Annotated in this window: 55 protein-coding genes, 1 tRNA gene and 8 pseudogenes (2 of these 64 cut by a window edge); 33 read left to right on the top strand and 31 right to left on the bottom strand. The window is 67.8% G+C overall.

Features of this window, described 5'->3' with window-relative positions; translation table 11 throughout:
• The 3 genes in view from BN971_RS00575 to BN971_RS00565 are tightly spaced (at most 4 nt apart) and all read right to left on the bottom strand, a layout consistent with a single transcriptional unit that may run on beyond the window.
• Positions 1 to 953: the 5' portion of an MCE family protein gene (locus tag BN971_RS00575; protein WP_085183463.1), read on the bottom strand. Its footprint begins 325 nt before the window's first position; the window shows 953 of its 1278 coding nt (coding positions 1-953); the start codon lies at positions 951 to 953; the stop codon falls past the left edge of the window.
• A 4-nt stretch (positions 954 to 957) separates the two neighbouring features.
• Complete coding sequence (locus BN971_RS00570) at positions 958 to 1809, bottom strand: MlaE family ABC transporter permease (RefSeq protein WP_085183464.1); 852 nt, start codon at positions 1807 to 1809, stop codon at positions 958 to 960.
• The gene (locus tag BN971_RS00565) at positions 1806 to 2573 is read right to left on the bottom strand and encodes an MlaE family ABC transporter permease (RefSeq protein ID WP_085183465.1); all 768 of its coding nucleotides are present in this window, start codon (positions 2571 to 2573) and stop codon (positions 1806 to 1808) included. The genes BN971_RS00570 and BN971_RS00565 overlap by 4 nt, the downstream gene beginning before the upstream one ends.
• Positions 2574 to 3160: 587 nt before the next feature.
• On the opposite strand from BN971_RS00565, the gene stf0 reads away from it, so the two are divergent.
• The 3 genes from stf0 (at position 3161) to BN971_RS00555 (ending at position 5400) form a co-directional block, all read left to right on the top strand.
• Positions 3161 to 3964, top strand: coding sequence for a trehalose 2-sulfotransferase (gene stf0, locus BN971_RS00560; RefSeq protein ID WP_085183466.1), 804 nt, complete (start codon positions 3161 to 3163; stop codon positions 3962 to 3964).
• A 135-nt stretch (positions 3965 to 4099) separates the two neighbouring features.
• Positions 4100 to 4276, top strand: a complete 177-nt coding sequence (locus BN971_RS24860) for a hypothetical protein (protein ID WP_169718687.1) — start codon at positions 4100 to 4102, stop codon at positions 4274 to 4276.
• On the top strand, positions 4270 to 5400 hold the full coding sequence (locus BN971_RS00555; protein ID WP_085183467.1) for a YeiH family protein: 1131 nt from the start codon (positions 4270 to 4272) through the stop codon (positions 5398 to 5400). Before BN971_RS24860 ends, BN971_RS00555 begins: the two co-directional genes overlap by 7 nt.
• Positions 5401 to 5404: 4 nt before the next feature.
• Here the strand turns inward: BN971_RS00555 and BN971_RS00550 are convergent, their stop codons facing one another.
• Positions 5405 to 7246 carry a family 2A encapsulin nanocompartment cargo protein cysteine desulfurase gene (locus tag BN971_RS00550; protein ID WP_090349713.1) on the bottom strand — a complete coding sequence of 614 codons (1842 nt, stop codon included), beginning with the start codon at positions 7244 to 7246 and terminating at the stop codon, positions 5405 to 5407.
• Complete coding sequence (locus BN971_RS00545; protein WP_085183468.1) at positions 7233 to 8156, bottom strand: family 2A encapsulin nanocompartment shell protein; 924 nt, start codon at positions 8154 to 8156, stop codon at positions 7233 to 7235. The genes BN971_RS00550 and BN971_RS00545 overlap by 14 nt, the downstream gene beginning before the upstream one ends.
• A 367-nt stretch (positions 8157 to 8523) precedes the next feature.
• On the opposite strand from BN971_RS00545, the gene BN971_RS00540 reads away from it, so the two are divergent.
• The 10 genes from BN971_RS00540 (at position 8524) to BN971_RS00495 (ending at position 19047) form a co-directional block, all read left to right on the top strand.
• On the top strand, positions 8524 to 9801 hold the full coding sequence (locus BN971_RS00540) for a thioester domain-containing protein (protein WP_085183469.1): 1278 nt from the start codon (positions 8524 to 8526) through the stop codon (positions 9799 to 9801).
• 9 nt (positions 9802 to 9810) lie between these two features.
• Positions 9811 to 10743, top strand: a complete 933-nt coding sequence (cysK, locus tag BN971_RS00535; protein WP_085183470.1) for a cysteine synthase A — start codon at positions 9811 to 9813, stop codon at positions 10741 to 10743.
• A 2-nt stretch (positions 10744 to 10745) separates the two neighbouring features.
• Complete coding sequence (gene cysE / locus BN971_RS00530) at positions 10746 to 11438, top strand: serine O-acetyltransferase (protein WP_085183471.1); 693 nt, start codon at positions 10746 to 10748, stop codon at positions 11436 to 11438.
• Between the two features lie 99 nt (positions 11439 to 11537).
• Complete coding sequence (locus BN971_RS00525) at positions 11538 to 11957, top strand: thioredoxin family protein (RefSeq protein ID WP_085183472.1); 420 nt, start codon at positions 11538 to 11540, stop codon at positions 11955 to 11957.
• Between the two features lie 409 nt (positions 11958 to 12366).
• A complete protein-coding gene (locus tag BN971_RS00520; protein WP_085183473.1) occupies positions 12367 to 12666 on the top strand; it encodes an ANTAR domain-containing protein in 300 nt (99 codons plus the stop codon).
• Positions 12667 to 12941: 275 nt separating this feature from the next.
• A complete protein-coding gene (locus tag BN971_RS00515; protein ID WP_085183474.1) occupies positions 12942 to 14063 on the top strand; it encodes an LLM class flavin-dependent oxidoreductase in 1122 nt (373 codons plus the stop codon).
• On the top strand, positions 14060 to 15169 hold the full coding sequence (locus BN971_RS00510) for an LLM class flavin-dependent oxidoreductase (protein WP_090349711.1): 1110 nt from the start codon (positions 14060 to 14062) through the stop codon (positions 15167 to 15169). Before BN971_RS00515 ends, BN971_RS00510 begins: the two co-directional genes overlap by 4 nt.
• Positions 15166 to 16542 carry an NtaA/DmoA family FMN-dependent monooxygenase gene (locus tag BN971_RS00505; protein WP_085183476.1) on the top strand — a complete coding sequence of 459 codons (1377 nt, stop codon included), beginning with the start codon at positions 15166 to 15168 and terminating at the stop codon, positions 16540 to 16542. The genes BN971_RS00510 and BN971_RS00505 overlap by 4 nt, the downstream gene beginning before the upstream one ends.
• 80 nt (positions 16543 to 16622) lie before the next feature.
• A complete protein-coding gene (locus BN971_RS00500; protein ID WP_085183477.1) occupies positions 16623 to 18269 on the top strand; it encodes an NAD-dependent malic enzyme in 1647 nt (548 codons plus the stop codon).
• Positions 18270 to 18372: 103 nt separating this feature from the next.
• A complete protein-coding gene (locus BN971_RS00495; protein ID WP_085183478.1) occupies positions 18373 to 19047 on the top strand; it encodes an ANTAR domain-containing protein in 675 nt (224 codons plus the stop codon).
• Between the two features lie 62 nt (positions 19048 to 19109).
• Here BN971_RS00495 and BN971_RS00490 read toward each other — a convergent pair.
• The 4 genes and pseudogenes from BN971_RS00490 to BN971_RS00475 form a co-directional block, all read right to left on the bottom strand.
• A tRNA-Asn gene (locus BN971_RS00490) sits at positions 19110 to 19182 on the bottom strand.
• A 70-nt stretch (positions 19183 to 19252) separates the two neighbouring features.
• Positions 19253 to 20662 (bottom strand): annotated as a pseudogene (gene dnaG, locus BN971_RS00485) (DNA primase); the annotation flags it as partial.
• 30 nt (positions 20663 to 20692) lie between these two features.
• Positions 20693 to 21301 carry a superoxide dismutase[Cu-Zn] gene (gene sodC / locus BN971_RS00480; RefSeq protein WP_085183481.1) on the bottom strand — a complete coding sequence of 203 codons (609 nt, stop codon included), beginning with the start codon at positions 21299 to 21301 and terminating at the stop codon, positions 20693 to 20695.
• A gap of 49 nt (positions 21302 to 21350) precedes the next feature.
• Positions 21351 to 22625 carry a deoxyguanosinetriphosphate triphosphohydrolase gene (locus tag BN971_RS00475; protein ID WP_085183482.1) on the bottom strand — a complete coding sequence of 425 codons (1275 nt, stop codon included), beginning with the start codon at positions 22623 to 22625 and terminating at the stop codon, positions 21351 to 21353.
• Positions 22626 to 22712: 87 nt separating this feature from the next.
• Between BN971_RS00475 and BN971_RS24355 the strand changes: the two are divergent.
• Positions 22713 to 23288, top strand: a pseudogene (locus BN971_RS24355) (TPM domain-containing protein); the annotation flags it as partial.
• A gap of 363 nt (positions 23289 to 23651) precedes the next feature.
• Here the strand turns inward: BN971_RS24355 and BN971_RS00465 are convergent.
• From BN971_RS00465 to BN971_RS00435, 7 genes are all read right to left on the bottom strand, one after another.
• Entirely contained in the window at positions 23652 to 23936 is a 285-nt protein-coding gene (locus BN971_RS00465; RefSeq protein ID WP_085181383.1) for a WXG100 family type VII secretion target, read from the bottom strand.
• A gap of 11 nt (positions 23937 to 23947) precedes the next feature.
• On the bottom strand, positions 23948 to 24244 hold the full coding sequence (locus BN971_RS00460; protein ID WP_090349708.1) for a WXG100 family type VII secretion target: 297 nt from the start codon (positions 24242 to 24244) through the stop codon (positions 23948 to 23950).
• A gap of 133 nt (positions 24245 to 24377) precedes the next feature.
• Positions 24378 to 24701: a hypothetical protein gene (locus tag BN971_RS00455; protein WP_245837048.1), complete on the bottom strand. Its 324-nt coding sequence runs from the start codon at positions 24699 to 24701 to the stop codon at positions 24378 to 24380.
• 561 nt (positions 24702 to 25262) lie between these two features.
• A complete protein-coding gene (locus BN971_RS00450) occupies positions 25263 to 25547 on the bottom strand; it encodes a WXG100 family type VII secretion target (RefSeq protein WP_085182914.1) in 285 nt (94 codons plus the stop codon).
• A gap of 11 nt (positions 25548 to 25558) precedes the next feature.
• Positions 25559 to 25855 carry a WXG100 family type VII secretion target gene (locus BN971_RS00445; RefSeq protein ID WP_085182915.1) on the bottom strand — a complete coding sequence of 99 codons (297 nt, stop codon included), beginning with the start codon at positions 25853 to 25855 and terminating at the stop codon, positions 25559 to 25561.
• Positions 25856 to 25972: 117 nt separating this feature from the next.
• Positions 25973 to 27169, bottom strand: coding sequence for a PPE family protein (locus tag BN971_RS00440; RefSeq protein ID WP_264028547.1), 1197 nt, complete (start codon positions 27167 to 27169; stop codon positions 25973 to 25975).
• A gap of 497 nt (positions 27170 to 27666) precedes the next feature.
• The gene (locus BN971_RS00435) at positions 27667 to 29121 is read right to left on the bottom strand and encodes a glycine--tRNA ligase (protein WP_170322094.1); all 1455 of its coding nucleotides are present in this window, start codon (positions 29119 to 29121) and stop codon (positions 27667 to 27669) included.
• A gap of 135 nt (positions 29122 to 29256) precedes the next feature.
• Here BN971_RS00435 and BN971_RS00430 point away from each other — a divergent pair, with 135 nt between their 5' ends.
• Positions 29257 to 29679: an ArsR/SmtB family transcription factor gene (locus BN971_RS00430; protein ID WP_169718672.1), complete on the top strand. Its 423-nt coding sequence runs from the start codon at positions 29257 to 29259 to the stop codon at positions 29677 to 29679.
• The gene (locus BN971_RS00425) at positions 29676 to 30068 is read left to right on the top strand and encodes a Fur family transcriptional regulator (protein WP_085182917.1); all 393 of its coding nucleotides are present in this window, start codon (positions 29676 to 29678) and stop codon (positions 30066 to 30068) included. Before BN971_RS00430 ends, BN971_RS00425 begins: the two co-directional genes overlap by 4 nt.
• 7 nt (positions 30069 to 30075) lie before the next feature.
• Here the strand turns inward: BN971_RS00425 and BN971_RS00420 are convergent, their stop codons facing one another.
• The 3 genes from BN971_RS00420 to recO all read right to left on the bottom strand — a co-directional run bounded on the left by BN971_RS00420 (position 30076) and on the right by recO (position 32352).
• Positions 30076 to 30516: a hypothetical protein gene (locus BN971_RS00420; RefSeq protein ID WP_085182918.1), complete on the bottom strand. Its 441-nt coding sequence runs from the start codon at positions 30514 to 30516 to the stop codon at positions 30076 to 30078.
• 155 nt (positions 30517 to 30671) lie between these two features.
• Positions 30672 to 31562, bottom strand: a complete 891-nt coding sequence (locus BN971_RS00415; protein ID WP_085182919.1) for a decaprenyl diphosphate synthase — start codon at positions 31560 to 31562, stop codon at positions 30672 to 30674.
• Complete coding sequence (recO, locus tag BN971_RS00410) at positions 31555 to 32352, bottom strand: DNA repair protein RecO (RefSeq protein WP_085183251.1); 798 nt, start codon at positions 32350 to 32352, stop codon at positions 31555 to 31557. The genes BN971_RS00415 and recO overlap by 8 nt, the downstream gene beginning before the upstream one ends.
• 61 nt (positions 32353 to 32413) lie before the next feature.
• Between recO and BN971_RS00405 the strand changes: the two are divergent.
• Positions 32414 to 32641 (top strand): annotated as a pseudogene (locus tag BN971_RS00405) (amidase); the annotation flags it as partial.
• 235 nt (positions 32642 to 32876) lie between these two features.
• Here the strand turns inward: BN971_RS00405 and BN971_RS00400 are convergent.
• Positions 32877 to 33785, bottom strand: a complete 909-nt coding sequence (locus BN971_RS00400; protein ID WP_085181787.1) for a class I SAM-dependent methyltransferase — start codon at positions 33783 to 33785, stop codon at positions 32877 to 32879.
• A gap of 281 nt (positions 33786 to 34066) precedes the next feature.
• Here BN971_RS00400 and BN971_RS00395 point away from each other — a divergent pair, with 281 nt between their 5' ends.
• The 4 genes from BN971_RS00395 to BN971_RS00380 all read left to right on the top strand — a co-directional run bounded on the left by BN971_RS00395 (position 34067) and on the right by BN971_RS00380 (position 37074).
• Positions 34067 to 34858: a metal ABC transporter solute-binding protein, Zn/Mn family gene (locus BN971_RS00395; RefSeq protein ID WP_085181801.1), complete on the top strand. Its 792-nt coding sequence runs from the start codon at positions 34067 to 34069 to the stop codon at positions 34856 to 34858.
• A complete protein-coding gene (locus BN971_RS00390) occupies positions 34845 to 35633 on the top strand; it encodes a metal ABC transporter ATP-binding protein (protein WP_085181788.1) in 789 nt (262 codons plus the stop codon). The genes BN971_RS00395 and BN971_RS00390 overlap by 14 nt, the downstream gene beginning before the upstream one ends.
• A gap of 62 nt (positions 35634 to 35695) precedes the next feature.
• Complete coding sequence (locus BN971_RS00385; protein WP_085181789.1) at positions 35696 to 36559, top strand: metal ABC transporter permease; 864 nt, start codon at positions 35696 to 35698, stop codon at positions 36557 to 36559.
• Positions 36560 to 36645: 86 nt separating this feature from the next.
• Complete coding sequence (locus tag BN971_RS00380) at positions 36646 to 37074, top strand: Fur family transcriptional regulator (protein ID WP_249262693.1); 429 nt, start codon at positions 36646 to 36648, stop codon at positions 37072 to 37074.
• Here BN971_RS00380 and BN971_RS00375 read toward each other — a convergent pair.
• Complete coding sequence (locus tag BN971_RS00375) at positions 37047 to 37313, bottom strand: type B 50S ribosomal protein L31 (RefSeq protein ID WP_085181797.1); 267 nt, start codon at positions 37311 to 37313, stop codon at positions 37047 to 37049. The two genes, BN971_RS00380 and BN971_RS00375, sit on opposite strands and share 28 nt — an antisense overlap.
• Positions 37310 to 38509: a ribosome hibernation factor-recruiting GTPase MRF gene (mrf, locus tag BN971_RS00370; protein ID WP_085181790.1), complete on the bottom strand. Its 1200-nt coding sequence runs from the start codon at positions 38507 to 38509 to the stop codon at positions 37310 to 37312. The genes BN971_RS00375 and mrf overlap by 4 nt, the downstream gene beginning before the upstream one ends.
• Positions 38510 to 38620: 111 nt before the next feature.
• Here mrf and rpmB point away from each other — a divergent pair, with 111 nt between their 5' ends.
• From rpmB to BN971_RS00345, 5 genes and pseudogenes are all read left to right on the top strand, one after another.
• Positions 38621 to 38857, top strand: coding sequence for a 50S ribosomal protein L28 (rpmB, locus tag BN971_RS00365; protein ID WP_085181791.1), 237 nt, complete (start codon positions 38621 to 38623; stop codon positions 38855 to 38857).
• A complete protein-coding gene (rpmG, locus tag BN971_RS00360; protein WP_068275540.1) occupies positions 38857 to 39021 on the top strand; it encodes a 50S ribosomal protein L33 in 165 nt (54 codons plus the stop codon). Before rpmB ends, rpmG begins: the two co-directional genes overlap by 1 nt.
• Positions 39022 to 39023: 2 nt before the next feature.
• Positions 39024 to 39315: pseudogene (gene rpsN, locus BN971_RS00355) on the top strand (30S ribosomal protein S14).
• A complete protein-coding gene (gene rpsR / locus BN971_RS00350) occupies positions 39312 to 39578 on the top strand; it encodes a 30S ribosomal protein S18 (RefSeq protein ID WP_085181793.1) in 267 nt (88 codons plus the stop codon). The pseudogene rpsN and the gene rpsR overlap by 4 nt, the downstream one beginning before the upstream one ends.
• 48 nt (positions 39579 to 39626) lie before the next feature.
• On the top strand, positions 39627 to 40016 hold the full coding sequence (locus tag BN971_RS00345; protein WP_085181794.1) for a hypothetical protein: 390 nt from the start codon (positions 39627 to 39629) through the stop codon (positions 40014 to 40016).
• Between the two features lie 17 nt (positions 40017 to 40033).
• On the opposite strand, the gene BN971_RS00340 is transcribed toward BN971_RS00345, so the two are convergent.
• The 5 genes and pseudogenes from BN971_RS00340 to BN971_RS00320 form a co-directional block, all read right to left on the bottom strand.
• A complete protein-coding gene (locus BN971_RS00340; RefSeq protein ID WP_085181795.1) occupies positions 40034 to 40753 on the bottom strand; it encodes a TIGR03943 family putative permease subunit in 720 nt (239 codons plus the stop codon).
• A pseudogene (locus BN971_RS26530) lies at positions 40750 to 41490 on the bottom strand (permease); the annotation flags it as partial. The pseudogene BN971_RS26530 and the gene BN971_RS00340, both read right to left, overlap by 4 nt.
• 585 nt (positions 41491 to 42075) lie before the next feature.
• A pseudogene (locus tag BN971_RS26525) lies at positions 42076 to 42627 on the bottom strand (PPE family protein); the annotation flags it as partial.
• A 35-nt stretch (positions 42628 to 42662) separates the two neighbouring features.
• A pseudogene (locus tag BN971_RS24350) lies at positions 42663 to 42764 on the bottom strand (PE family protein); the annotation flags it as partial.
• Between the two features lie 200 nt (positions 42765 to 42964).
• Entirely contained in the window at positions 42965 to 43870 is a 906-nt protein-coding gene (locus tag BN971_RS00320) for an oxygenase MpaB family protein (protein ID WP_245836957.1), read from the bottom strand.
• Between the two features lie 82 nt (positions 43871 to 43952).
• Between BN971_RS00320 and BN971_RS00315 the strand changes: the two genes are divergently transcribed.
• Positions 43953 to 44678 carry a TetR/AcrR family transcriptional regulator gene (locus BN971_RS00315; protein WP_085182176.1) on the top strand — a complete coding sequence of 242 codons (726 nt, stop codon included), beginning with the start codon at positions 43953 to 43955 and terminating at the stop codon, positions 44676 to 44678.
• On the opposite strand, the gene BN971_RS00310 is transcribed toward BN971_RS00315, so the two are convergent.
• A complete protein-coding gene (locus tag BN971_RS00310; RefSeq protein ID WP_085182177.1) occupies positions 44602 to 45156 on the bottom strand; it encodes a hypothetical protein in 555 nt (184 codons plus the stop codon). The genes BN971_RS00315 and BN971_RS00310 overlap by 77 nt on opposite strands.
• Positions 45153 to 45731 carry a VOC family protein gene (locus BN971_RS00305; protein WP_085182178.1) on the bottom strand — a complete coding sequence of 193 codons (579 nt, stop codon included), beginning with the start codon at positions 45729 to 45731 and terminating at the stop codon, positions 45153 to 45155. Before BN971_RS00305 ends, BN971_RS00310 begins: the two co-directional genes overlap by 4 nt.
• Before the next feature lie 103 nt (positions 45732 to 45834).
• Between BN971_RS00305 and BN971_RS00300 the strand changes: the two genes are divergently transcribed.
• Genes BN971_RS00300 through BN971_RS00290 form a run of 3 tightly spaced genes read left to right on the top strand, consistent with a single transcriptional unit; the run spans position 45835 to position 50186 of the window.
• A complete protein-coding gene (locus BN971_RS00300; protein WP_170322093.1) occupies positions 45835 to 46986 on the top strand; it encodes an alpha/beta hydrolase in 1152 nt (383 codons plus the stop codon).
• Complete coding sequence (locus BN971_RS00295) at positions 46977 to 47933, top strand: 2-hydroxyacid dehydrogenase (RefSeq protein WP_170322092.1); 957 nt, start codon at positions 46977 to 46979, stop codon at positions 47931 to 47933. The genes BN971_RS00300 and BN971_RS00295 overlap by 10 nt, the downstream gene beginning before the upstream one ends.
• A gap of 51 nt (positions 47934 to 47984) precedes the next feature.
• Entirely contained in the window at positions 47985 to 50186 is a 2202-nt protein-coding gene (locus tag BN971_RS00290; protein ID WP_085182179.1) for an acyl-CoA dehydrogenase family protein, read from the top strand.
• A gap of 206 nt (positions 50187 to 50392) precedes the next feature.
• On the opposite strand, the pseudogene fadD2 reads toward BN971_RS00290, so the two are convergent.
• Positions 50393 to 52060 (bottom strand): annotated as a pseudogene (fadD2, locus tag BN971_RS00285) (long-chain-fatty-acid--CoA ligase FadD2); the annotation flags it as partial.
• Positions 52061 to 52119: 59 nt separating this feature from the next.
• Between fadD2 and BN971_RS00280 the strand changes: the two are divergent.
• Positions 52120 to 53361, top strand: coding sequence for a DNA polymerase domain-containing protein (locus BN971_RS00280; RefSeq protein ID WP_085182181.1), 1242 nt, complete (start codon positions 52120 to 52122; stop codon positions 53359 to 53361).
• Here the strand turns inward: BN971_RS00280 and BN971_RS00275 are convergent.
• A complete protein-coding gene (locus BN971_RS00275) occupies positions 53358 to 54767 on the bottom strand; it encodes an MFS transporter (protein ID WP_085182182.1) in 1410 nt (469 codons plus the stop codon). The two genes, BN971_RS00280 and BN971_RS00275, sit on opposite strands and share 4 nt — an antisense overlap.
• 207 nt (positions 54768 to 54974) lie before the next feature.
• On the opposite strand from BN971_RS00275, the gene BN971_RS00270 reads away from it, so the two are divergent.
• Together BN971_RS00270 and BN971_RS00265 are read left to right on the top strand one after the other, a co-directional pair.
• Positions 54975 to 55964, top strand: coding sequence for an ABC transporter substrate-binding protein (locus tag BN971_RS00270; RefSeq protein WP_085182183.1), 990 nt, complete (start codon positions 54975 to 54977; stop codon positions 55962 to 55964).
• A gap of 114 nt (positions 55965 to 56078) precedes the next feature.
• On the top strand, positions 56079 to 56465 hold the 5' portion of the coding sequence (locus BN971_RS00265) for a 5-oxoprolinase subunit B family protein (protein WP_085182184.1). Its footprint extends 276 nt past the window's final position; only the first 387 of its 663 coding nucleotides appear in the window; it begins with the start codon at positions 56079 to 56081; its stop codon lies off the right edge, out of view.

Below are 56465 nucleotides of genomic sequence, written 5' to 3'. Positions count from 1 at the left end.
TCCCGGCCGCCGTGATCGACGTACCACTGCGCGCCTTGAAACAGGCAGGTGAAGGTCGGGGAGTATTTCGCGAACAGCGCCGTGGTCGGATCGAGCAGGCCGATCGACCGCACGATGTTCGATTCGTTTCTGCCGATGACGTTGATGCCGGTTTGGCTGAAGCCCGCCACGGTCAGCAGCAGTGAGTCGAGTGACTGCTGGTCTTGTGTGACGGTGGCGCTGGTGGTCGTAGCCGAGTCGAGGATCGCCAAAATGTCTTGCGCCGCATCCGAATAGATGGCCGCCGTCTTGCCGAACAGCTGCCAATCCCGGCGAATCGTCTCCATCCGGGGGTTGACGGTCAACAGCACATCGTTGGCATTGGTGATCGCTTCGCCGATCCGTTCACCCTTGCCGCGCACCGCCTGTGAGAAGGAAGACAGGATCGCGTTCAGCTTCGCCGGGTCGAGGACCTGCAGCACCGACTCAAGATTCTGGAAAACTGTGTTCACCTCGACGGTGACGTTGCGGGAATGCACCACCGCACCCGGTTTCAGCGGGACGCGGCTGGGATGCTCGGGCACGATCAGGTCGACGTACTTGGACCCGAACGCGGTGGTCGACTTGATCTCCGCCGCCAAGTCGCTCGGCAGGTACTTGAACGGACCCGGATCCATCTTCAGTTGCAGCTGCGCCGCTTTCACATCGGTGGCGATCGTGGCGACCTGGCCGATCTGCACCCCACGCAACTTGACCTTGGCGCCGGGCTCCATCACCAGCCCAGCGCGGTCGGACACCAGCGTGAGCGGAATATACGTGGTGAACTTGCCGGTGAAGGACCCAGCGGTCAGCGCGATCAGAATCGCGGGCAGGATGAACAACGCCGGCGCCCACCAGATCGGATCGATCCTGCTGGTGCGCGCTCTGTTGATTCTGCCTGCCGTGTCGCCGGCAGTGTCGAGTCGGTTGCTCATGCGGTCATCCGGACAGGTTGAAATTGCCGGACTGCCCGTACACGGACAGCATGATCATCAGGGCCACGAAGGCCGTGACGATCATCGACGAGCGCACCGAACGACCAACCGCTTCACCGACACCCGCAGGACCACCGGTGGCCGTGAAACCGTAGTAGGTGTGCACGACCATGACGCCTGTCGCCATCGCCAGGACCGCCAGAAACGACCACATCAGATCGGTGGGCCGCAAGAACGTGGAGAAGTAGTGCTCGTACACGCCGCGTGACTGACCGTACAAGTTGATCGTCAGGAATTTGGCCGAGAAGAAGGACATCAGAACTGCAACCGCGTAGAGCGGGATGACCACGATGACGCCGGCGATGATCCGTGTCGAGGACAGGTAAGGGATTGACCGGATGCCCATGACCTCGAGGGCGTCGATCTCCTCGTTGATGCGCATCGCGCCCAGTTGAGCCGTCGTCCCCGCGCCGATCGTGGCGGCCAATGCCACCCCGGCGGTGCACGGCGCGATCATGCGGACATTGAAGAAGGCGGACAGAAATCCGGTAAGCGCCTCGACGCCGATGTTGGACAAGGCGTCATAGCCCTGCACCGCGACAAGGGCACCGGTGGTCAGGGTGAGGAAGCCGATGATGCCGACGGTGCCCCCGATGACCGCGAGCGCCCCGGTCCCCATACCCATGTCCGCGATCAGCCGCAGAACTTCTCCCGGGTAGCGGCGTACCGCGTCCGCGGTCGAAGCCAAGGATTGCCCGTAGAACGCCGTCTGTTCGCCCAGCCTTCGGGTTGCCGCCACCAGTCTCGGCCCCACAGTGATGAACCACGGGGGCTCGCCTGCCGCCGCCTCGGTCACTTGGCGGTCACCTTCACTCCGAGCGCGGTGACCACGATGTTGATGAAGAACAACGCCATGAACGAGAACACCACGGTCTCGTTCACTGCGTTGCCGACGCCGGTGGGGCCACCGCCCACCGAGAGACCCTTGTAGCAGGCGATCAGGCCGGCGGACAGCCCGAACAGGGTCGCCTTGATGAGCGAGATCACCACCTGCGGGAGCCCCGTGATCAAGGTCATCCCGGCGATGAACGCTCCCGGGGTGACGTGCTGGACAAAGACCACGAAGATGTAACTGCCCGTCAGGCCGGTGACCGCGACCACCGAGTAGAGCAGCATCGCGACGAAGGTGGCGGCGATGATGCGCGGAACCACCAGCGCCTGAATCGGATTGACACCCATCACCTTCATCGCGTCGATCTCTTCACGGATGGTGCGGGCGCCGAGGTCCGCGCACATCGCGGTCGACCCGGCGCCGGCAACCGCCATCGCGGTCACGACCGGCCCGACCTGGGTCACCGAAGCGAGCCCGGCGCCGGCCCCCGACAGGTCCCCCGCACCTATCTCGACGAGCAGGATGTTGAGCACGAAGACGATCAGCACCGTATACGGGATCGACAGCATGATCGTCGGGAAGATCGAGACGCGGGCGACGAACCAGATCTGCTCGAGGAGCTCGCGCCACGCCCACGGCCCGCGCACCGTGGCGACCAACGATTCGATGCTGAGGATGAAGAACTGGCCCAAAGCGTTCATGGGCTTTGCAACGATTGCGCCGGTCATAGGGTCCGTTCAATCCAGCGGACGTCTATATGGCTCAATGCACAGCCCCATTCTCTCCGGTCATTTCGCCCAGCAATTAACTTCCTTGTAATGGCTGACACGAAAGCGTCATGCTTTTGCCGACCACGATGCCTATTTGCGCGCATAGAACAAGCAAGACACTAACGGGCAGTGCATGACGGCGTGAGCCTTGCGATCAAGCAGAAGAAATCTGGCAAGCGGGGTCGAGACTCGGCCAACAGTTCATGGCTTCCCGGTGACGCGGTATGCTTCCACCTGCGCGAAGCCTCGGATTCCAGTCCGATGTGCGCCGCTCGAAGGCGGCGCTCGAAGACGCTGGGACCCGCGCGCAGCCGACGCCATACGACGCCTCGGGCGCTTTGCAAGCGCCAATGACCGACGGAATCTTGTCGTGGTTCGACTTTTCATCTGCAGGCAAAGCAATCGAGAATTCATGGCCACCGTACTGTCGGGCTGCGCCCCGAACATCACGCTTTGGAGAAATGGCACTCGAAACAAGGGTTTGATTCAGCGTGAGCGGAAATGCACGGCCTGCGGTGGCGCGCCGGTCTGGATACGCTCATCGGGTGCCAACTACCCCGTCGTCGTACATCGTGCTGGCTTCCCAGCGCAGTGGGAGCACTCTGCTGGTGGAATCGCTGCGGGCCACCGGTGTAGCCGGTGAACCCCAGGAATTCTTCCAATACCTACCCACCACCAGCCAGGCGCCCCAGCCCCGGGAATGGTTCGCCGACGTCAAGGACGAATCGATCCTGCGACTGCTCGACCCGACCGACCCCGGGACGCCGGACCTTGCGCCGGCGGAGATCTGGCGCGACTACATCCGCACCGTCGGCAGAACTCCGAACGGAGTGTGGGGCGGCAAACTGATGTGGAACCAGACGCCGCTGCTGCTGACCCGCGCCAAGAACCTGCAGCAGCGAAGCGGCGACGGCCTGCTGGCAGCGATCCGCGACGTGGTGGGCGAGGAACCGCTCTTCATCCATGTCTACCGCCCCGACGTCGTGTCACAGGCGGTCTCCTTCTGGCGCGCGGTGCAGACGCGGGTGTGGCGTGGCCGGCCCGACCCGGTCCGCGACGCGCGCGCCACCTACCACGCCCAGGCGATCGCCCATATCGTCGCGATGCTCCGTGCGCAGGAAGAGGGCTGGACCAATTGGTTCGCCGAAGAAGGCGTCCAACCATTGGTGGTCCCATATGAGGTGTTGTGGCGCAACCTGACCCGCGTGGTCGCCGACATCCTCGAGGCGTTGGGGCTCGACCCGCGGCTTGCGCCCGAGCCGGTGCTGGAGCGTCAGGCCGACAGACGATCCGACGAGTGGGTGCATCACTACCGTGCCGACGCCGAGAAATACGGCCTCCCAACGTGACCACACGACCGCGAACGGAACCAAGCTCACCGACTGACCTAAATTCAGGCCGATCCAATCACTTGGTTCCCTGCGGCCGGACGCGCCACCATTCCGTCAGCAGAACGGGCCGGACTCGTTGGAGGAGCAGTCACCGTGGGCGAAGGCGAGTCAGATAACGGGCGGGACCAAGACCCGCTGCGCGGGCCGGATCGCAAGCCCGACTGGGCAAGTCGTGTCAGTTCGGTGTCGGTGGACTGGTGGGCGACGGCGGTGGCGGGTGTGATCGTCGCGCTGGCGGTCGCTGACGTCCTTCCGAAGATCCCCTGGTGACCGGCGTGAGCACAGTTCGCGTCGAGCCCGACGAAACATCTGCCGAAGCGGCATTCACCAGCACCCGGCCACTCGACTACGTGCCGGGCGTACTCCTCCTGGTAGGTGTGGGCTTGCTCGGCAAATACGCCCAGATCTGGTGGAACGGGCTGGCCAAACACCACCACTGGACCGTGCCCGACATCGAATATGTGTTGTGGGCCATCGTGATCGGGCTGCTGATCACCAACACCGTCGGCCTGCACCCGATATTCCGTCCCGGCGTGTTGACCTACGAATTCTGGCTCAAGGTCGGGATCGTCACGCTCGGTTCGCGCTTCGTGCTGGGCGACATCGCCAAACTCGGCGGTGCCAGCCTGGTGCAGATCTTGGTGGACATGGCGATCGCGGGGACGGTCATCATCGTCGTGGCGCGCGCCTTCGGGCTCTCGGGCAAGCTCGCATCGCTGTTGGCGATCGGCACCTCCATCTGCGGCGTGTCGGCGATCGTGGCGGCCCGGGGGGCGATCCGGGCCCGCAACTCCGACGTCAGTTACGCGATCGCGGCGATCCTGGCGTTGGGCGCCGTGTCCCTATTCGCGTTGCCGCCGCTGGGCCACGCGATCGGGCTCTCCGATCACGAATTCGGGCTGTGGGCCGGCCTTTCGGTGGACAACACGGCGGAAACCACCGCCACCGGCTACCTGTACTCCGATCATGCCGGCAAGATCGCGGTGCTGGTCAAGTCGACCCGTAACGCGCTGATCGGCTTCGTCGTGCTGGGCTTCGCGCTGTTCTGGGCGGCCCGCGGTCAGGCCGATGCGGTCGCGCCCGGCGCCAAGGCCAAGGCCGCGTTCGTGTGGGAGAAGTTCCCGAAGTTCGTGCTCGGCTTTCTGGCGGTTTCGGCGATCGCGACCGCACACTGGTTGACCAAGGGTCAGTCCGCCAATCTTGCGAACGTGTCGAAATGGGCGTTCCTGCTGACTTTTGCGGGTGTGGGCCTCAACACCGACATCCGCCAGATCGCGCGCACCGGCTGGCGGCCGCTCGTGGTCGCGATCATCGGGCTCACCGTGGTCGCCTCGGTCTCCCTGGGCATCGTGCTGCTCACCTCACGCGTATTCGGTTGGTACGCGGGCACGTAGGGCTTCACCCGAGGTTGGTGCCGCCCTCGGCGATCCGCCGTACCGCGTTCAGGAACACGTCGACCTCCTCGAACGTGTTGTAGAACGCGAACGACGGACGAACGGTCGCCTCCAGGCCGAGGCGACGCAGGATGGGCTGGGCGCAGTGGTGACCGGCGCGCACCGCAATCCCTTCGGCATTGAGTGCCTTGCCCACCTCCAGCGGGTCGTGGCCGGCCAGAACGAACGACAACACGCTGGCCTTCTCGGTTGCGGTGCCCACGAGCCGCACGCCCGGGACGGCGGCCAGGCGCGGTGTCGCGTACTCCAGCACCGCGTGCTCGTACGCCGCGATGCGGTCGACACCGAGCCGCTCGACGTAGCGCAGCGCTTCCCCGAGCCCGACGGCGTCGGCGATGTTTCCGGTACCGGCTTCGAATTTGCTCGGCAGCCCCTGATACAGCGACCGCTCCAGGGTCACGTCGGCGATCATGTTGCCGCCGCCCTGCCACGGAGGTGTCTCGGTGAGCGCCTCCTCGGTTCCGTAGAGCACACCAATCCCGGTGGGCCCGTAGATCTTATGGCCCGAGAACACGAAGAAGTCGGCGCCGAGCGTGGAGACGTCCACCGGAATGTGCTGAACGGACTGTGCCCCGTCGATCAGAACTCGTGCGCCGTAGCGGTGACCAAGTTCGACGATCTGCTCGACCGGGGTCACCGTGCCCAGCGCGTTCGAGACCTGGGTGGCCGCAACCAGCTTCGTCCTCGGCCCGAGCAGATCCTCGAATTCTGTCATCAGCAGGTTGCCGGCGTCGTCAACGGGCGCGACCTTCAGCACCGCGCCGGTTTTCTGCGAAATCATCTGCCAGGGAACGATGTTCGCGTGGTGCTCGAGATGGGTGATGACGATCTCGTCACCGGGCGACAGGTGCTTGCCGCCCCACGCGTACGCCACCAGGTTGATCGCCTCGGTGGTGCCGCGCACGAAAATGATCTCTTCGCTCTTGGCCGCGCCGATGAACCGCCGAACCGTGTCGCGGGCCTCTTCGTAGGCGTCGGTCGCCCGAGCCGCCAGCTCGTGCGCCGCGCGGTGGATGTTGGAGTTCTCGTGCGCGTAGAAGTACGCCAGCCGGTCGATCACCGCCTGCGGCTTCTGGGTGGTCGCGGCGTTGTCGAACCAGACGAGCGGCTTTCCGTTGACGGTTTCCCGAAGGATCGGGAAATCCGCCCGCACCGCATTCACGTCGAAGATCTCGTGCTCGTCCGGAAACCGTGGCACCGGGCCAATTTGGGCCAACGAGGGGACGAGGAAGTGGTAATTGCGCTCGTCACCGGCCGGGGCGTTAGTCCCGGGAGCGTCAGACCAGCCGAGGTCGGCCACCGACGGCGCCTCAGGCACCAACGAAGCTGCCGAACTGTGCGGAGGCGTCGCGACGGCCGGCGTGGTCCCGGCCAGCACGCCGGGCACGGTGGGCACGATGCCGGTCGGCACCGCGAAGGCGGTCAGGTCGGCAAGGCCGCGACCCGGGTAGGGGCCGGCCGCCCGCGGCGCGACCGATACCGTCTGCGGCGGGCCTGGGGCCGGCTCGGGAGACGTCGGCGCGGGAACGTAGATGTCGGTGAAACCCAGCGCCGGAACCGGCGCCGGGGACACGTCGGCGGCTCGGGCGGCGCCCTGCCCGGCCGACGTGGCCGCGGTGAGGTCGGGCACAGTGCCCCGCGGCGCGACGGGCGCGGTTTGCGGCGGACTGTCGAAGCCCGGCCGGAAACTGGACGCGTAGAGCTGATTGGCCAGCGCGGCCAGTTCCGCGGCGCTGATGGGCAGCTCGCTTTCGGCGTCTACCGAGCGGTACTCACTTGTACTCATGGAACAGGTCCACATTGACGTCGTCGAGCACGGCGAGCGCGTCGTCAGTGAGGACAGCCAACGATGTGTATTGGGTGACCAGGTAGGTGGCGATCGCCGACTGGTTGATGCCGGTGAACCGCACCGACAGGCCCGGCGCCTGTTCACCGACCAGGCCCGGCTGGAACAGGCCCACCACGCCCTGACGCTCCTCGCCGGTGCGCACCAGGATGAACTTGGTTTTGCCGTCCTCCACCGGCACCTTGTCGGAAGGGATCAGCGGAATGCCGCGCCAGGTGATGAACTGGGCGCCGAAAAGGCTCACCACCACGGGCGGCACACCGCGGTAGGTGGCCTCACGGCCGAACGCGGCAATCCCGAGCGGGTGGGTGAGGAAGAAGCTGGGTGTTTTCCAGACCTTGGTGATGAGCGCGTCCAGGTCATCAGGGGTCGGTCCGCCGGTCAGCGTCTGGATCGTCTGCTCCGGAGTCGCCTGGGCGAGCAACCCGTACTCGGGGCTGTTGACCAGTTCGGATTCCTGGCGCTCCTTAATCGTCTCGATGGTCAGTCGTAGCTGCTGGGCAATCTGATCGTGCGGGCTGGAATACAGGTCGGAGACCCGGGTGTGGATGTCCACCAGGGTCGAAATGCTGCGCAGCGTGTACTCGCGCGGGCTGGTCTCGTAGTCGACGTAGGTGTACGGAAGCGGTTCTTCGGTGCCGCCGCCGGCTTCGGCCTTAATCGCGACGCGTTCCGGATTGACCACGCGGTTCACCCGGTAGATGCCCGCCTCAACCGGCACCCAGCTGAGCAGGTGTAGCAACCACCGCGGGGTGATTGTCGAGAGCTGCGGGACTGTCTTGGTCGCGTTGGCAAGCTGCCGGGCGGCGAGATCGCCAAGTGCTTGAGACTCGTTTTGGGCCGACGTCATGGTGGTCCTTCCGTGCATCGTCGAATACTGCGACGGTTCGGCAGGTCCAAGATCGCCCCGCCGTGATCACGTCCGAGCGCCGAGCCTAGGCAAGTGTACGACCGGGGGGAAAGGATTACAGCCTTAGTGAATCAAACGGGCAAATGCGCTGATGCCCTATAGTGGGCTCCATGCAACAGGCCGTACAGCTGCGCTTCGTTCCTACGCGCTGCATCGCCGTGGGCTGTTGTTGTTGCTGTTGTTGATTTCCTGACGACCCTGCCTCTGTAGAAATCCTCGCGCTTGCCCGCACGCGGGCAAACATGCTGGTTCGCCTGGCCGCATGCAATGCGCGTTATTCACATCATTCAGGAAGATCAATCACCAAATGACAGTGTTGTCTGTACCCGACCGCGCGATCGCGCAGGTGGCCACCCGTCGGCGCGTACTTGTCCGGCCGGTCACCGAACTCACCCGCATGACGCGCTACCGCGGCGGCACCTACTCCCATACCGTTGACACGATCGTGTTCGCCGACGGCAACTCGGCCAGGACCGACCTGATCAGGCTCAATCCGAATCTGCACGCCTACTCTCTCGATTTCTTCGGCGTCGCACCGCATCATCCGTCGCCCTACCGCCTGGAAACCTGGTCAACCGTGCCCCACCTGCACAGCCGCGGTCACGAAGGTGCGGTGGATTGGATCCTGCGCAACTCCTTCCCGATGCGGTCGACCGCAGAACTGAGCGACCAACTGCGCACCGCCGGCTACAGACTGGGACAGGCAAACATCAGCGAACACCACGCCATAGCTGCGACCCAGGCAGCGATCTGGCACTTCACCAACGACCTCGCGCTCGATACCCGGCCGCTGAATGTACCCGTAGCAGTGCGTCGGGGTCCCGGGCCGGCCATCACCTTCGAATTCGATGGCGAGCCACAGTTGGGCGGCTATTCGCTGTGGACCGACTCGGCTGCGACGGTCAACCTGAAGCTGCAAAAGTCCACCAACGGTGCTGTCTGGCAAGACGTTTCCGGTTCGGAAATCTTCACCGACGCGGGCAGGGGCCGATATCGGCGCGCGCTCGGCGTCGGTAGCACGCTGTCGGCCAGCCGGCACGGTCGCGCGGGACGCGGGTACCGCTACTACCGGTTGATCGCAACCACGGACGGGGCCGCCCCCGCGATAGGTGATGTCAACTTCTGGCTGACCGGCGCCCGCCACTACCGCAATGCCGATCGGGTCGTACACCTCTACAATTACCTGTTAAGCGGGGCACGCAACGCATTGCTCAACACAGACGAACTCCGACTAGTCGGGAGCCGAGCAACCGTCGAATCCGAACTCGTAGGACCATTCCAAGTGTCAACCCCTTTGAGGCTCAGCGTCACTGACGGCCACAAGCTCGTCGACGCCGATGGTTTGGCAATTCGCGATATCGTTGAGCCGGGCACAGATTTCTACCTGCGTCCGATACCGGGCACGTCGATGACGACAATGACAGCAAAAGCACCGCACAACCTCACCGGTCGGGTGTTGACCGGTGTGGCGCTGGGTGAGGCGTCACACCGGTTCACACCCGTTGCCCTGACCGTGCCCACAGACGTGGCCATCGAATTCGACATCACCTGGCAGGCGCAGACCGCCTGCAGCGACATCGCCTAAGGGAGTTTCATGACCATCGCGCAAGACGTGACACAGTTGATCGGAAACACACCGCTGGTCCGGCTCCGCCGGGTTACCGAGGGCGCAGTCGCCGACGTCGTAGCCAAGCTCGAGTTCTTCAACCCGGCGAACAGCGTTAAGGACCGCATCGGCGTTGCCATGATCGACGCGGCTGAGCAGGCGGGCCTGATCAAGCCGGACACAATCATTGTCGAACCGACCAGCGGCAACACCGGTATCGCGCTGGCGATGGTGTGCGCGGCACGTGGTTATCACTGTGTCCTGACCATGCCGGACACGATGAGCACCGAGCGTCGGATGTTGTTGCGCGCGTTCGGCGCCGAGCTCGTGTTGACGCCGGGTTCGGAGGGCATGGCGGGTGCCATCGCCAAGGCCGAGGAACTGGCCAAGAGCGACCAACGGTATTTCGTCCCCCAGCAGTTCGAGAACCCTGCCAACCCGGCGATCCACCGCAAAACCACCGCGGAGGAGGTATGGCGGGACACCGACGGCAAGATCGACTTCTTTGTGTCCGGAGTAGGCACAGGCGGCACCATCACCGGTGTCGCCCAAGTCATCAAGGAGCGCAAGCCGTCAGTGCAGTTCGTGGCGGTCGAGCCGACCGCCTCGCCGGTCCTGTCCGGCGGCCAGAAGGGCCCGCATCCGATCCAGGGCATCGGCGCCGGATTCATCCCACCGGTGCTCGATACGGAGTTGGTCGACGAAGTCATCACCGTCGGCAATGAAGACTCTTTCGACATGGCCCGTCGGCTGGCCCGGGAGGAAGGGCTGCTCGTCGGGATCTCCTCCGGAGCGGCCGTTGTGGCTGCCCTGCAGGTGGCCCGCCGGCCGGAGAACGCGGGCAAGCTCGTCGTCGTCGTGCTCCCCAGCTTCGGCGAACGGTACCTGAGCACCCCACTCTTCGCCGACCTGGCGGACTAGCCATGCTCACGGCCATAAGGCGAGACATCCGGGCGGCCAAGCAGCGGGATCCGGCCAGGCCGACCACGCTGGAGGTGATATTGGCCTACCCGGGCGTGCACGCGATCTGGGGGCACCGGATCAGTCACTGGCTGTGGAGGCGCGGCGCCCGACTGTCGGCGCGCACGCTGGGTGAAATCACCCGCATCCTGACTGGGGTCGACATCCATCCCGGCGCCGTCCTCGGCCCCGGGCTGTTCATCGATCACGCGACCGGCGTAGTCATCGGAGAAACCGCCGAGGTGGGCGAGGATGTGACGATCTACCACGGCGTGACCCTCGGCGGCAGCGGTGGGGATACCGGCAAGCGCCACCCGACGATCGGTGACCGGGTGATCATCGGCGCGGGCGCGAAGGTGCTCGGAGCCATCAAGGTCGGTGGCGACAGCCGGATCGGCGCCAATGCCGTTGTGGTCAAAGAGGTTCCGTCGGGCGCCGTGGTCGTCGGCGTTCCCGGGCAGGTGATCAGCCGCAGCCGGCCCGCCCTAGGCGCTTCGGACGACGCTCTGATGCCCGACCTTGTCGGCGTCAGCCTGCAGTCCCTACTCACCAGAGTCTCCAAGTTGGAGGCTTCCAACGACGGCCAGCAACAGCCTGGGCAGGTTATCCGGCCGCCCGAAGCCGGAGTGTGGCACGGCGAGGACTTTTCGATCTGAGTGAACCAAATCCGATGGCGCCCAACCGATGCTCTGCAAGCGTCCGCGACGCGGCACCGTAGCCACATGCCTGGCCACGGTGGAAGTTGTGGGTGTTGATTGAGCCCTCTGGCGATCGCCCTGACGGCGACGGTCGCGGCGCTGGCGACCGCCGGCGCGATCGGCGCGCTGGTCAACCGACGGTCGGGCGTATTGCGTCAGGTTAGCCCCGAGCCCGGCCAGAACCCATCGGCACTCGGCTTGTCGCAAACGGGGCCGACGATCGTTCACTTCAGCGCGGTATGGTGCGGCCCGTGCGCGTCGGTGCGCCGCGTGGTCGACCAGGTGTGTGCCGAACTCCCCGGTGTATCCCACGTGGAGATCGACATCGACGCCGACCCCGCGGCCGCCAAGCAACTGTCGGTGTTGTCGCTACCCACCACATTTATCTTCGATTCCGACGGCCGGCAGCGATACCGTAGCGCCGGGGTTCCGAAGGTCGGCGACCTCAGGGAGTCGTTGCAAGCCCTGCTTGCGTGACTCCGAGCCGCGTCATGCCCATCGATACCGGCCAGACGGAAGGGTGGCGATGCCCGTGGCCTCGGTCGAGCCGGCTAATGTACACAAGCGCCGTCGCGGCGCACAGGTTTGAATCGCTTGTGAGCCAAACACTCTGAATCTGGCTGCGGCCGACGCACCGGTCGTATAGTGGCGCTATGCGAGGGACCGAACCAGCGCACTTCGCGCTGCGGCGCGGCGTCCTGGGCTGTTGTTGATCACTGACGACATCCGGCGATCCGGTTGATTTGCCGCGGCGTTGACACGCTCAGAGGCAACGCAATCCGTCTTGCAAGAGGCCCAGCCGGAGTCCCTCACCGGGCACGCGCCTCAAGCGGTATCGGCCAATCCCGCCAAATAGCGCTGATTTCAGACCAGGAGGTCGACCGCAATGATTGAAGGTCTCACCAGTCGGGCACCGCTGCGCGGCGAGCGCCGCGAAACCAGGCGGGTGCTCGACACCGCAGTCGGAATACTCGTCGGGTGGCGCCGGTGCAGCACCGATGCCGCCTTCCGGGAGCTGATCGCCGCCAGCGAACGGCACGGCGTAGGCACCTTTGCCATGGCTTCGGCCCTGGTCAACCTGGCGGGCGGAGGAGTCGTTGCCGACCCTGCGCGTAGCGCCGCTGCACTGGCCGCCGAGCGGGAATGGGGGCGTTCATCCCCTTCGGTGAGCCGGTCAGGCAATTGAGCGAACGGCCGGGCGGCGAACTCGCAGGGCGTTGAGCTGACGAAAATATTCCTCACGCTGAACTTAACGCGCCTCCGGAATGCATTGCGGCGCTGGGCGTTGCACAGTGCATTATCACCGCACGTCGAAGGTCAGCTGATGCACACGAAATCCCGGCAGCAAGCGCGATCCGTCGCGTGCCCGCTCGATGCGGCATCGCGTCACGCAAGCCCCACGACCGCTTTTTGCGGGACGGACGGCCGGCTTGGCCCGGCGGCCCTTCTCGGAGGAATTTCGTGACCGAGCTCCGGCTGGCCGTGGCACTGGACGGGTACGGGTGGCACCCGCACGCGTGGCGATACGCTTTCGCGCACAACGCGGCGCGCGGCGAGCAGCTCAGCGGCCGGTACTGGGCGGCGCTCGCTGCCACCGCCGAGCGCGGGCTGCTCGACTTCCTGACGATCGACGACACGCTCGACGTTCAGCCCGGCCGGCGGCCCCAGATCTCCCCGCGGCGGCTGGCCGGTCGGGCCGACGCGGTGCTGCTGGCCGCGCGGATCGCGCCGGTCACCGAACACATCGGTCTGGTACCGGTAGCGACGGTCACCCACACCGAGCCCTTCCATGTCTCGAAAGCGATTGCGACGCTTGACCACATCTCACATGGCCGGGCGGGTTGGCAGGTGCGGGTGAGCAACACCGCGCACGAGGCGGCCTTGTTCGGACGTGGGCCAGGCCCGGAAGGTGAAGAACTGTTCAGCGAGGCCGCCGACGCCGTCGAGGTGGTGCGGCGGCTCTGGGACAGCTGGGAGGACGACGCGGTCATCCGAGATGTGGCCACCGGGCGCTACATCGATCGCGACAAGCTGCACTACATCGACTTCACGGGAAAGCACTTCTCGGTCAAGGGCCCGTCGATCACCCCCCGGCCGCCCCAAGGCCAGCCGGTGGTGACGGCGCTGGCGCACGCGCCCCGGATCTATCGCTTCGCCGCCGCCAGCGCCGACGTCGTCTTCGTCACACCGCGCGACGAGGAGTCGCTGCGCCGGATCCTGGCCGAGGTGGGCGAAGCGCGGCGCACATCGGGTCGCGCTTTGAAGGTGTACGCCGACCTGGTGGTCTCGCTGGTCGGGCATCGACTGGCTCCGGCGGCGAGCATTTCCTCCGATGCGCACGTCTTCGCGGGCAGCGCACGCGATTTGGCCGCCCTGCTGTTCGCCTGGCAGGACGCGGGGGTCGACGGGGTGCGGCTGCGGCCCGCGGTCAACGCAGTCGACCTGCCGGCGATCGTCGACGACCTGGTGCCGTTGCTGCAGCGCGCCGGCAGGTTCCGCACCGGCTATCGCGACGGCGAGTCGCTGCGCGAGCGCCTGGGACTGGCGGCGGCACCAAACCGTTATGCGGCGGCGCCATCATGACAGCCATCCCGCTGTCGATCCTGGACCTCGCCCCGATCAGCGCGGGCAGCGACGCCGGCACGGCACTGCGCAACACCGTCGACCTCGCCCAGCACGCCGAACACTGGGGATACAAACGCTACTGGCTCGCCGAGCACCACTTCGTGGCGGTGGCCAGCTCCTCGCCGGCGACGTTGATCGGCCAGATCGCCGCGGCCACCAAAGACATCCGCGTCGGTTCGGCCGCCGTGCAGATCGGCCACACCACGGCGATCGCGGTGGTGGAGAGCTTCGGAACGCTCGACGCCTTCTACCCCGGCCGCATCGACATGGGGCTGGGCCGGTCCGGACAGCGGCGCAACGAGGCGGCCACGTCCTCGCCGCCGGGTCCGCCGACACCGTGGCGCGAGGTCGGCGGCCTTGTGCTGCCCGCGCCGTTCGACCCGACGATGCTGATGAAAAGCGAACGCATCCGGGCGCAGGCGTGCGCGCTCGCCCAACCGGGTGCGGTCCCCGACGACTTCGCCGAACAGGTCGCCGACATCGAAGCCCTGCTGGCCGGCACCTACACCGTCAACGGGCATGAGCTGCATGCCGTTCCGGGCGAACACGCCCGGCTGACACCCTGGATCTTCGGCAGCACCAAGGGGCAGAGCGCGCAGGTCGCCGGTGCGCGTGGGCTTCCGTTCGTCGCCAGTTACCACATCACCCCGGGCAGCGCACTCGACGCGATCGCCGCCTATCGCGAAGCGTTCCGGCCGTCCGCCCGGCTGAGCGAACCTTACGTGGTGGTTTCGGCCGACGTCGTGGTCGCCGACGACAGCGCAACGGCGCACCACCTTGCGTCCAGTTACGGCCACTGGGTGTGCTCCATCCGCAGCGGTCAGGGTGCCATCCCCTACCCGGATCCCGACGTCTGCGAACCCCTGACCGAGGAGCAGGCGGCATTGGTAGCGGACCGCACCGCAACACAATTCGTCGGTGACGCCGACGAGGTCGCCGCCCGGCTGGAGGTGCTGCGGCGGGTCACCGACGCCGACGAACTGGTGATCACCTCGGTGACGCATCGGCACGCCGACCGGCTGCGCTCCCATGAGCTCATCGCCAAGCGGTGGGGACTGATATGAGCGTTCGACCCGCAGGACGGCGCAAGCAGATCCACCTGGCGGCGCACTTTCCCGGGGTCAACAACACCACCGTGTGGTCCGATCCCAGCGCGGGCAGCCAAATGGATTTCGGCTCGTTCGTGCACCTCGCCCATACCGCGGAGCGCGGGTTGTTCGACTTCTTCTTCCTGGCCGAGGGTCTGCGTTTGCGCGAACACCGAGGCAGGATCCACGACCTCGACGTGGTCGGCAGGCCCGATACGTTCACCGTGCTCGCCGCCCTCGCCGCGGTCACCGAAAAACTTGGGCTGGCCGGGACCATCAACACCACCTTCAACGAACCGTACGAAGTAGCAAGACAATTCGCGACGCTGGATCATCTTTCCGACGGACGGGCGGCCTGGAACATGGTCACCTCCTCCGATGCATTCACCGGCGAGAACTTTCGTCGCGGCGGTTTCCTCGACCACGCCGATCGCTATGTGAGGGCCGAAGAATTCATCACCGTCGCACGGCGGTTCTGGGACAGCTGGGCACCCGACGCCGTCATCGCGGACGTTGACGCGGGGATCTACGCCGATCCGGGCCGGATCCACGTTGTCGAGCATCGCGGTCGGCAGTTCGACGTCCGCGGCGTCGCCTCATTGCCCGCCGGACCGCAAGGCCATCCGGTGCTACTGCAAGCGGGCGACTCCGGTGAAGGCCGCGACTTCGGCGCCAGGCATGCGGACGCGCTGTTCACCCTGCACGGCTCGCTCGAGGCGGGCCAGCGTTACTACGCCGACGTGAAGGGCCGTGCCGCCGCTCATGGGCGCAACCCCGACCAACTGAAGGTGCTGCCCGGCGCGACCTTCGCGCTGGGCGACACTCCCAAGGAGGCGCTCGAGAACGCGCGGCACATCCGCGAGCAGCAGGTCAGCGGCCCGACCGCGATCGCGTTTCTCGAGCAGGTGTGGGGCATCGACCTGTCGGCTTACGACCCCGACGGCCCGCTGCCCGAGATCGACCCCATCGAGAACCCGGACATCACGCGGGGACGCGTGCGCCACGGCGACCCGAGGACCGTTGCCGAAAGCTGGCGGACGCGCGCACGAGCCGAGAACCTCTCGATCCGCGAACTGATCATCGAGGTGACCAGCCGTCAACAGTTCGTCGGCACGCCGGCTCAAGTCGCCGACGAGATCGATCACTACGTGCAGTCGGACGCCTGCGACGGCTTCATCCTGGTGCCGCATCTGACGCCGCACGGCCTCGACGAGTTCGTCGATAAGGTGGTGCCGCTGCTTCAGGAGCGCGGCGCCTTCCGCACCGAGTATCGCGGGCGCACTTTGCGCGAGCATTTGGGCCTGCTTACCGTGGGGGAACGAAAGCCAACGGACGCAGCGGTCGGCTGACAGGACCCGACGGGCCGCCGCCCGTGGCCATCAACCTCCTTTCAAGATGCGTTCACGGCGATCGACGCTACGGTGGCCTGATGAGCGATCCGCACGCGCCGAAGATCCCCGTCGCGTTGTCGACGCCGAGCCTCAATCGCGGCGTCGGGTTCACCCACGAGCAGCGGCGACGGCTGGGGCTCACCGGCCGGCTGCCGTCGGCGGTGCTCACCCTGGACGAGCAGGCCGACCGGGTTTGGCACCAATTGCAGAGCCTGGCAACCGATCTGGGCCGCAACCTGCTGCTGGAGCAGCTGCACTACCGCCACGAGCTGCTCTACTTCAAGGTGCTCGAAGATCATCTGCCCGAGCTGCTGCCGGTCGTGTACACCCCCACCGTCGGGGAGGCGATCCAGCGATTCTCCGACGAATACCGCGGGCAGCGTGGGCTTTTCCTGAGCATCGACGAGCCCGACGAGATCGAGGAGGCGTTCGCGACCTTCGGTCTGGAACCCGGCGACGTCGACCTCATCGTGTGCACCGACGCCGAGGCGATCCTGGGCATCGGCGACTGGGGGGTGGGTGGAATCCAGATCGCCGTCGGCAAATTGGCGCTCTACACCGCGGGCGGCGGCATCGATCCCCGTCGCTGCATCGCGGTGTCACTCGACGTCGGCACCGACAACGAGCAACTGCTGCAGGACCCGTTCTATCTGGGCAATCGCCACGCCCGCCGCCGCGGGCCCGAGTACGACGCGTTCATCGACCGTTATGTCGAGACCGCGCACCGGCTTTTCCCCAGGGCCATCCTGCATTTCGAGGACTTCGGGCCGCTGAATGCGCGCCGGATCCTGCGTGCCTACGGCGACCACTACTGCGTCTTCAACGACGACATCCAGGGCACGGGCGCGGTGGTCGTCGCGGCCGTCTACGGCGGATGCCACCTCACCGGGGTCCCCCTGCGCGACCAGACGATGGTGGCGTTCGGGGCCGGCACCGCCGGGATCGGCGTCGCCGATCAGATCCGGGACGCGATGGTCGCCGACGGCGCCACCTACGAGCGGGCCGTCGCACAGATCTGGCCGATCGACAGGCAAGGGCTGCTGTTCGACGACATGGAGGACCTGCGCGACTTCCAGGCGCCCTATGCGAAGAACCGCGATGCGTTGGGCGTTGCCGCCGGTCAGCGGGTGGGACTGGTCGACACCATCAAGTTGGCCTCGCCCACGATCCTGCTCGGCTGCTCCGCGGCGTTCGGGGCATTCACCCAGAAGGTCGTCGAGGCGATGGTGGCCTCGTGCGAGCGGCCGATGATCTTTCCCCTGTCCAACCCCACCTCCCGCATGGAAGCCACGCCGGCCGACGTGCTGGAGTGGTCCGGGGGCAGGGCGCTGATCACGACCGGCACTCCGGTCGCGCCCGTCGACTTCGGCGGCGTCGTCCACGTCATCGGCCAGGCCAACAACGTGCTGGTGTTCCCGGGCATCGGGCTGGGCATGATCGTCGCCGGGGCCCGGCTGCTCACCCCGGCGATGCTGCGGGCGGCGGCGAAAGCCGTTGTGGCCGAGGCAAGCCCGAAGAATCCCGGGGATTCGCTGCTGCCCGACGTGCAGAACCTGCGGGCCATCTCGACCGCCGTCGCCGAGGCGGTCTATCACGCCGCCGCGGCCGACGGGGTGGCCACGAAGATGCACGCGGACGCGCGGCGGGCCGTGCTCGAGACCATGTGGCGGCCGGTGTACGACTAGGCGGGCGCCGGATCGATCTGGTGTATCCGGCACATATTTCCTGCTTGGACGTAAGGTGTTCTTGCAGGCTGCAAGCCGAGTATTCCAGACCGAGGGGTATTCGATGTCGAGTAGTGACGACGCGGTGGACGACACCGAGGATCGCCGGGGCGCCCCGCTGGGCACCCAACGTATCGGCTGGTTCCGTTACTACTTCGACGACGACCGCTGGGAATGGTCCGCGGAGGTGCAGCGGATGCACGGCTACGAGCCGGGAACCGTCACGCCGACCACCAGGCTGGTCCTGGCGCACAAGCATCCCGACGACTACCGGCAGATACTGGACACGCTCGAGCTGATCCGCCGGACCCGCCGGTCGTTTCGCAGCCGGCACCGCATCTGCGACGTGCAGGGAAACGTGCACAACATCGCGGTCCTCGGCGACGAATTGTGCGACGAGCACGGCCGAGTGATCGGCACCTACGGCTTCTACGTCGACCTCTCCGACGAGGAGAGCACCCGCGAGGACCGCATGACGGCGCAGTTCGTGGCGGTGTCGCAGCGAAGATCGGTGATCGAACAGGCCAAGGGGATGCTGATGCTGGCCTACAACCTCGACGAGGCGGCGGCGTTCGAGCTGCTGGTGTGGCGATCGCAGAACACCAACGTCAAGCTGCGCGACCTCGCCGCGCAGATCGTGGCCGACTTCGCCGCGGTCGGGAACCACCAGAGCACGTCGCGCTCGGTGTACGACGAGCTGCTGATGACCGCTCACGAACGGGCTCAAAGTCAGCCCTGACCAACGCCGCTCACCGGGCGGCGAATGTGTGGGTCGAGCCGGTGATGATCGACCCTGCAATGCTCCCCCGCCTGGACTCGAACCAGGAACCTATCGGTTAACAGCCGAACGCTCTGCCAATTGAGCTACAGGGGATCAATCCGATCGCGGGACGACTCTAGCGTACCGGCCCACGCTCCCCCAAGTAGCGGGTTATGCCGTCGTCCGTGCCGGCCGAACCGGCGCGCGCGGGCGCCTTCGCCCTCTTGGCCTCGCCGCGCACCCGGTCGATGACCTGGGCAACGTCGTCCCAGCCGACCCAGCCGGCGAGCTGGCGCGCGTACTCGTCGCGCAGCGTCGGGTCCTTGATCCGGCCGACCATCGGGACGCAGCGCCGCAGCGCGGCGACCCTGCCTTCGGCGCTGTCCAGGTCCATCTCGGCGATGGCCGTGCGAATCGCGAACTCGAACAACGGGGTTCGCCGCGCCACCAGGTCCCGCAGCGCGCCGTCACCGCGTGCCAGGCGCAGGTCGCAGGGGTCCATGCCGTCGGGGGCCACCGCGACGAAGGACTGCCCGGCCAGGTTCTGCTCCCCGTCGAAGGCCTTGATCGCGGCGGCACGGCCGGCGGCGTCGCCGTCGAACACGTAGATCAGCTCGCCGCGGAAGAAGCTGTCGTCCATCATCAGCCGGCGCAGCATCCCCAGGTGCTCGTCGCCGAAGGCGGTCCCACATGACGCGACGGCCGTGGTGACGCCGGCCTGGTGCATCGCCATCACGTCGGTGTAGCCCTCGACGACGACCGCCTGATGGCCCTTGGCGATGTCGCGTTTGGCCAGGTCGATGCCGAACAGCACAGACGACTTCTTGTACAGCAGGGTCTCGGGGGTGTTGATGTACTTGGCTTCCATCGGGTCGTCGTCGAACAACCGCCGGGCGCCGAATCCGATCACCTCGCCGGCCGAGCTGCGGATCGGCCACAGCAGCCGACGGTGGAAGCGGTCCATCGGGCCGCGGCGGCCCTGCCGGGACAAGCCGGCCGCTTCCAGCTCCTTGAACTCAAAGCCCTTGCGCTGCAGGTGCTTTGTGAGGGAGTCCCACCCCGACGGCGCGAACCCGCAGCCGAAGTGGCGGGCGGCCTCGGCGTCGAAGTTGCGCTCGGTGAGGTACTTGCGGGCCGGCGCTGCCTCGTCGGATTCCAGAGCCGCCGCGTAGAACTCGGCGGCGGCGGCGTTGGCGGCGATCAGCCGGCTGCGGCTGCCGCGGTCGCGCTGCACGCTGGTGGCCGGGCCGCTGTAGCTGATCGCGTGGCCGACCCGGTCGGCGAGCAGTTCGACCGCTTCGACGAAGCTGACGTGCTCGATCTTCTGGACGAACGCGTACACGTCGCCGCCTTCGCCGCAGCCGAAGCAATGGAAGTGGCCGTGGTTGGGGCGGACGTGAAACGACGGCGACTTCTCGTCGTGGAACGGGCACAGGCCCTTGAGCGAGTCGGCGCCGGCGCGGCGCAGCTGGACGTAGTCGCCGACGACATCTTCGATGCGCACTCGCTCGCGAATGGCCGCGATATCGCGATCGGGAATGCGGCCCCGGCCCCCGGCGCGGCCGGAATCTCGTGAACCCGCCGGACTCGACATCGGCTCAGTCTAAAGCGCCGGCACGACCGCTCAGTCCGTGCCGATGACGCCGCACGCGATCCGCTGCATCTCTTGGTCGGTGTCCGCGACGCCGTGGATCATCAGAGCCGTCTTGCTGCCCGCCAGCAGGTCGTCGCGGGTGAAGGAGTCGGTGGTGGTGACCAGGTACGCCGAGCCGTCCTTGCGCACCTCGAGCGAGGTCAGGTCGCCGCTTTCCGGCTTGCCGGTGTGTCCGGGCGCCTGGTAATGGCCGCCGGCGGAAAGGAAGTTGCCGGGCGGGCCACCGGTCGGAGCGACCGAATTCGGCTCACATTTGCCGATCTGGTGCACGTGCATGTCGTGGAAGCCGGGTGCCAGGATGCCGGCGGCCACCGTCTTGACCGTGACGGTGACGTACCCGCCGGTGAAGTCGAATGTCGCCATGGCGACGTCCCGGCCGTCCGCGGTCTTCAGGTGCGCCGTGAGCGATCCGGCGGCGGGGGAAGCGCCGCTCGGCGCGGGCGACGACGGGGGTTCTGCACTCTTCACCGAAGGCGTCGTGCCCTGCTGGCTGCTGGCGTGCTGAGGCGAACTGCAGGCCGTCACCGCGATAGCAAAAAGCCCCGCCAGGACGGCGGCCATCCCACTGGTTTTCTTCATGTTGGGGAGCCTAACCCGCGCCGGCGACGGCGCTCTTGGCCCATCGCTTTTATTTTCGGCTGATGCCGGCGTCGATGCGCTCGAGGCGGCCCTCGGTGTACGAGGCGATCTGGTCGACGACCACGCGCAACCGGGCGCCGTCGTCGGCCGCGGCGGCAAACGCCGCGGCGAAGACGGGATCGAGCGTGCCGGGCGCCCCGGCCAACAGCCACTGCGCCACCCGGTGGATGCGCTCGCGCTGCCGGGCCTGGGTTTCGCGATGGCGCGGGTCGGACATGATGAACTGCAGCGCAAGGATTTTCAGCAACGCCACCTCGGCGCGCACCAGGTCCGGCACCTGCAGGTCGGCGCGATAGCGGACCAGCGGGCCCGGGCCGGCCGCCTCCCGCGTGGTCGCGATGGCGGCCGAGGCGAACCTGCCGACCAGTTCACTGGTCAATCGCTTGAGGGCGACCGAGGCGCCCAGCGTGGCGTCGTACTTGCCGACCGCGGCGACCACGGGAAGGTCCGACAGCCGCTGGGCGGCCGCCATGAAGTCGTCGGCGCGCACCCGGGAGAACGCGCTCTCCCCCAGCTTGGCCAGGGCGGCCACCTCGTCGTCGTCGGCGAGCACCCGCAGGTCGATGCGCTGGGAGACGACGCCGTCCTCGACGTCGTGCACCGAATAGGCGACGTCGTCGGCCCAGTCCATGACCTGAGCCTCCAGGCAGACCCGCTGTTCCGGCGCACCCGCGCGGGCCCAGGCCGCCGGTTCGCGCTCCTCGGCATAGAAGCCGAACTTCGTCGTCGCATGCCCGAGCCCCTGACCGCGGGCCCACGGATACTTCGTGACGGCGTCGAGCGCCGCCCGGGTCAGGTTCAGCCCCACGCTGTTTCCCTGGGCGTCAAGGACTTTCGGCTCCAGACTGGTCAGGATCCGGAAGTTCTGGGCGTTGCCCTCGAAGCCGCCGTGCCGGGCGGCGACCTCGTCGAGCGCGCGTTCGCCGTTGTGCCCGTAGGGCGGGTGGCCGATGTCATGGGCCAGGCCGGCCAGCTCGACCAGGTCGAGGTCACAGCCCAGACCGACCGCCATGCCGCGACCGATCTGGGCGACCTCCAGGGAGTGCGTCAGCCGGGTGCGCGGGGTGTCACCCTCGCGGGGACCGACGACCTGCGTCTTGTCGGCCAGCCGGCGCAGCGCGGCGCTGTGCAGCACCCGGGCGCGGTCCCGGGCGAAGTCGCTGCGGTGCTGACCCTCGGTGCCGGGCAGACCCGCAGACTTCGGCGCTTCGCGTACCCGCCGCTCGCGGTCGAAGTCGCCGTAAGGGTCCTGATTCGTGGTCACCGACGCACAGTCTGCCAGGAAGGCCGGCCGGGGGTCAGCGTGTCGTCGGCCGCCGGGCCGCTGTGGGCAGCGGGCTACATTGACGCTATGCGCACTGCCCGCCTGCTCGGCGTGATCCTGACGGTCCTCGGCGCCGGGCTGCTGCTGGCACCTTCGGCCGGCGCCCAACCGCCGCTGCAACTTACGGACTACGTCACCGACGACGCGGGGGCCCTCTCCGAGCCCGGCCGGGCCGCGGTCACCTCGGCCGTCGACAAGCTCTACGCCGAACGCCACGTCCGGCTCTGGGTGGTCTACGTCGACACCTTCTCCGGGCAGGACGCGGAGAACTGGGGCAGGGCCACGCGCGGCATGAGCGACCTGGGCGACTACGACGCGCTGCTGGCCGTCGCCACCACCGGCCGCGCCTACGCCTTTCTGGTGCCCTCGGCCATAAAGACCGTCAACTCGGCCCAGGTCGACAACTTGCGGCGCGAGAAGATCGAGCCGGCGCTGCGCAACGGCGACTGGAGCGGTGCGGCCCTCGCGGCGGCCAACGGGCTGGACCCCGCTACCCACTCGTCGAGCAAGGCCGTGCTGCTGGCGGCACTCGGCGTCATCGCGGTGGCGGTGCTGGTCCTGCTGGTGGTGATGCGCTACCGCGCCCGGCGCCGGCGCGCCGACGCTGGCGGCTCAGGCGCAGTCGCTCGCCAACGACGACGTCCGAGCGGCCCAGCAGGTGTACGCGGGCCGCGGCGGCAGCGACATGGGGGCGATGGTCGGCGGGCTCATCCTCGGCGACCTGCTCGGTGGGGGCATGCGGGGCGGGTTCGGCGGCTGGACCCCGACGTCCTACGGGGGTTCACCTGGCGGCTCGTCCGGCGGGGGGCTGATGGGTGGCGGCGGCCGATTCTGACCGCGGCAGCGTTGAATTGGGTGCCCCTGAACAGGATCGTGCCCCCGGGTACCTGGTACCCGGGGGCACAACCTTGCCTCATCAAGCGAGGGAGCGCGCCGGATGCGGCGCGCCGCCGCTAATCGATGATGTCAGGCCCAGCTGGAGCCGACGGCGCTGTCGGTGCTGGACATGTTGCTACCAGCGGTCTGCACCTTCTGGCCGTGCTGGTTGGCCTGCTCGTAAATCACCTGGAAGTTACGACCCAACTGGGTGATGAACTCCTGGCAGGCCACCGAACCGGCGCCGCCCCAGAAGTCACCGGCAGCCAGCACATCACGAACGATGGCCTGGTGCTCCTGCTCCAGCGACGCCGCCTGGGCGCGGATGGTGGCGCCATGGGAGTCCACGTCGCCGAACTGGTAATTGATGGTCATGGTCGTCTCTCCTAGCTGCCCAGGATCTGCTGCGAGGACTGCTCTTGCTGCTCGTAGTTGCTGGCGTCGCGGATCAACCCGTCACGCACGCCGTGCAGCATGTTCACGATGTTGCGGAAGGCCTGATTCATCTGGCCCATCGTGTCGTACGAGGTCGCCTGAGCCTGACCGCTCCAGCCGGCACCGGCGATGTTCATCGACGACGCCCACATCTTGCGGGCCTCGTCCTCAACGGTCTGGGCGTGCACTTCAAAACGGCCCGCCATCGCCCGCATCTCATGCGGGTCGGTCATAAAACGAGTTGCCATGTTGCCTTTCTCCTTGTGACTAGTTATCTGGACATGCCATGTAGATAGACTTTGTGTTTGCCGTCATTGCCGGCCGCGGGGGATTCCGAGCCGACGATCACGTGTGGAGCGCCGACAGTGTTCCCCCTTTCTCTCAACCGGCAGCCGGGGAATGTGGTACGACTTTGTTGGTCCGCGGGATGTCGAAGCGAGGTTCGGCTTCCTCTTCCCACACGTTCCATTCGGCCTGCTCGTCCCATTCGTCGATGCCCTCCGCGGGCTCCGTGGTGATGAGGCCGGGGACGGGCGCCTCAACCGCGTCGGGGTCGTCGGACTCCGACGACCAGTGGTTGTAGTCGTCCGGCGGGACGGCGACGCCCCAGGTGAGAGGGACCGATAGGGCACCGAGCATCCCGGACTCGCCACGCACCGCCGACACCGAATCGTCCGGCAACGGCGACCCAAGCGGTAAAAGCACGTTGCATCCTTCCGCAGCCGATCTGGACACTCGGACTCGGAAGCAACCCAAACCACCGAGTACTCCGAATCGTAGGTCAATCGACAGGACAATATCCAGAAAATACCGATTTCAGTTTTCGCCGAATGGATGTCGGACGGGACCACGCCGGCGCGCGGCTCCGGACGGGACTTCACCTCGCCGCGGGATAACGCAGCCCTGCCGTTTTGTCGCGCGTCGCGGCATTCGCTGCCGCTGAGCTCCGGTACCGCGAAACTGTCTCTGTCCCAAGGTTTTTGAGCATGAGTAGCCGCCGTCGCGCTCGGCGGATCCGACCGCGGGGCGCCGGCGAGGTCCCGGACTCCGAGGATCGCATTCCCCGCTGGCCCGCCCGACGATAAGGCCCGGCGCGAATCGACCTATTTACGATCAATTCCAGAATGGCGCGGGCCGCGCATTGACGCCGCTTTGAAATCGAGGTGAACGCTGGGTGCTACCGCGCCGGGGGCCGGCCCGACATACGCCAAAGGCGCGGGTAACACCCGATCCCCCCGGAGGTGTCACCCGCGCCTTGGCGGTCGTTCAGGCCCAGCTGGAGCCGACGGCGCTGTCGGTGCTCGCCATGTTGCTACCGGCGGTCTGCACCTTCTGGCCGTGCTGGTTGGCCTGCTCGTAAATCACCTGGAAGTTACGACCCAACTGGGTGATGAACTCCTGGCAGGCCACCGAACCGGCGCCGCCCCAGAAGTCACCGGCAGCCAGCACATCACGAACGATGGCCTGGTGCTCCTGCTCCAGCGACGCCGCCTGGGCGCGGATGGTGGCGCCATGGGAGTCCACGTCGCCGAACTGGTAATTGATGGTCATGGTCGTCTCTCCTAGCTGCCCAAGATCTGCTGCGAGGACTGCTCTTGCTGCTCGTAGTTGCTGGCGTCGCGGATCAACCCGTCGCGCACGCCGTGCAGCATGTTCACGATGTTGCGGAAGGCCTGATTCATCTGGCCCATCGTGTCGTACGAGGTCGCCTGAGCCTGACCGCTCCAGCCGGCACCGGCGATGTTCATCGACGACGCCCACATCTTGCGGGCCTCGTCCTCAACGGTCTGGGCGTGCACCTCGAAACGGCCCGCCATCGCCCGCATTTCATGCGGGTCGGTCATAAACCTGGTAGTCACCAAAAGCTCCTTTCACACCAATGGGATGTCGATCACCCGCCGCACCGCGCCGCAAATCGCCGGCCCGCTGCGACAAGGGAACGTATTTCTGGCCCCCGGCCGCGTACCCCGCGCGCCCTATCCGACGCCGGTTCGCGGCACCACGCTGGGCCGCTGCTGTACCACGTGGTTCGGGCTGGCCCCGCCGCGGCCCAGCATGCCGCCGGGCATGCCTGCGCCGGCGCCACCCATGCCCATGGGCATTGGCATCATCGGCATGCCGCCGCCCATCGGCGCGCCGGCCGCGCCCGCGGGCATCTCCCCACCGAGGCCCGCCATCGCCGAACTGACCATCCGAGCCGGGGCCGATCCCTGCCAGGTAGGCGGCACCGACATCGCACCCACCAGCCGCGCCTTGCCCAGTCCGGCCTCGGCGCCCAGAGCACCCAGGCCGCCGGCTCCACCCAGCGGCTTCATCGCGGCAGGAGCCGTGCTGCCGACGAACTTTGCCGCATCGGCGCCGGCCATGCTGGTGGCGTCGGCCAGCGTGGCGGGGTGCGCACCTGCCTGGACCGCCATCATGATCGGCGACATCATCATGCTCGCCGGGTACATCGCGATCTGCGCCACCGACATCAACTGCGACGGGTTGGCGGCCAACGACGACACCTCCGACGTGCCCGCGGTCACCAAGCTCTCCATCGGAGCGGCCAGAGCGGAGGATCCCACGAGGCTCGCGGCCTGCGATGCCAAACTCGACAGCCCGGAAGGCACGAGGCTCCCCAAGCTCGACAGCCCCGCCAGGCTCAGAGGCGGCAGGCTGAAGGACGGCAACGCCGAAGCCACCGAGAGCGCGCCGGTGTGATAGCCGAACATCGCCGCCACGTCGGCGGCCCACATCTCCATGTACTCGAACTCGGTCATCGCGATCGCCGGGGTGTTCTGGCCCAGGATGTTCGTGGCGATGAGAGCGAGCAGTTGTACGCGATTCTCGGTGACCGCCGGTGTGGGAATGGTTCCCGCCAACGCCGACTCGAACGCCGTCGCCGCCGCGCGCGCCTGCGACGCCGCGGATTCCGCCTGCCCGGCCGCCGCGTTCAACCACCCGACATAAGGCGTCGCGGCGGCCGCCATCTGCAGCGACGCCGGACCCGCCCACGGTCCGCTGGTCAGCCCGGTGATCACCGACTGGAACGACGCCGCCGCGCCCGCCAGGTCCGACGCCAGCCCATCCCACGCCGACGCGGCCGTGAACAACGGGCCCGAGCCCGCACCGGCGAACATCAGTGCCGAGTTGATCTCCGGCGGCAACCACGGAAACGAAGGAAACGTCACGAGCAACACCTCCAGCCGATGAACGGCTTCGACGACCACACTGTGCACGTACGCGGCGAGATGACCGATGTCACGCCACCACGCCTGAATCGTATGTCAATCTACCGCCGAAAACCTGGGCTTTCATACAAAGATTTTTCTGTGACCGGCGGCCCTGCAGGGGAACCGTAACATCCCTTGGTTGATCGGTCTCGCGCCACGGCAAGCGCGCCAGCCTTCGGGCTGTAGAGCTGCGGTTTTGGGAAAAGTGCGCCGGGATTGGTGGTGGCCGCGCCGGGGGCGGGTCGCAGGCCTTCCGGCTGCCACGGGGCCGTCTCGCTCCCTTAAATGAATTTGGGCGGAATTACCCGGTAACAGGGCGCTTGGGGGCCGTGCGGGCAAACGGAATTTGACACGAGCGAAAACGCCGGACGAAACCTTCTCCGCGTTTCGTCGGCACGGGTTTTGCCCGCCCCGGCGCGACGTGGCGGCGAATGCGACGAGGCGCCGCGGCCGGATCAACAACCCTTGAGTCGCGCCCGCAGATAGTCGGCGACCCCGCCGATCGCGACCCGGTCCTGCGTCATGTCGTCGCGCTCGCGCACGGTCACGGCGTCGTCCTCGAGCGAGTCGAAATCCACCGTCACGCAATAGGGCGTCCCCACCTCGTCCTGGCGGCGGTAGCGGCGCCCGATGGCCCCGGCGTCGTCGAAGTCGATGTTCCAGCAGGTGCGCAACTCGGCGGCCAGGTCGCGGGCCTTGGGGCTCAAGTCGGCGTGCCGGGACAGCGGCAGCACGGCCGCCTTGATCGGCGCCAGCCGCGGATCCAGCCGGAGCACCGTTCGAGTGTCCATGCCGCCCTTGGCGTTCGGCGCTTCGTCCTCGCTGTAGGCATCGATGAGAAACGCCATGAACGATCGGGTCAGCCCGGCCGCCGGCTCGATGACGTAGGGGACATATCGGGTATCGGCGACCTGGTCATAGAACGACAGGTCGACGCCGGAATGCTTTGCGTGCGTGGACAAGTCGAAGTCGGTGCGGTTGGCCACGCCCTCCAGCTCGCCCCACGGGTTACCGGCGAAGCCGAATTTGTACTCGATGTCGACGGTGCGATCGGAGTAGTGCGACAGCTTTTCGGGCGGGTGTTCGAACAGCCGCAGGTTCTCGGGGTTGATGCCGAGGTCGACATACCATTGCCGTCGGGTGTCGATCCAATACTGATGCCACTCCTTGGCCGTCGACGGCTCGACGAAGAACTCCATTTCCATCTGCTCGAATTCGCGCGTGCGGAAGATGAAGTTGCCCGGGGTGATCTCGTTGCGGAAGCTCTTGCCGATCTGGCCGATACCGAACGGTGGTTTGCGGCGCGCGGTCGTGACCACGTTGGCGAAGTTGACGAAGATGCCCTGCGCGGTCTCCGGGCGCAGATAGTGCAGTCCTTCCTCGGTCTCGATGGGCCCGAGGTAGGTCTTGAGCATCATGTTGAACTCGCGCGGCTCCGTCCACTCCCCCTTGTTTCCGCAGTCTGGGCAGACGATCTCGGTCATCGGCACCGAATCAGGGTCGTCGATGCCCTTCTTCGCCGCGTACGCCTCCTGCAGGTGGTCCTGACGATGCCGGTGGTGACAGTTGAGGCACTCCACGAGCGGGTCGTGGAACACCTCGACGTGTCCCGAGGCGACCCACACCTGCCGCGGCAGGATGATCGAGGAGTCGATCCCGACCACGTCGTCGCGGCCGGTGACCACGGACCGCCACCACTGCCGCTTGATGTTCTCTTTGAACTCCACCCCCAGCGGACCGTAGTCCCACGCTGACCTGGTGCCGCCGTAGATCTCGCCCGCGGGGTAGACGAAGCCCCGCCGTTTGGCCAGGTTCACTACGGTGTCGATGACGGACGCCACGGCGTGGTTTCTCGCTTTCGGGATCGGGGAGCCAACGGACGCGGCAGAGCACCGCGAAGCATCCGTCATGTTAGCGGCCCGCTCCCGCGGCCTTTGACATGCGTCATCATGCATGTGACAGTGGAGGGCGGCCGCCCTCCCGGCCGGCACACACACAATCCGGGGCGCTACCCGGCACTTCTCGAGGTGATGGCACTCGTTCCCATGGTGATGTCCTCCACGCCCACTACCGCCGACGGCGACATGGGGCCGGGCCTGAGCGTCCTGAGTCCCGCCGCTGCCGCCGAGCACGGCGACGCGGCGGTCCATTCCGTGCTCGCCGCGTATCCGGTCCCGCCGCCGCGGGAAATCCTCGAGGCCGCCGGCGAACTCCTGCGCGCCCTGGCCGCCCCCGTGCGGATCGCCATCGTGCTGCAGTTGCGCGAATCGCAGCGCTGCGTGCACGAATTGGTCGACGCACTCGGGGTGCCCCAGCCGCTGGTCAGCCAGCATCTGAAGATCCTCAAGGCCGCCGGTGTGGTGTCGGGGGAGAGATCGGGCCGCGAGGTGCTCTACCGGCTCGCCGACCACCACCTCGCGCACATCGTGGTCGACGCCGTCGCGCACGCGAGCGAGGACACGGCATGAACGGCGCCACCGCACGGTCCACCCGCCAGCGGGCGGCCATCGCCACGCTGCTGGAAACGCTCGACGAATTCCGGTCGGCCCAGGAAATGCACGACGAGCTGCGGCGCAACGGGCAGAACATCGGCCTGACCACCGTCTACCGGACGCTGCAGTCCATGGCGGCGGCCGGGCTGGTCGACACGCTGCGCACCGACACCGGTGAGTCCGTCTATCGCAGGTGCTCCGAGCACCATCACCACCACCTGGTCTGCCGGCACTGCGGGTCGGCGATCGAGGTCGGCGACCACGAGGTCGAGCAGTGGGCCGCCGAGGTCGCCGCCAAATACGGCTTCTCCGATGTCAGCCACACCATTGAGATCTTCGGCACCTGCGCGGAATGCGGGTCGTAGCCGGCGATCAGGTCGTCAGCGCCAGGCGGATCCGGGCGCCCGCGTCCAGCACCAGTAACACCAGGGTGCGCAGGGCGTCGTCGGTGAGGCCGCCGCCGGGAAAGTTGTAGCGCAGCATGATGTCGGCGGTCTTGGACGCACCCCTGCCGGAGTTGCGCTGCGCCGTCTTCTCCCCGCTTTTCTCGGAGGCCTTCTCCACCACCGTCAGGCTGCCGAAGTTGATGTCGCGGGCCTGCCGGGCCACCTGTTCGCTGACCTTCTTGGTCAGCGGCAGGTCCCACGCCAGCACCTGGGTGAGTGACACCAGGTCCAGGCCTTCGGCGATCGTGACCACCCGCAACGACGCGAAGGTGCCGTCATGGCGCACCGTGAGCGCGCCGTCGGCCTCCTCCTCGACGGGGACGACCTCGCCGAGGATGGTGGCCAGGCGATCCTGCAGGGCCGGCATTGAATCCTCCCCGCCCGGCCCTGGTGCGCTTCCGGTCCCCACTACATCCTCACCGTGGGGACCCGGTGCGCCCGGCTCCGCCGCGCTTCCGGTCCCCACTACATCCTCACCGTGGGGACCCGGTGCGCCCGGCTCCGCCGCGCTTCCGGTCCCCACTAGGCGCTCCCGAATCTTCTGTTGCGCGAGGCGTATTCCTCGCAGGCCGCCCACAGATCGCGGCGGTCGTAGTCGGGCCACAGCTTGTCCTGAAAAATGAACTCGGCGTAGGCGGCCTGCCACAGCATGAAGTTACTCGACCGCTGCTCCCCCGATGAGCGGAGGAATAGGTCGACGTCGGGAATGTCGGGGCGCTGCATGTGCCGGGAAATGGTGGCCTCGGTGATCCGCTCCGGGTTCAACCGGCCGGCGGCGGCCTCCCGCGCGATCTGCTTTGTGGCTTCGGCGATTTCGGTGCGGCCCCCGTAGTTGACGCAGTAGTTGATGGTGATCACGTCGTTGTTCTTGGTCATCTCTTCCGCCACCGCCAATTCGTGGATGACGCTGCGCCACAGGCGCGGCCGGGAGCCGACCCAGCGAATCCGCACGCCCATCTCGTTGAGGTTTTCCCGCCGGCGGCGCACCACGTCGCGGTTGAACCCCATCAGGAAGCGGACCTCCTCGGCCGAACGCTTCCAGTTCTCGGTGGAAAAGGCGTAAAGGCTGAGCCATTTGATTCCGAGTTCGACTGCACCGCAAGCGATGTCGATGACCACCGCTTCGCCCATCTTGTGCCCCTCGGTGCGGCGCAGGCCGCGTTGGGTGGCCCAGCGGCCGTTGCCGTCCATCACGATGGCGACATGATTGGGCAGCCGATCGGCAGGGATCCGCGGGGCGGCCGCCTTCGAGATGTGCTGCGGCGGCCGGCGGGGCCCGCCGTCGGGAGACGGCGGCAGCTGCGGGAACACCACGGGCCAGGTGGAGGTGTCGGGGAAGGTGGGATAGTCGTCGGGTGCGGGGGGAAGCTGCGGAAACTCCGACGCCAACCTCCGCTCGGCTCTGCTAGCCACAGTCCATATCCTGCCCGGGTACCGCCGCGCGCAGTTCGGCGATCGTCTTGTCGACGTGGTACGTGCGCTCTACCAGGGGCAACGTCTTGAGCTGCCGTTCCAGATGCCATTGCAGGTGTGCGGCCACCAGTCCGCTGACGTAGCTGCGGTGCGACTGCGGGGCCTGGTCGGCGAACTCCCAGTCGCCGTCGTGCAGCGCGGACATCAGGTCCAGCACCCCCGGCGGCGGCGTGGTCGAACCGGCCGGGCGGCAGTGCGGGCAGACGCTGCCGCCGGCGGCGATGTGAAACGCCCGATGCGGGCCCGGCGTGGCGCAGCGGGCGCACTCGGTCAGCGCCGGCGCCCATCCGGCTATGCCCATGGCCCGCAGCAGATAGGCGTCCAGCAACAGGTCGCGGGACCGGCGGCCGTCGGCCACCGCCCGCAGCGCGCTCACGGTGAGCCGGTGCAGGGCCGGGGCGGGCGCCCGTTCCTCACCGGCGAGACGTTCGGCGGTTTCCAGCATCGCGCACCCACAGGTGTAGCGGCCGTAGTCGCTGACGATGTCGGTGGCGAACGCGTCGATGGCGACCACCTGGGTGACGATGTCGAGGTTGCGGCCGGGATGCAGTTGCACGTCGATGTGCGCGAACGGCTCCAGCCGCGCGCCGAATTTGCTGCGGGTGCGGCGGACGCCTTTGGCCACCGCCCGGACCAGCCCGTGCTCTCGGGTCAGCAGGGTGACGATCCGGTCGGCTTCGCCGAGCTTGTGCTGGCGCAGCACAACAGCCCGGTCTCGATACAGCCGCATCACCATATTTTCGCACCCCACCGCGACATCGCGGGTATCCGCGCCGTTAGTCTCCTAACCCGTGGTTGGCGCTTCGGGCTCCGGTTTCGGATCCGTTTCCGGGTCCGGTGGCCGGCGCCTGCCCACCCTGACCGACCTGCTCTATCAGCTGGCCAGCCGGGCCGTGACGTCGGACACCCTGGTGCGCCGCTCGCTGCACGCGATCAACGCCAGCCAGTCCACGCTGAACGCCTTCCGGGTGGTGCTGACCGAGTCGGCGCTCGCCGAGGCGGCCGCGGCCGACCCGCGGGGGCGCCTCTGCGTGGACCACGCCGACCTGCCCGATGCGGTCTGGCAGCGTGTCGCCCCGCATTTCGGGTTGCAGACCGATCCCGGGGCGATTGCGCGCATGACAGACGAGTCCCGGTTCTACTCCAAGGATCCGGGGGGCCGGGTTTTTGCCGGCGATACGGCTGCCCGCCGCCCGGTTACCGACGAGATGCGGGAAGCCGCGCAGCGCTTCGCCGAACCGGGATACCGCGCACTCAGGCCTTGACGGCGCTGACCAGGGTGTTGCGGGCGATCATCGACCCGGCTTCGGTGTCCGGCCCGGGCAGCGCGCGGCCGTTGTCGCGCAGGTAGTCGGCCAACGGGGTGCCCACCGCCGTCCAGCCCCGGGCGCCGAACCAGTCCGTCGCCGGCGCGCACCGCTCGTTGTACACCAATTGGAAGAACGGCCGCTCGGCCTCGCCCGACTCCATTGCGGCCCGCTCCTCGGCGCGGGCGGCCTCGAACGCGTCCGGCTCCATCGGCGCGCCGTCCTCGACGGCCACGTGGCTGCCGGCCGCGGCCAGGCCGTCGATGCCGCCGAACAGCTGCTCCTGAGCGGCCGCGGGGAGATAGATCAGCAGCCCCTCGGCGATCCACGCCGACGGCCTAGCCGGGTCGAACCCGCTGTCCCGCAACGCTTGCGGCCAGTCCTCGCGCAGGTCGATGGCCACCTCGCGGCGTTCGGCCCGCGGCTGGGCGCCGTGGGCCGTGAGCACCTCGCGCTTGAAGTCGAGGACCTGCGGCTGGTCCAGCTCGAAGATCGTCGTTCCGTCCGGCCAGTCCAGGCGGTAGGCGCGCGAGTCGAGGCCCGCCGCCAGGATGACCACCTGGCGCACGCCCGCGGCGGCGGCCCGGCGGAAGTACTCGTCGAAGTACTTGGTGCGGGCGCCCTGGAAGTTGACGAAGTGCTCCCCCCAGTCCGGGGTCTTCAGTTGGTGGTCGGGGACCTTGCCGTCGAGCACGTCGGCCGCCTGGCCGCCGACGGCCCGGCAGAACAGCTCAGCAAACGGGTCGACGGCCAGCGGGTCGGGCTTCTGCGCCTCCAGCGCACGAGCCATCGCGACGAACAACGCCGTCGATCCGACACTTGTGGTGATGTCCCAGGTATCGCCTTCGCTACGCACCCGATCGACAGTACCGAGTGCGGCTGTGAAGCTTTCGTGATGGCACGTGTTCGCCGGTACCCCTCCCGAGCGCTAATGAAAACGGTTATCGTTTGTCCGTGAGCGTCCCGCGCACCCGTGTGCACCGCGCAGCCGTCGCCGCCACCATCGCGGGGACCGTTGCCATGGCGGGCTGCTCGACGATCCAGAGCCACACCCCGACGGGATCGGGCGCCGCGACCGCGCCGGCGGGGAAAGGGACCACCGCCGCCGCGTCCTGCCCGACCGCCCCGGTCGCTGTAGTGGTCAGCGTGGATCAGTGGGGCGAAATCGTCTCCGAGCTGGCCCGCGCGTGCGGCATCGTCAAAACCGTGCTGGCCAGCTCATCCGTCGACCCGCACGACTATGAACCGTCGCCGGCGGATGCCGAGTCCTTCTCGGGCGCCAAACTTGTCGTCGTCAATGGCGACGGCTACGACTCGTGGGCCTCCAGGCTGGCCGCCAGCTCCGCGGCCGGCGCACACGTGGTGAGCGCGGCTGAGGTCACGAAGACCCCGGACGGCGCCAACCCGCATTTGTGGTATCTGCCTTCGGCGGTGACCGCCGTCGCCGATGCCGTGAGCGCCGAGCTGCGCAGGATCGACCCGCAAGCCGGTGATTACTTCAACCAGCGCCGCTCGGAATTTGCCGCGGCAATCACCCCGTACACCAGCCTGATCGGCAAGATCAGGGCCGCCGCGACGGGCAAGTCGTATGCGGCCACCGAGACAATCTTCGACTACCAAGCGCAGGCGCTGGGCCTCGTCAACAAGACCCCGGAGGGTTACCAGCGCGCGTCGGCGAACGACACGGATCCGTCACCGGCAGACATCGATGCATTCCGCACCGAGCTGGCCGGGCGACGCATCGACGTCCTGATCTACAACACCCAGACAGAGGGTTCGATCCCCCAGCAGATCCGGTCGGCTGCCGAACAAGCCGGGGTGCCCGTCGTCAACGTCACCGAGACCGTGCCGCCGGGGCAAACGTCGTTTGAGGGCTGGCAATATGCCCAGCTGGTCGCGGTGGGAAAGGCACTCGGTGTCGCGATCTGAGCCTGTCGCGCATTCCACCGCGCTCGCGTTCACCGACGTCAGCGCGGTGCGCGGCGGACGGACCATCTGGTCGCACGCCACCTTTGATGTGCCCACCGGCGGCCTGGTCGCGGTCATCGGACCCAACGGGTCCGGCAAAACCACCCTGCTACATCTGGTTCTTGGGCTGATTTCGCCCGCGGGTGGTCACCTCGAGGTATTCGGCCGCCGACCGGGCCAGGCCAACGATGGCATCGGCTATGTGCCGCAACACTATGCCGACGGATCGGGGGAAGCCGTCCGTGCCGCCGATGTCGTGCTGCTCGGACTCACCGGGCGACGGTGGGCCTTTGGGCGCACCACCGCAGCCCAACGCCGCCAGGTGGATTGGGCACTGGCCGCCGTCGAAGCCACCGGGATCGCGGACCGGCGGCTGTCGACGCTTTCCGGAGGGCAGCGCCAACGCATCGCGATCGCCGCCGCTCTGGTGGCGCGCCCCCACATGCTGATCCTCGACGAACCGCTGGCGTCACTGGATCTTCGCAGCCAGCGTGACATCGTCGCACTGCTGGCCCGGCTGCACGCCGAGTTGGGCGTGACGATCCTGGTGGTTTCTCATGACCTGAACCCGCTGCTGCCCATCCTCGACAGCGCGATCTACCTCCTCGACGGGCACCCCCGCTACGCACCCATCGACGATGTGGTGGACGATGCGCTGCTCACCCGGCTCTACGGCATCCCGATCCAAGTCGCGAACACGCTGCAGGGGGACCGGTACATGAGGAGCGTATTGTGACCTCACACGCCATCGCTTTTGGCTACCAACATAATTGGTGGCCGATTCTGACATCGGCGTTCATGGAGAACGCTCTGATCGGCGGCACCATCGTCGCCCTGGCCGCGGGGCTGATCGGCTACTTTGTCGTCGTGCGACGTACCGCCTTCGCGGCCCACGCGTTGGCGCACATCGGATTTCCCGGCGCCACCGGCGCGGTCCTACTGGGCGTGCCCGTAGGCGTCGGACTCGCCGTGTTCTGTGTCGGCGGGGCACTGGTCATCGGCGTGCTGGGCAAACGTGCCTCCGATCGCGAGGTGGTCACCGGGACGGTCCTGGCCATGGCGACCGGTGTGGGCCTGTTCTTCAGCTCGTTGGCCACCAAAAGCTCCAGTACGGTCACCAACGTATTGTTCGGCAACCTGCTGGCCATCTCGCCCGATCAACTGGTGAGCTTCGCGGCCCTGCTCGTGGTGCTGGGCCTCAGCGTCGGCATCATCTACCGACCGCTGCTGTTCAGTTCGGTAAATGCCCTTGTCGCCGAGGCGAAAGGCGTGCCCGTGCGCGCGCTGTCGATGGTGTTCATGGTGCTGCTGGGCGTCACCGTGACCATGGCCGTACAGGCCGTCGGCACGCTGCTGTTGTTCGCGCTGGTCGTGACTCCCGCCGCTACCGCGATCCTGCTGACCCCGCGCCCGGTGGTGGCCATGTGTGCCTCGACAGCGATCAGCTTGAGCGCGGTGTGGCTGGGCCTCGGCGCGTCAGCGATGTTCAACCTGCCGCCAAGTTTCCCCATCGTCACCATCGCCTGCGCCATCTGGTTGACCGCCTGGGCGAGCGACCGCCGCCGACGTGGCGCCGCCCGAGCAGCGGGTGAATTGCGCAGCGCCCCAGCCACCGTCACCGAGTCAACGACGGGGCCGAGCTCCGCCACCTCAGGGTTTTGACGACCATCCGCGCCGAAGGAGTTGTGTTTCCGGTGTCTTCGCTTTCTGAGCGCCCGCGGCGACGCTCCACGGCCAAGCAACGGGCCGTGTTGGAGGTCTTGCAAGAGCAGGAGAACTTCCGCAGCGCCCAGCAGCTTTATCTGGACGTCCGCCAGAAGCGACAGCTGCGGATCGGCCTGACCAGCGTCTACCGCATCCTGCGCACGCTGGCCGACGACCGCATCGCCGAGACGCAGCGCGCCGAGGACGGCGAGATCCTCTACCGCCTGCGTACCGGGACGGGTCATCGCCACTATCTGGTCTGCAGGCGCTGCGGCGCGGCCGTGGGATTCACCCCGGTCGAGGTCGAAGAGCACACCTACAGCCTGAGCCGTCTACACGACTACACGGACGTCACTCACTACGTCGATCTCTACGGCATATGTCCGCTTTGCCGGGCCGCCCCGGGGTCCGAACGCCCGGCCGGTCGACCGCATCCCGCCACGCTTCATTCAGAGGATCGCCGGGTGCCGTAGCGACGCCGGAATTTCTCCACTTGACCGGCGGTGTCGACGATGCGTCGCCCGCCGGTCCAGAACGGGTGTGAATCGGAGGTGACTTCGACGACGACAAGCGGGTACGTTTCGATCCCGTGCGGCGTCCGCCACTCGATGGTGCGTGAGCTGGTGAGGGTCGAGCGGGTCAAAAACATCGCACCGGTGGTGGCGTCCTGGAAGACGACGGGGTGGTAGTCGGGGTGGATGCCGGGCTTCATCGGGGGTCTCCGTCCTGGGTATGCCGGGCGGCCTTGTCCTCCACAACGTCTGTCATGGCCGCACACGGGTCCTCGTGCCAGTGTCCGAACGGGTCGTCGTAGTGGATCCAGTCCTGCGGGCAGCGGTACTCCTCGTCGGTGAGCAGCGCGCCGTGCAGGCCGTCGAGAATGTCGGAAAGCTCTGCGCCGCATAGCAGTACGGTCATCGCCGTGTGCCGATCGCCATGCCTGTCGTCCCATCTCAGCTCGGCGAACGCGCGCCGCTCGTCGTCGATACCCGCCAGCTCGGCGGTCGTCAGGGCGGCGAGCCATTTGCCGGCCGAGCTCACCCGCAATCCGCCGCCGGCCGATTCCAACCACATTGCGTGCTCGGGTTGGCTGGCCAGCCAGAGCCGTCCCCGGGTCCGGATCACGCCGTCGAGCAGCAGGTCGACACACGCGTGCAGGCGGTGCGGGTGAAAGGGGCGTCGGGAATTGAACTCCACCAACGTGATCGGGCCGCGGGGATCCAGGGGCGGCTCTCCGGCCAGCAGGGGACCGTGCGGATCATCGCTGCGGCCCCGCCGCGCGCCGGGCGGCAGATTGTCCAGGGCATGCTCGATGCCGTCCGCGCCCACCCGGATGCGCGCGCGGGGTGACAGGCGACGCAGCACGCCGGCCAAATGCGGGTCGGGCCGGTTGAGCACGACCACGTCGGCGAATTCGGCCTGACCGACCACCACCTGGGCGCAGGTGCGCCCGTCGTCGAGTTCGGCGTCGCCGAGGGCCTCGCCCAGCCAAGCCGATGAATCGACACAGGTCACCACGGCGGCGATCGACACGTCCAGAGCCGCAGGCCCGTCGACGTAGCCGGGCGCCACCCGGATCCGGACGCGGTCGATGGCCACGCAGATCGGTTCGGGCTCCAGCCACGGCGCCAGGTGCACCACGACGCGGTCGACGTCGTCGCGGCGGTGCAGCTGTCGCAGCAGCACCAGCAGGTCGTTGCGGGTGGTGCACGACACGCACCCGTGCGCGAGCTCGACCCCAACCTCCGCCGTCGTCAACACCCCACGCTGCAGCATCGCCGTCGTCCGGCGCACCACGTGACCGTCGAAACGATGCTCCACCACCAGCGTCCCGGGAGTTCGTAGCAGCGCCCCCACGACCGGATCGGTGCCGGCCTGGCCGGCGACGAGGATGACGGGCGTCCGCATCGCTTCTCCTTTTGAAAATCATTTTCATTAACGCTGGCCTTACGGTACCGTGTCCGGTGGGGCTTGTCGAAAATGATTTTCAATAACGGATCGAAGCCCAGGAAGGGAAGAGTGTCTGCTCATTGCCAAGTGACCGGCCGCGCACCGGGATTCGGCAACGCGGTGTCGCATTCGCATCGCCGCACGCCCCGGCGCTGGTCACCCAACATCCAACTCAAGACGTACTACCTGCCGTCGGAGGGCCGCCGGATCCGGCTGCGGGTCAGCGCCAAGGGGATCAAGGTCATCGACCGTGACGGCATCGAGGCCGTCGTGGCCAGGCTGCGCCGGCAGGGGCAGCGAATCTGATGGCGCGCAACGAGATACGCCCGATCGTCAAGCTGCGCTCCACCGCGGGCACCGGGTACACCTACATCACGCGCAAGAACCGGCGCAACGACCCCGACCGGCTGGTACTGCGCAAATACGACCCCGTGATCCGACGCCACGTCGACTTCCGCGAGGAGCGCTGAGCATGGCCAAGAAATCCAAGGTCGTCAAGAACGACCAGCGGCGCGCCATCGTGGCCCGCTACGCCGAACGCCGCGCCGAACTCAAGGAGATGATTCGCTCACCGTCGAGCACGGGGGAGCAACGGGAAGCCGCGCAGCGCGAGCTCGCGCGCCAGCCGCGCGACGCCAGCCAACCGCGACTCCGTCGACGGGCGCCCGCGCGGGCACCTGCGCAAGTTCGGGTTGTCGCGGGTGCGGGTCCGCCAATTGGCCCACAACGGGCAGTTGCCCGGCGTGCGGAAGGCCAGCTGGTGACGGCCAAGAAACCTCGGCGCGGTCGTCGGGCCGCGGACTTGCTTGTCAAGCCCAAGAAGAACCTTTTCGTCAGCATGGGGCTCAGCACGGTCGACTACAAGGACACCGCGGTGCTGCGAGTGTTCCTGTCGGAGCGGGGCAAGATCCGCTCCCGGCGCGTCACCGGGCTCACCGTCCAACAACAACGGCAGATCGCCACCGCGGTCAAGAACGCGCGCGAAATGGCGCTGCTGCCCTACCCGGGGGCGACGGTGGGCCACTGAAGCGTGCGGGGCGCCACGACATCCGGACGAATACGAAGGGATTGACCGTTGACTTCGCCGCAGGGCGGTACCGACCGCCCGTTCACCGTCGTCGTCTGCACCGCCTGTGCGGCGGCAGAAGCCCTCTCGGTGATCGAAGAACTTCGCCCCACCATCCGGCGCTGTCCCCACGCCATGCTGGTCTGCGCGACCTGCATGCTCGGAGCACTCACCTGCGCGTCGCGCCCAACCGGATTCGGGGTGATGGCTCTCGTCCAGCCGTGCACGAACGACCGGATAGCCTGCGGACCCCCCCATTGGATAGGCCCCATCACGGACACCGGCGAGGCCGCCGCCCTGTGCGATTGGCTCGAGCTCGGGCAATGGGAAAAGAAGCCCGCGCCAAGGCATCTCGGCAGACATCAGTATTGGACCCGCAACGCCGGCCGAAGGAATTGAGGCTCCGCCAAACCTCATCAACGGGGATAATCGTAGGGGTTGGCCGGGGCATCGATGCGGGTGACCGCGGTCGCCTGCAGCGTCGGAATCTTGGACGAATTCGATTGCCTGGGCGGGACTTCGCCCTCGACCCGAATCCATGTGTTGTCGGGTAGCCCTGTCGCTTGGGCGGCGGCGGGGCCACCCAGGTGGATTCGGGCCAATTGCGCGTCGGCCGCGCAGCAGATGATGACGATGCGACCAAGGTCCACGCCAGCGGCCTCGTGGAGAACGAAGCCGGTCACGGTGATGCGGCGATGCGTCAGCGACCCGGTGGTGTCCTGAGCCTCGCGCATCAGCACTTCCGGCAGCGATAGTTCGGGAGCCCTGCCGGGCGGCAGTGGCGGAAATGCCTGATTCAGAACGTCATTGGATACGGGCGTGACGGAAGGCGCGGCGGCCGAGGGCAGCAGCGCCGGCGGCTTGACGAAGCACAGCAGCAAGACCGGCAAGACGAGCAGCCAGACGATGGCGGCGCTGTGGGAATGCAGGTGATCGTGATCATCCGTCCCCGGGCCCCCTCTGCGGATGTCCCGGATGATCACAAACAGCGCCAAGGCCATGAGCAGCACACCGGAAGTGATCAGCCATGGCAGGAGTCCGACCTTGACGTAGCGGGTGAACGCGCCCGACCACGCGATGATGAGGACGCTGAGACCCACCATCAGCAGAACGACGTTTTCGCTCTCCCGGCTCATGGCCTGCCGCCGAGGGCGAAAAAGCCGACCGCACAAGCGCTTGCGATCGCGACGACGAACGTGCACGGCGCAAAACGTGCGGCGAAAACCCGCCCGAACATCCCGGCCTGCATCGCGAAAAGCTTGACGTCGACCGCCGGGCCCACAACCAGGAAGACGAGGCGCGGCAACAGGGGCACCATCGTCATGCTGGCGGCCACGAACGCGTCGGCCTCCGAGCACAACGCCAGCACCACGGCCAGTGCGGCCATCGCGAGCACAGCCAGGACGGGGTCGGCTGCCAGACGAGCGAACACCGACCGCGGTACCAACACGTGTAGCGCGGCCGCCGCGGCGGCACCCAACACCAAGTACGACGCGGCTTGCAGAAAATCGTGCCTGGCCGCTTCGGCGAACACCACCCGGCGTGATTCCGCTCTGGCGCCTGACGGCGGTAGCTTGCGGGTGATCCATTCCGGGCGGCCCCAACGCGCCCACGCCCACCCCATGATCAACGCGGTCAGCAGGGACGCCCCCGCGCGCGCGAAGACCATCTCGGGCGCACCGGGAAACGCCACCGCGGTGGCGATCAGCACGACCGGGTTGATCGCCGGCGCGGCGAGCATGAATGTCAACGCCGCGGCGCCCGTGGCCCCCCCGTCGCCGAACAAGCGCCGCGCCACCGGAACGGACCCGCACTCGCAGCCGGGCAGTGCCGCCCCTCCCACGCCGGCGGCCACCAAGCCGGCCACTGACGCCGGGGCGACAGCCGGGAGCGCCGCCACAGCCACCGCCGGGTTGGTGACCGCGTAGGCAAGGACTTCTTCGATGTGGGTCGGGAAATCGAACAGCTGCCAGCTGATCAGCCATTGAAAGGCCTGCACCGGATTTTGTGTGAGGTCGACCCCGAAGTTTTGAAAATCCTCGAAAAGTTCGAGGCTTCGGGCGATCCAGAATGACGCTTGGCCGGGATTCTGAAAAGTGTCGTAGGTGGCCCCGTTGATGGTGCCGCCTGCGGGATCCCAGTTGATGCCGAAGTTCTGCAGGAAGTTCGAAACGACGTTGTCGAACGGAAGGTCGATCGTCGGATCGTGGGCGAGTTGACTATTTCCGATACCGACGTTTTGCAGGGCATTGACGAGCCACTGCGGGAGATTCAGCGGGTTGTCGGTCTGACCCTGATTCAGGAGAAGGTTCGCGATCTGCTGCTGGATCCCCAGCGGGTTCTGCAGAAACTGCTCGATCTGCTGCTGGGCCGTCTGCAGGAACATCTGCGACGAAGCCTCGAACTGCTCGAACTGCTGCTCGGCCGCCTGCAGGAGCGTCTGCAGCGGGTTGGTGCTCGACGCGGCATCGGATTTCAGGATCTGCGGCGCCGGGGTGGTCTGCGGCGTCGACGCGACCGCGGCGCCGGCGACCGCTTGATAGGTGGCCATCGTGAGGGCGGCCTGAATCCACATCCGCGCATAGTCGGCCTCGTTGACCGCGATCGGGATCGTGTTGATCCCGAAGAAGTTCGTGGCCAGCAACACCCCGTGCACCACATGGTTGGTGGCCAGCTCGGGCAATGTCGGCATGGCCGCCAGCGCGGCGGTGTAGCCCGCGGCGGTGGTCTCCAGCTGGGCGGCCGCCGCCGTGCTGTTGGCGCTGGCCTGCATCAGCCACGCCAGGTAGGGAACGTACGCGGCCGCATACGACTCGGCGCTCGGCCCCTCCCACGCGCCGGCCTGCACCGACGCCAGTAACGCGCTGAGTTCCTGCGCCGCCGACGCGTACTCGGCACTCAGCGAGCTCCACGCCCCGGCGGCCGCCACCAGTGGCCCAGGGCCGGGGCCACTGCTGAGCAACGCAGAGTGCACCTCCGGCGGAGAAGCCATCCAGATTGGCGCCGTCATCGTCGGCCGCCTCCGACGAGATACGCCGATGCCGACGCCGCGTCGGCGGCGCCGTGGGCCGGCGCCGGGCGGGCGGTCAACGGTTGAAACGTCGCGCTCGCGTCGGCCAGTCCTTCGGGCACGACCCGCAACGTCATGGACAGACACTCCTCGTGTGCGCTCGGATGGATTGACACCACAGCTTACTGAAAATGATTGTCGTTAACAACTCGTCCGGTCGAGCTGGTGGCCACTATGGCGGGCACGACTGTGGCTCTACCGGAGCGAGTGTTCAGCCGCCGGTAGCCACGACCGGTTGCAGCCCGGGGCCGTCGGCCCGAATCAGCGTCCCTACCGGCTACACCAGCGGACGCCCGGTCCTGATCCGGCGGTCCAGGTCCCACAGCATCAGGTTGAACGGGAATCGGCGGACGAACCGCGGCATCATGGCGTTGATCGCCGCCAGCGTCGCCATCAGCCGGTCGAAGCGGCGCTGCCGGGCGGCATCCCACGGCAGGCCCATCTCGTCGCGGAAGCGCTGCGGCAGGAACCCCGTGGTGATCAGCAGGGGCAGGCGATCGGCGAAGCGCTGGATCGGGCCGGGGAGGTTCAGACCGGGCAGTCGCGACGCGGCGATCGGGTACAGGAAGTCGCGGACGGCGTCGTCGATGTGAACCTTCTCGAGCGAGTCCTGCCAGTAACGGTCGAAGGCGGCCCGGTCCGCCGGCCACATCTGCGGCGGCACCTGAAGTGTGGTGCCCAGCGACATGCCCTGGCGGTGCAGGCGATCGGCCTCCCGGTCGTCGAGTTCACCGATGAAGGTGCGGTAGATGTCCATGCCGCCCTTGTGGATGCAGGCGGCCACCCACAGCTGCAACTCGGGATCGAATGCGCTGTAGGAGACCGGGCTGTCGGGGGTGGAGTACACCTGCGCGTGCGCGCCGTTCACCGCCCGGCGGAAGGCCGCCTTCTGCGCGTCGGTGCCGGCGTTGGCGACCGCGATGTAGGTGAAGGTGGTGCGCGCCCGTTTGATGGGATGGCGGTCGATCCGGCCGCTTTCGACGCGGCTCTCCCGCACGCCGTGGCCGACGGCGGGACGTGACAGCTGCATGATCACGTTGGCCGACCCGGCCAGCAGCGCCACACCCATCAGGCCGAAGTCGCCCGCGACCCGTTCCCGCCGTCGCACCGGCCCCCGGCGGGCCGGGTCGGCAATCGGGCGCTCGACATGAGGGATCGGCTCCCCGACCACCGGCACCGCCACGGTAGATCCCCTCCGCTCCGGTCCGCTAAATCTGCGAACGCTCGTTTCCTGATAGTGGTCCGCACGCCGTGGCGGTGTCAAGATGGGTGCCATGGACGACAGGCCGACCGCGCGGCCCTACCGCGGGGTCGACGCCGCGCAGCGGCTGGCCACCCGCCGCAACCGCCTGCTTGCCGCGGGTCTCGAGCTGCTCGGCGCCGAACAGCCGGACCTCTCCCACGTCACGGTTCGCCGCGTGTGCCACGAATCCGGCCTGGCCGTCCGGTATTTCTACGAGAGTTTCCCGGACAAGGACGAATTCGTCGCGGCGGTCTACGACTGGGCAGTCGCCGGCCTGGCCGCCACCACGCAGGCCGCGATCGCGGCGGCACCCGCCCGCGAGCAGACCCGGGCGGCGGTGACCAACCTGGTGCGACGCCTCGCCGAGGACCCCCGGGTCGGGCGCCTGCTGTTCAGCATCCAGCTGGCGAACCCGGTGATCTCGCGCAAGCGCGCCGAATCCACCGCAATGTTCGCCATGCTGTCCGGCCAGCACGCCGGTGACACGCTGCGGGTGCCCGACAACGACCGGATCCGGGCCACCTCGCACTTCGCGGTCGGCGGCGTCGGGCAAACCATCAGCGCCTGGCTTGCCGGGGACGTGCGGCTCGAACCGGATCAGCTCGTCGATCAGCTGACGTCGCTGCTCAACGAGCTCGCCGACCCGGGGCTCTACCGCGTCACGGAAACAGTCACGGGAACAAGGGCAGATCCCACAGCCGCATCCCGGGATCGAGCAGCCACAGACGCATCATCGTCAGGCGGATGAGCCGTTGCGCGCTGAAGATCATGAAGGCGGCCACGGGCACCTCGATCAGCAGAGCGGTGGCCACCGACAGCCAGACATCCCGGGGGCCCGCCGTCATCAGGTCGAACCAGGCGTCGCAGATCAGCAGCACTCCGGTGGTGAACGCGGCCGGGACCAGGAGCTGGCGGCGAAGATAGCCCAAGACGGCCGTCGCCACCATGAACCCCATCAGCAGAAGGTCGAAGCCCACCCAGGTCAGCGGCCAGTTGTGCGCGACGTAGTCCTCCGGCAGCGTCACCGACAGATACCCCAGCCAGGGCACCATCACCGCCGAGCCGCCGACCATCAGGCTCAATCGGGTGCGTCGCACCCGGGCCAGGAACTCCGGGTCGATCAGGTCGCTCAGCGGCTGCTCCAGCCGGGTGATCAACTCGCGCCGCTCCAACGGAGTCAGCGCCGCGATCTGCGCGTCGGTCAGAACGGATTCGGTCGCGCTCATCCGACCGGTGCGGGGGGCCGTCGGTCAGCCGCCGTCCTGGGGGCGGTGTTGGTATCGCTCTCGTCGAACTCCTTGACCCAGCAGGCGAATTCGAGCGTGATCCCGTCGGGGTCCTGGAAGTAGAACGAGCGCACGTACACCCCCGGGTGCACCGTCGCGGAGACCTGCCTCTCGCTCTCGTCGTGGTTGAGCACCGGCCCCACCCGCACACCCTTGTCCTTGAGTCGCTGCCGGTAGGCGTCGAACTCCTCGGCGGGCACGTGGAAGGCCAGGTGGTTCATGCTGCTGACCGCGCTGGTGATGTCCCCGATGCCGGGGATGGCGGCCGGCGACGAGATCCCCGGCACCCGGTCGGCGGCGTCGGCGAACCAGAAGAACGCCACGCAGTCGCCGTTGCCGGCGTCGAAGAAGAAGTGCTGCCCCGCGCCGCGGGGCAGGTCCAGCGATTTGATCAGCGGCATGCCCAGGACATTGGAATAGAAGTCCACCGTGCGCGCCATGTCGGAACAGACCAGCGCGACGTGGTTGATCCCGCCGAGCTCGAATTCCGTGTTGGTGTTGTGCGGCCTGATCATCGTGCGGCTCCCATCGGTCCCCGGAGTGCCGGCCCTGGCCAAGGCTCGCCTCTGAATCTAACATCGGTCGAGCCCGGTATTTGTGCGCAAAGGAATTCAGCCTGTGGTCGTCGCCGAACCCGCCCACCGCGCCGGCGGCGCCCCGGACATCGTCCGCGAGTTCGTCGGACTCGAATCGCCCACCGCCGGGCGCGCCGGCGCCGGCGGGCACCCGTGTCAGGGCCTCTATCACCGGCCCGAGGGTCCCAAGCCCCGCATCGCGATGATCGCCGCGCACTACCAGATCGATTTCTCCGAGCATTATCTCGCCGGCTACATGGCCGCCCGCGGCATCGGCTTCTTGGGCTGGAACACCAGGTTCCGCGGCTTCGAGAGCAGCTTTCTGCTGGACCACGCCCTCGTCGACATCGGCGTCGGTGTCCGCTGGCTGCGCGAGGAGCAGGGCGTGGAAACCGTTGTGCTGCTAGGTAATTCCGGGGGCGGCTCGCTGATGGCCGCCTACCAGTCACAGGCCGTCGAGCCGAACGTGACCCCGCTGGAGGGCATGCGGCCCGCCGCCGGGCTGACCGACCTGCTTCCCGCGGACGGCTACGTGGCCACCGCGGCCCATCCCGGCCGCCCCGATGTGTTGACCGCCTGGATGGACGCCGCCGTCGTCGACGAGAACGACCCGGTGGCCAGCGATCCGGCGCTCGACCTGTTCGACGAGGGCAACGGGCCACCGTATTCGCCGGATTTCGTGGCCCGCTACCGCGCCGCCCAGGCCGCCCGCAACGACGCCATCACCGAATGGGCCGAGGCAGAGCTCAAACGCGTTCGGGCAGCCGGGTTCTCGGACCGCCCCTTCACGGTGATGCGCACCTGGGCCGACCCGCGCATGGTGGACCCCACCCTCGAGCCCACCAAGCGCCGGCCCAACCAGTGCTACGCGGGCGTCCCGGCCAAGGCCAACCGGTCCGCGCACGGCATCGCCGCGGCCTGCACCCTGCGCAGCTGGCTGGGCATGTGGAGCCTGCGGCGCGCGCAGACCAGGGCAGAGCCACACCTCGCCCGAATCAGCTGCCCGGCGCTGGTGATCAATGCCGAGGCCGACACCGGGGTCTTCCCGTCCGACGCGCGGCGCATTCACGACAGGCTCGCCGGCACGGACAAGACGAGTGCCTCCATCGACAGCGATCACTACTTCACCACGCCGGGCGCGCGCGACGAGCAGTCCGACGTCATCGCCGACTGGATTTCCCAGCGGTGGCCGTGAGGGTCCTGGCCCATTTCACCCCCGGGCATAGGGTGCTCAATATCGTTGCACCGGAATCGGATTGGCTGGATATTCGATGGTGCGCCGAGGACGACGACACCACCTTCTATCGGGAGTTGCCGGACGCGGAGGTGATTTGGCACGTGCTGCGCCCGCTGTCGGGGGCCGACCTGCGCCGCGGCGAGCGGCTGCGGCTGGTGCACAAGCTGGGCGCCGGGGTCAACACCATCGAGGTGGAGGCCGCGACGGAACGCGGGATCGCGGTCGCCAACATGCCCGGCGCCAACGCGCCCTCGGTCGCGGAGGGCACGGTCCTGCTGATGCTGGCCGCGCTGCGACGGCTGCCGGAGCTCAACCGTGCGGTGCGCCGGGGGGCCGGCTGGCCGTCGGATCCTCGCCTGGGCGAAACGGTTCGCGACATCGGCGGCTGCACCGTCGGACTGGTCGGCTACGGCAACATCGCCAAGCGCGTCGGCCGGATCGTCGCCGCGATGGGCGCGACCGTCCTGCACACCAGCACCCGCGACGACGGGCGGCCCGGGTGGCGGCCGCTGGCCGAACTGTTGGCCGCCGGCGACATCGTCTCGCTGCACCTGCCCCTGACCGCGCAGACCCACCATCTGCTCGATCGCGACGCCCTGGCCCGCCTGAAACCGACTGCGGTGCTGGTGAATACGTCGCGTGGCGCGGTCGTCGATGAAGCGGCGCTCGTCGACGCGCTGCGTGGCGGGCGGCTGGCGGCGGCGGGCCTGGACGTCTTCGAGCGCGAGCCCGTCGCGCCGGACAACCGGCTGTTGGAACTGGACAACGTGGTGCTCACCCCGCACGTCACCTGGTACACCGCCGACACCATGCGGCGGTATCTGACCGAGGCGATCGCCAACTGCCGCCGGCTGCGCGACGGCGAGCCGCTGGCCAATGTGGTCAACCAACCGACCGGTTGTTAATTTGAAGGCGCTTGCCAACAAGGACACCCCGAAAGCATGGGAAGGCGACCAATGCCGATCGCTATCACCGCCGAGCATCAAGACCTGGCCGACTCCGTGCGCTCCCTGGTGGCGCGCGTCGCGCCGTCCGAGGTGCTGCACCACGCCCTGGAGAACCCGGTCGAGAACCCGCCGCCCTACTGGCAGGCCGCGGCCGACCAGGGGCTGCACGGCGTCCACCTGGCCGAGTCGGTGGGCGGCCAGGGCTTCGGCATCCTGGAGCTGGCGATCGTGCTGGCCGAGTTCGGCTACGGCGCGGTGCCCGGGCCGTTCGTGCCGTCGGCGATCGCCAGCGCGCTGATCGCCGCACACGACCCCGAGTCCAAGGTGCTCGTCGAGCTGGCCTCTGGCGCGGCGATCGGCGCCTACGCGCTGGACAGCGGCGCGCTGACCGCCACCCGCCAGGGCGACACGCTGGTGATCCGCGGGGAGGTCCGCGCGGTTCCCGCGGCGGCGCAAGCGTCCATCCTGGTGCTGCCGGTCGCGATCGACAGCGGCGAAGAGTGGGTGGTGCTGCGCGCCGACCAGCTCGAGATCGAGCCGGTGAAAAGCCTGGACCCGCTGCGGCCCGTCGCGCACGTGCGGGCCAACGCCGTCGAGGTGGGCGCGGACGCCGCGCTGAGCAACCTGAGCATGTCGACCGCGCACGCGCTGATGACCACGCTGCTGTCCGCCGAGGCCATCGGCGTGGCGCGGTGGGCGACCGACACGGCCTCGCAGTACGCCAAGATCCGTGAACAGTTCGGCCGGCCGATCGGCCAGTTCCAGGCCATCAAGCACAAGTGCGCGGAGATGATCGCCGACACCGAACGGGCCACCGCGGCGGTGTGGGACGCCGCCCGCGCAATCGACGAGGCCAGCCAGAACGATTGGGACACAAAATCTTCCAAGATGGAATTCGCCGCGGCGGTGGCCGCGACGCTGGCGCCGACGGCCGCGCAACGGTGCGCCCAGGACTGCATCCAGGTGCACGGCGGCATCGGCTTCACCTGGGAGCACGACACCAACGTCTACTACCGCCGGGCCCTGATGCTGGCCGCGAGCTTCGGCCGGGCCGCGCAGTACCCACAGCACGTGGTGGACACCGCCACCACCACGGGCCTGCGCGCCGTGGACATCGACCTGGACCCCGACACCGAGAAGTTGCGGTCCGAGATCCGCGCTGAGGTCGAGGCGCTGAAGGCGATGGACCGCGAGCAACGCAAAGTCGCGCTGGCCGAGGGCGGTTGGGTGCTGCCCTACCTGCCCCGGCCGTGGGGCCGGGCCTCCGGCCCGGTCGAGCAGATCCTGATCGCCCAGGAGTTCACCGCCGGGCGGGTCAAGCGGCCGCAGATGGGCATCGCCACGTGGATCATCCCGTCGATCGTCGCGTTCGGGACCGAGGAGCAGAAGCAGCGGTTCCTGCCGCCCACCTTCCGCGGCGAAATGATCTGGTGCCAGCTGTTTTCCGAGCCGGGCGCGGGCTCGGATCTGGCGGGCCTGTCCACCAAGGCGACGCGGACCGACGGCGGCTGGCGAATCACCGGGCAGAAGATCTGGACCACCGCGGCGCAGTTCTCGCAGTGGGGCGCGCTGCTGGCCAGAACCGACCCGAGCGCCCCGAAGCACAACGGCATCACCTACTTTCTGCTGGACATGAAAAGCGAAGGCGTGCAAGTCAAGCCGTTGCGGGAGCTCACCGGCAACGCCATGTTCAACACGGTCTACATCGACGACGTGTTCGTGCCCGACGAGTGCGTGCTCGGCGAGGTCAACCGGGGCTGGGAGGTCAGTCGCAACACGCTGACCGCCGAGCGGGTGTCGATCGGCAGCAGCGACGCCAACTTCCTGGCCACCCTGCCGCAGTTCGTCGAGTTCGTCCGCGACGGGCACCTGGACCAGGTGGCGCAGCACCGCGCCGGGCAGTTGATCGCCGAGGGTCACGCCGCCAAGGTGATGAACCTGCGCTCCACGCTGCTGACGCTGGCCGGCGGTGATGCCATGCCGTCGGCGGCGATCTCCAAGCTGCTGTCGATGCGCACCGGGCAGGGCTATGCCGAATTCGCGGTGTCCTCCTTCGGCGGCGACGCCGCGATCGGCGACCCCGCCGAGCTGCCCGGCAAGTGGGGCGAGTACCTGCTGGCCAGCCGCGCCACCACGATCTACGGCGGCACCTCCGAGGTGCAGCTGAACATCATCGCCGAGCGGCTGCTGGGCCTCCCCCGCGACCCGTAGGGCGGGGCGGTCGGCCGTCCGGTCGCGAAACATAAACCGCCGCGACGCTTTTCGGCGTGTCGTGTGCGTGATTTATGTGTCGCGAAACCCGACGCGGGCTACGAGGACTTGCCGCCCTTGCTCTCGGCCTTCTCGGGGGCCTTTTCGGGTGCCTTCTCGGGGGCCTTGGCCTCGCCCGTCGCGCCGTCGTTGGCGTCGTCGGCATCCATCTCGCGCAGTTCGCGCTTGAGGATCTTGCCGGTCGGGTTGCGCGGCAACTCCTCGAGGAAGATCACTTCCCGCGGCACCTTGTAGCGGGCCAGGTGGTCGCGCACGTAGTGCTTGACGGTGTCCTCGTCGAGGCCGGAGCCGTCCTTCTTGACCACGAAGGCCCGCAGCCGGTGGCCCCACTCCTTGTCCTCAACGCCGATCGCCGTGGCCTCCACCACCTCGGGATGCCCACTGATCAGGTCCTCGACCTCGGCGGGGAAGACGTTCTCGCCACCGGAGACGATCATCTCGTCGTCCCGGCCGCTGACGTAGAGCAGGCCGTGCTCGTCGAAGTAGCCGACGTCCCCCGACGACAACAGGCCGTTGATGATCTGCTTGTTGCCGCCGCCGGTGTAGCCCGAGAACGGGAAGGTGTTGCCGACGAAGATCCGGCCGACCTCGCCCTGCGGCAACTCCCTGCCGTTGTCGTCGTAGATCTTGACCTTGACGCCCTTGACGACCGGTCCGACCGTCGCCGCGTTGCGTTCGAGGTCCTTGGGCCCGGCGATGGTGGCGAAGGCGATCTCGGTCGAGCCGTACATGTTGTAGATGACCGGGCCCATGTCCTTGAGCGCGCGGGCGGCCAGCTCCGCACCCAGCTGCGACCCGGACACGAACACGATGCGCAGGCTGGACAGGTCGGGCTTGGAGTCCATCTTCTCGATGGCGTCGAGGATCCGCGACAGCATCACCGGGACCACCACCATGGCGGTCACGTTGTGCTTCGCGATGTCCTCAAGCACCAACGGCGGCTTGAACTTTCGCCGCAGCACCAGCGTCGAGCCCAGGAACATCGCGATGGTGCCGTGCAGGAAACCGAGCGCGTGGAACATCGGCGCCGGCAGCGAGGTCACCTCGTTGGCCTTGAACGGCACGTGCGAGAGGATGCCGCCGATCGGCGCGAGGGTCGGCGGGGTGCTGCGGTTGGCGCCCTTGGGGGTGCCGGTCGTGCCGCTCGTCAGGATGATGATCGACGCGTGCTTGCTCGCCTTGGGGGCGGGCGCTTTGCTGCTGCGCGCGATCAGGTCTTCCAGCGTCTCGTCGTCGCTGCCGGACGGCTCGTCGGCGTCCGGGTTCACCCCGAGCGCCCGCAGCTTTCCCAGGGGTGGCTCCGCCTTGCTGACGGCCTTGGTGTACTCGTCGTCGTAGATGATCAGCTTGGCGCCCTCGCGCTCGGAGACCTCCTGGATCTGCGGACCGGAGAACTCGCTGTTGAGCAGGATGATGCGGGCGCCCACCCGGGCGCACCCGAAGTACGCGATCAGGAACCACCGGTGGTTGCGGGCCAGCAGCGCGACGCCGTCGCCGCCCTTGATGCCCTTGTCGATCAGGCCGTTGGCCACCGCGTGGGCCGCCTCGTCGAGCTCGCGGAAGGTGAACTCGCCGTCCTCGTCGATGCAGGCGGCGCGGTCGGGCGTGCGCCGGGCGTTCAGCGACGGCAGCATGCCGAACTCGCCCCACTTGTAGATGTCGTTGGCCATCGCCGCGTAGTTCTGCGGCGGCTCGAGCCGGAACGCGCCCGATTCGATGATCCTGCGCAGGTAGTGCAATTCGGCCGAGCCGCGTTCCACGTACTGCTGAACCTTGGCTACCGCCTGCCCGGGCAGGCCAATCAGATTAGGCATGGCTCCCACCATATGTGACGTCCGTCGCATTGCCAGTAGTAAGTACCCACCCTCTTACGATGGTGAACATGACCGGTCCGGTTTCGCTGGAGGTGGCCGGACGCGAGGTCACCATCACCCATCCGGACAAGGTGATGTTCGCCGAGCACCGCGGCGCGCCCGCGCGTACCAAGCTCGATCTGGTCCGCTATTACCTGTCGGTCGCCGAGGGGGCGCTGCGCGGCGTGGCCGGCCGCCCGATGATCCTGAAGCGTTTCGTCAAGGGCATCACGGAGGAGGCCGTGTTCCAGAAGCGGGCGCCGGCCAACCGGCCGGACTGGGTGGACGTCGCCGAATTGCATTATGCGCGTGGCACTTCCGCCGCCGAAGCCGTCATCCACGACCCCGCGGGGTTGGCGTGGGTGATCAACCTGGGCTGCGTCGACCTCAACCCGCACCCGGTGCTGGCCGGCGACCTCGACCACCCCGACGAGCTGCGCGTGGACCTGGACCCGATGCCCGGCGTCTCCTGGGGGGACATCGTCGGGGTCGCGATGGTGGCCCGCGAGGTGCTGGAGGATCACGGCCTGGTCGCGTGGCCGAAGACGTCGGGGTCGCGCGGGTTCCACATCTACGCGCGGATCGCGCCGCGCTGGGACTTCCGGCAGGTGCGACTGGCCGCCCAGACCGTCGCCCGTGAGGTCGAACGCCGGGTGCCCGACGCGGCGACCAGCCGCTGGTGGAAGGAGGAGCGGCAGGGCGTGTTCGTCGACTTCAACCAGAACGCCAAGGACCGCACCGTCGCGTCGGCGTACTCGGTGCGGGCGACCCCGGACGCGCGGGTCTCCACGCCGCTGAGCTGGGACGAGGTCCCCGGCTGCGATCCGGCTGCCTTCACCATGGACACCGTGCCCGGCCGGTGCGCCCAGATCGGCGACCCGTGGGCGGGGATGGACGAGACCGTCGGGGAACTGGATCGGCTGCTGATGCTCGCCGAGGAGCTGGGCCCACCGGAGCGGGCGCCGAGAGGCTCGGGCACGCGGGGCGACGGCCGGCGCCGGTCGGTGATGCCGCTGATCGAGATCGCCCGCACCAAGACCAGGGACGAGGCGATGGCGGCGCTGGACACCTGGCGCGCCCGCCACCCCGACGCCGCCCGGCGGCTGGAGCCGGCCGACGTCCTGGTCGACGGGATGCGCGGCCCGAGCTCGATCTGGTACCGCATCCGGATCAACCTGCGGCACGTCCCCGCCGCCGAGCGGCCGCCGCAGGAGGACCTGATCGCCGACTACAGCCCGTGGGCCAACTACCAGCAGCGCTAGACCCCTGAGCGCGCCTTGCCGTTGCGCAGGTAGCGGTACCAGGTGACGCCGAGCAGGACCAGGAAGAACCCCATGTAGAACCGCAGGGCAGGCTCGATGCTGCCGAACTGCGACTTCGACCAGGCGTACGCCAGCGGCACGATGAACCCGCCGAAGGCGCCGACCGACGAGATGACGCCCAGGGCGCCCGCGGCCTGGCGGCGCATCTGCACCATCGTGCCGGGATCGCCGCCGGCCAGCTCGCCCTTGACCTTGAAGATCCGCGAGATCATCCGGTACGTCGAGCCGTTGCCGATGCCGGTGGCGACGAACAGGAACATGAAGCTGGCGAAGAACACCGGCAGGTTCTTGGCGTTGACGGACCACAGCGCCGCCGCGGCCCCGGCCGCCAGCATCGCGAAGCTGACGGCGGTGATGCGTCCGCCGCCGATCCGGTCGGCGAGCCTGCCGCCCAGGGGGCGGAGGACCGAGCCGATCCCGGCGCCCAGAAAGGCCCACGCCAGGGCGATGTCGCCGCGCCCGAACACCGTCTTGAGCAGGGTGGGGAAGGCCGCCGAGTAGCCGATGAACGACCCGAAGGTCCCGATGTAGAGCAGCGACATGATCCAGGTGTCGGAATGCCGCAGCGACTGCCACACCGGCTTGACGTCGGCTTTCGCCTCGGTGAGGTTGTTCATGAACAGGAACGCGCACACGGCGGCGACGACCGCCAGCGGAACGTAGAACAGCCCGGCCCGCGCCAGGGCAACGCCGCCGCCGGTGATCACGATCGGCGGGATGATCTTCTGCACCACCGCCACGCCGATGTTGCCGCCGGCCGCATTGAGGCCCAGCGCCCAGCCCTTGTCCTTCTCCGGGTAGAAGAACGAGATGTTGGCCATCGACGAGGCGAAGTTGCCGCCGCCGAGGCCGGCGGTCGCCGCGACGGCCAGCAGCACCCCGTAGGGCAGGTCCGGATGGCTCACGGCCCAGGCCAGCAGCAGGCACGGGATCAGCAACAGGGCCGCCGAGATCGTCGTCCAGTTGCGGCCGCCGAAGACCGGCACCGCGAACGTGTAGGGCAGCCGCAGGAAGGCGCCGACGCCGCTGGGCACGGCGACCAGGCACAGCGCCTGGCTGGCCGTGAGCGCCCAGCCCGACGCGGCGGCGTGCGCCGGGTGCCCGGACGCGGCCGGGCCTGACAGGGCGGTCATGTGGACCACCACGATGCTCCACAGCATCCACACGCTGAACCCGACGTGCTCGGCGAAGATCGAGAACACCAGGTTGCGACGCGCGACGGCCTTGCCGGTGCTCTCCCAGAACGCCGGGTCCTCGGGCCGCCAGTCGTCGATCCAGTGCCGTCCCTTGTGGTGCTCGGGCGCGGGCGCAAAGTCGGGAGTGGTCGTCCCGAGAACTTGGGTCATCGTGGGGCCCCCTGTGACGCGTGCGTTGACCCACCTGACGCTAGGGACCCGCTGTTACCGGGCCGGGTGAGCGCAGTTACGCCGCGGATACCAAGAGATCGCAACGGGCCGGGTGGCGCTGTCAGAAAGATTTGGCGGCCCACCCGCCGGCGGCGAAAAGCCGCGCGGCGGTGCAGGTCAGCGCGGAGAACGCGATAATCTCACGCGATGAGTCGATGGAATCGACGGGGATTTTTGCAGCTCGCGGCGACCGGCGGGATCGCCGCGGTCGCCGCGGCGGCGTGTTCGTCGAGCAAACCGGCCGGCGGCACCGCGGGCGGCGGATCGGTGACGATCACCCACCTCTTCGGGCAGACCGTCGTCAAGGAGCCCCCCAAGCGCGTCGTGAGCGCCGGGTACACCGAGCAGGACGACCTGCTCGCGGTGGGTGTGGTGCCGATCGCGGTGACGAACTGGTTCGGCGACCAGCCGTTCGCGGTGTGGCCGTGGGCGCAGCCCAAACTCGGTGGGGCGCAGCCGGTGGTGCTGAACCTGGACAACGGGATCCCGGTCGACCAGATCGCCGGGCTCAAGCCGGATCTGATCGTCGCCGTCAACGCGGGTTTGGACGCCGACACCTATCAGAAGCTGTCGGCCATCGCGCCCACCATCGCCCAGTCGGACGGCGACGCGTTCTTCGAGCCGTGGAAGGAGCAGGCGAGCGCCGTCGGTCAGGCGGTGTTCAAGGCCGATCAGATGAAGTCGCTGATCGACGGAGTCGACAAGCAGTTCACCGATGTCTCCCAGAAGAACCCGCAGTGGAAGGGCAAGAAGGCCCTGCTGATGGAGGGCACCCTGTGGCGGGGCACCGTGGTCGCGACGCTGGCCGGCTGGCGGACCGACTTCTTGAACCAGATGGGCCTGGTGATCGCCGACAGCATCAAGCCGTTCGGCACCGATCACCGCGCCATCATCCCGCGCGACCAGATCAAGACCGTGCTGGACTCCGCCGACGTGCTGATCTGGACCACCGAGAGCCCCGACGACCAGAAGGCGCTGCTTGCCGACCCCGACGTGGCCGGGTCACTGGCCACCGCCGGGAACCGGAACATCTTCACCACCAAGGACCAGGCCGGTGCGATCGCGTTCGCGTCGCCGCTGAGCTATCCGGTGATCGCCGATCAGCTGCCGCCGCTGATCGGCAAGGTTCTGGGCTGACTCGGCTAGCTCGACGGTGGCGTGTTTGAGCGTTCGCTAAGGCAGCTCTGGCAGTGCTCGAAAATCTCTCGGCACCCCCTCCCGCCGCCCGCGACTGGAAGTTACCGTCGAGTAATGAGCGTGTCCGACGTTTCCGTCGACCTGTCGGCCCACCTGGCCGGCAACACCGTCTGGGACTACGGCGACCAGGCGCTGATGGTGCAATGTGGCAGCACCGCCGAGGTATTGGCGTGGGCGGCGGCGCTGCGGGAGGCCGCCCTGCCCGCCGTCGTCGACGTCGTTCCCGCCGCCCGCACCGTGCTGGTCAAGCTCGACGGGCCCGGCCACCAAGGCGTCATCCGCCACCGGCTGCGCCGGATGCGGGTCACCGCCGAGGACGCGGGCCCGCAGCACCGCGGGGCCGACGTGGTGATCGACGTCGTCTACGACGGTCCCGACCTCGCCGAGGTCGCCGATCGCACCGGGCTGACCGTTGCCCAGGTGATCGAGGCCCACACCGCC

The organism is Mycobacterium bohemicum DSM 44277 (assembly GCF_001053185.1).
Taxonomy (GTDB): Bacteria; Actinomycetota; Actinomycetes; order Mycobacteriales; family Mycobacteriaceae; genus Mycobacterium; species Mycobacterium bohemicum.
The sequence above is the reverse complement of the archived record's forward strand: the minus strand, read 5'-3'. Positions and strand labels throughout refer to the sequence as shown.

Excerpts from the sequence above, each read along its gene's own strand:
- BN971_RS00420 (WP_085182918.1), bottom strand. The coding sequence starts at position 30,516 with ATGCCGGCCCTGCAGGATCGCCTGGCCACCATCCTCGGCGAGGTCGTC.
- BN971_RS00305 (WP_085182178.1), bottom strand. The coding sequence starts at position 45,731 with ATGATCAGGCCGCACAACACCAACACGGAATTCGAGCTCGGCGGGATC.
- BN971_RS00465 (WP_085181383.1), bottom strand. The coding sequence starts at position 23,936 with ATGACCATCAATTACCAGTTCGGCGACGTGGACTCCCATGGCGCCACC.
- BN971_RS00430 (WP_169718672.1), top strand. The coding sequence starts at position 29,257 with ATGGTGATGTCCTCCACGCCCACTACCGCCGACGGCGACATGGGGCCG.
- BN971_RS00545 (WP_085183468.1), bottom strand. The coding sequence starts at position 8,156 with ATGACGTCGGCCCAAAACGAGTCTCAAGCACTTGGCGATCTCGCCGCC.
- BN971_RS00375 (WP_085181797.1), bottom strand. The coding sequence starts at position 37,313 with ATGAAGCCCGGCATCCACCCCGACTACCACCCCGTCGTCTTCCAGGAC.
- sodC (WP_085183481.1), bottom strand. The coding sequence starts at position 21,301 with ATGAAGAAAACCAGTGGGATGGCCGCCGTCCTGGCGGGGCTTTTTGCT.
- BN971_RS00450 (WP_085182914.1), bottom strand. The coding sequence starts at position 25,547 with ATGACCATCAATTACCAGTTCGGCGACGTGGACTCCCATGGCGCCACC.
- rpmG (WP_068275540.1), top strand. The coding sequence starts at position 38,857 with ATGGCGCGCAACGAGATACGCCCGATCGTCAAGCTGCGCTCCACCGCG.
- BN971_RS00280 (WP_085182181.1), top strand. The coding sequence starts at position 52,120 with ATGGTGAACATGACCGGTCCGGTTTCGCTGGAGGTGGCCGGACGCGAG.
- cysE (WP_085183471.1), top strand. The coding sequence starts at position 10,746 with ATGCTCACGGCCATAAGGCGAGACATCCGGGCGGCCAAGCAGCGGGAT.
- BN971_RS00500 (WP_085183477.1), top strand. The coding sequence starts at position 16,623 with ATGAGCGATCCGCACGCGCCGAAGATCCCCGTCGCGTTGTCGACGCCG.
- BN971_RS00520 (WP_085183473.1), top strand. The coding sequence starts at position 12,367 with ATGATTGAAGGTCTCACCAGTCGGGCACCGCTGCGCGGCGAGCGCCGC.
- BN971_RS00565 (WP_085183465.1), bottom strand. The coding sequence starts at position 2,573 with ATGACCGGCGCAATCGTTGCAAAGCCCATGAACGCTTTGGGCCAGTTC.
- BN971_RS00340 (WP_085181795.1), bottom strand. The coding sequence starts at position 40,753 with ATGAGCCGGGAGAGCGAAAACGTCGTTCTGCTGATGGTGGGTCTCAGC.
- BN971_RS00435 (WP_170322094.1), bottom strand. The coding sequence starts at position 29,121 with ATGACGGATGCTTCGCGGTGCTCTGCCGCGTCCGTTGGCTCCCCGATC.
- recO (WP_085183251.1), bottom strand. The coding sequence starts at position 32,352 with ATGCGGCTGTATCGAGACCGGGCTGTTGTGCTGCGCCAGCACAAGCTC.
- BN971_RS00275 (WP_085182182.1), bottom strand. The coding sequence starts at position 54,767 with ATGACCCAAGTTCTCGGGACGACCACTCCCGACTTTGCGCCCGCGCCC.
- BN971_RS00270 (WP_085182183.1), top strand. The coding sequence starts at position 54,975 with ATGAGTCGATGGAATCGACGGGGATTTTTGCAGCTCGCGGCGACCGGC.
- BN971_RS00505 (WP_085183476.1), top strand. The coding sequence starts at position 15,166 with ATGAGCGTTCGACCCGCAGGACGGCGCAAGCAGATCCACCTGGCGGCG.
- BN971_RS00425 (WP_085182917.1), top strand. The coding sequence starts at position 29,676 with ATGAACGGCGCCACCGCACGGTCCACCCGCCAGCGGGCGGCCATCGCC.
- BN971_RS00460 (WP_090349708.1), bottom strand. The coding sequence starts at position 24,244 with ATGGCAACTCGTTTTATGACCGACCCGCATGAGATGCGGGCGATGGCG.
- cysK (WP_085183470.1), top strand. The coding sequence starts at position 9,811 with ATGACCATCGCGCAAGACGTGACACAGTTGATCGGAAACACACCGCTG.
- BN971_RS00385 (WP_085181789.1), top strand. The coding sequence starts at position 35,696 with ATGGAGAACGCTCTGATCGGCGGCACCATCGTCGCCCTGGCCGCGGGG.
- BN971_RS00495 (WP_085183478.1), top strand. The coding sequence starts at position 18,373 with ATGTCGAGTAGTGACGACGCGGTGGACGACACCGAGGATCGCCGGGGC.
- BN971_RS00290 (WP_085182179.1), top strand. The coding sequence starts at position 47,985 with ATGCCGATCGCTATCACCGCCGAGCATCAAGACCTGGCCGACTCCGTG.
- mrf (WP_085181790.1), bottom strand. The coding sequence starts at position 38,509 with ATGCGGACGCCCGTCATCCTCGTCGCCGGCCAGGCCGGCACCGATCCG.
- BN971_RS00315 (WP_085182176.1), top strand. The coding sequence starts at position 43,953 with ATGGGTGCCATGGACGACAGGCCGACCGCGCGGCCCTACCGCGGGGTC.
- BN971_RS00550 (WP_090349713.1), bottom strand. The coding sequence starts at position 7,246 with ATGAGTACAAGTGAGTACCGCTCGGTAGACGCCGAAAGCGAGCTGCCC.
- BN971_RS00310 (WP_085182177.1), bottom strand. The coding sequence starts at position 45,156 with ATGAGCGCGACCGAATCCGTTCTGACCGACGCGCAGATCGCGGCGCTG.
- BN971_RS00540 (WP_085183469.1), top strand. The coding sequence starts at position 8,524 with ATGACAGTGTTGTCTGTACCCGACCGCGCGATCGCGCAGGTGGCCACC.
- BN971_RS00510 (WP_090349711.1), top strand. The coding sequence starts at position 14,060 with ATGACAGCCATCCCGCTGTCGATCCTGGACCTCGCCCCGATCAGCGCG.